This is a genomic window from Ruegeria sp. CL5, assembly GCF_056536485.1.
The window spans coordinates 1-45,969 of sequence record NZ_JBQFPS010000019.1 but is presented as its reverse complement, the minus strand read 5'-3'; the positions used below and the strand labels follow the sequence as shown (position 1 = coordinate 45,969).

38 protein-coding genes and 1 pseudogene are annotated in these 45,969 nt (G+C 56.4%); 22 read left to right on the top strand and 17 right to left on the bottom strand.

The features are described 5' to 3' along the window. Positions 1-347 precede the first annotated feature (347 nt). Entirely contained in the window at positions 348-3,548 is a 3,201-nt protein-coding gene (locus ACR0IU_RS21525) for an endonuclease/exonuclease/phosphatase family protein (protein WP_480717687.1), read from the bottom strand. Positions 3,549-4,287: 739 nt separating this feature from the next. On the opposite strand from ACR0IU_RS21525, the gene ACR0IU_RS21520 reads away from it, so the two are divergent. From ACR0IU_RS21520 to ACR0IU_RS21505, 4 genes are all read left to right on the top strand, one after another. Next, on the top strand, positions 4,288-4,833 hold the full coding sequence (locus tag ACR0IU_RS21520; protein ID WP_480717686.1) for a TetR/AcrR family transcriptional regulator: 546 nt from the start codon (positions 4,288-4,290) through the stop codon (positions 4,831-4,833). Positions 4,834-4,955: 122 nt separating this feature from the next. Further along, positions 4,956-5,369, top strand: coding sequence for an ester cyclase (locus ACR0IU_RS21515; RefSeq protein WP_480717685.1), 414 nt, complete (start codon positions 4,956-4,958; stop codon positions 5,367-5,369). Positions 5,370-5,759: 390 nt separating this feature from the next. Then, the gene (locus ACR0IU_RS21510; protein ID WP_480717684.1) at positions 5,760-6,707 is read left to right on the top strand and encodes a DUF2652 domain-containing protein; all 948 of its coding nucleotides are present in this window, start codon (positions 5,760-5,762) and stop codon (positions 6,705-6,707) included. Between the two features lie 100 nt (positions 6,708-6,807). Next, positions 6,808-7,158, top strand: coding sequence for a hypothetical protein (locus ACR0IU_RS21505; protein WP_480717683.1), 351 nt, complete (start codon positions 6,808-6,810; stop codon positions 7,156-7,158). Here ACR0IU_RS21505 and ACR0IU_RS21500 read toward each other — a convergent pair. Together ACR0IU_RS21500 and ACR0IU_RS21495 are read right to left on the bottom strand one after the other, a co-directional pair. Further along, the gene (locus tag ACR0IU_RS21500) at positions 7,136-9,205 is read right to left on the bottom strand and encodes an oxidoreductase (RefSeq protein WP_480717682.1); all 2,070 of its coding nucleotides are present in this window, start codon (positions 9,203-9,205) and stop codon (positions 7,136-7,138) included. The two genes, ACR0IU_RS21505 and ACR0IU_RS21500, sit on opposite strands and share 23 nt — an antisense overlap. Before the next feature lie 40 nt (positions 9,206-9,245). Then, on the bottom strand, positions 9,246-10,598 hold the full coding sequence (locus ACR0IU_RS21495) for an aminotransferase class III-fold pyridoxal phosphate-dependent enzyme (RefSeq protein WP_480717681.1): 1,353 nt from the start codon (positions 10,596-10,598) through the stop codon (positions 9,246-9,248). 144 nt (positions 10,599-10,742) lie between these two features. Between ACR0IU_RS21495 and ACR0IU_RS21490 the strand changes: the two genes are divergently transcribed. The 8 genes from ACR0IU_RS21490 (at position 10,743) to ACR0IU_RS21455 (ending at position 18,329) form a co-directional block, all read left to right on the top strand. After that, positions 10,743-11,555 carry a helix-turn-helix transcriptional regulator gene (locus ACR0IU_RS21490; protein ID WP_480717680.1) on the top strand — a complete coding sequence of 271 codons (813 nt, stop codon included), beginning with the start codon at positions 10,743-10,745 and terminating at the stop codon, positions 11,553-11,555. A gap of 268 nt (positions 11,556-11,823) precedes the next feature. Beyond that, positions 11,824-13,104 carry a flavin-containing monooxygenase gene (locus ACR0IU_RS21485; protein ID WP_480717679.1) on the top strand — a complete coding sequence of 427 codons (1,281 nt, stop codon included), beginning with the start codon at positions 11,824-11,826 and terminating at the stop codon, positions 13,102-13,104. Between the two features lie 17 nt (positions 13,105-13,121). Then, positions 13,122-13,538, top strand: coding sequence for a RidA family protein (locus ACR0IU_RS21480; RefSeq protein WP_480717678.1), 417 nt, complete (start codon positions 13,122-13,124; stop codon positions 13,536-13,538). An 84-nt stretch (positions 13,539-13,622) separates the two neighbouring features. Continuing rightward, entirely contained in the window at positions 13,623-14,297 is a 675-nt protein-coding gene (locus ACR0IU_RS21475) for a DUF1028 domain-containing protein (RefSeq protein WP_480717677.1), read from the top strand. A 15-nt stretch (positions 14,298-14,312) separates the two neighbouring features. Beyond that, positions 14,313-15,809, top strand: coding sequence for an aldehyde dehydrogenase (locus tag ACR0IU_RS21470; RefSeq protein ID WP_480717676.1), 1,497 nt, complete (start codon positions 14,313-14,315; stop codon positions 15,807-15,809). Between the two features lie 25 nt (positions 15,810-15,834). Then, positions 15,835-16,773, top strand: a complete 939-nt coding sequence (locus ACR0IU_RS21465; RefSeq protein ID WP_480717675.1) for a LysR family transcriptional regulator — start codon at positions 15,835-15,837, stop codon at positions 16,771-16,773. 139 nt (positions 16,774-16,912) lie between these two features. Continuing rightward, on the top strand, positions 16,913-18,061 hold the full coding sequence (gene argE, locus ACR0IU_RS21460) for an acetylornithine deacetylase (RefSeq protein ID WP_480717674.1): 1,149 nt from the start codon (positions 16,913-16,915) through the stop codon (positions 18,059-18,061). After that, positions 18,048-18,329, top strand: coding sequence for a CBU_0592 family membrane protein (locus tag ACR0IU_RS21455; RefSeq protein WP_480717688.1), 282 nt, complete (start codon positions 18,048-18,050; stop codon positions 18,327-18,329). Before argE ends, ACR0IU_RS21455 begins: the two co-directional genes overlap by 14 nt. Before the next feature lie 14 nt (positions 18,330-18,343). Here ACR0IU_RS21455 and ACR0IU_RS21450 read toward each other — a convergent pair whose 3' ends face one another. The 12 genes and pseudogenes from ACR0IU_RS21450 to gntH form a co-directional block, all read right to left on the bottom strand. Further along, positions 18,344-18,706, bottom strand: coding sequence for a cupin domain-containing protein (locus tag ACR0IU_RS21450; RefSeq protein ID WP_480717673.1), 363 nt, complete (start codon positions 18,704-18,706; stop codon positions 18,344-18,346). Between the two features lie 91 nt (positions 18,707-18,797). Continuing rightward, positions 18,798-19,835 (bottom strand): extracellular solute-binding protein, encoded by a 1,038-nt coding sequence (locus tag ACR0IU_RS21445; RefSeq protein WP_480717672.1) that lies wholly within the window; start codon positions 19,833-19,835, stop codon positions 18,798-18,800. Positions 19,836-19,854: 19 nt separating this feature from the next. Continuing rightward, positions 19,855-20,664: an ABC transporter permease gene (locus ACR0IU_RS21440; protein ID WP_480717671.1), complete on the bottom strand. Its 810-nt coding sequence runs from the start codon at positions 20,662-20,664 to the stop codon at positions 19,855-19,857. Between the two features lie 3 nt (positions 20,665-20,667). Next, a complete protein-coding gene (locus tag ACR0IU_RS21435) occupies positions 20,668-21,597 on the bottom strand; it encodes an ABC transporter permease (protein ID WP_480717670.1) in 930 nt (309 codons plus the stop codon). Next, positions 21,597-22,688 carry an ABC transporter ATP-binding protein gene (locus tag ACR0IU_RS21430; RefSeq protein ID WP_480717669.1) on the bottom strand — a complete coding sequence of 364 codons (1,092 nt, stop codon included), beginning with the start codon at positions 22,686-22,688 and terminating at the stop codon, positions 21,597-21,599. Before ACR0IU_RS21430 ends, ACR0IU_RS21435 begins: the two co-directional genes overlap by 1 nt. Positions 22,689-23,128: 440 nt before the next feature. Then, positions 23,129-23,791, bottom strand: a pseudogene (locus tag ACR0IU_RS21425) (IS6 family transposase). A gap of 107 nt (positions 23,792-23,898) precedes the next feature. After that, a complete protein-coding gene (locus ACR0IU_RS21420; protein ID WP_480717668.1) occupies positions 23,899-24,351 on the bottom strand; it encodes an N-acetyltransferase family protein in 453 nt (150 codons plus the stop codon). A gap of 55 nt (positions 24,352-24,406) precedes the next feature. Beyond that, positions 24,407-25,111 carry an NAD(P)/FAD-dependent oxidoreductase gene (locus ACR0IU_RS21415; protein WP_480717667.1) on the bottom strand — a complete coding sequence of 235 codons (705 nt, stop codon included), beginning with the start codon at positions 25,109-25,111 and terminating at the stop codon, positions 24,407-24,409. 10 nt (positions 25,112-25,121) lie between these two features. After that, on the bottom strand, positions 25,122-26,381 hold the full coding sequence (locus ACR0IU_RS21410) for a HupE/UreJ family protein (protein WP_480717666.1): 1,260 nt from the start codon (positions 26,379-26,381) through the stop codon (positions 25,122-25,124). 4 nt (positions 26,382-26,385) lie between these two features. Continuing rightward, positions 26,386-28,155, bottom strand: a complete 1,770-nt coding sequence (locus tag ACR0IU_RS21405) for a hypothetical protein (protein WP_480717665.1) — start codon at positions 28,153-28,155, stop codon at positions 26,386-26,388. Then, positions 28,106-28,915 (bottom strand): hypothetical protein, encoded by an 810-nt coding sequence (locus ACR0IU_RS21400; RefSeq protein WP_480717664.1) that lies wholly within the window; start codon positions 28,913-28,915, stop codon positions 28,106-28,108. Before ACR0IU_RS21400 ends, ACR0IU_RS21405 begins: the two co-directional genes overlap by 50 nt. A gap of 64 nt (positions 28,916-28,979) precedes the next feature. Next, the gene (gene gntH, locus ACR0IU_RS21395; protein WP_480717663.1) at positions 28,980-30,311 is read right to left on the bottom strand and encodes a guanitoxin biosynthesis MBL fold metallo-hydrolase GntH; all 1,332 of its coding nucleotides are present in this window, start codon (positions 30,309-30,311) and stop codon (positions 28,980-28,982) included. Between the two features lie 164 nt (positions 30,312-30,475). On the opposite strand from gntH, the gene ACR0IU_RS21390 reads away from it, so the two are divergent. Then, positions 30,476-31,810 (top strand): tetratricopeptide repeat protein, encoded by a 1,335-nt coding sequence (locus ACR0IU_RS21390; RefSeq protein ID WP_480717662.1) that lies wholly within the window; start codon positions 30,476-30,478, stop codon positions 31,808-31,810. Between the two features lie 508 nt (positions 31,811-32,318). On the opposite strand, the gene ACR0IU_RS21385 is transcribed toward ACR0IU_RS21390, so the two are convergent. Further along, complete coding sequence (locus tag ACR0IU_RS21385; RefSeq protein ID WP_480717661.1) at positions 32,319-32,843, bottom strand: 3-methyl-2-oxobutanoate hydroxymethyltransferase; 525 nt, start codon at positions 32,841-32,843, stop codon at positions 32,319-32,321. Positions 32,844-32,845: 2 nt separating this feature from the next. Here ACR0IU_RS21385 and ACR0IU_RS21380 point away from each other — a divergent pair, with 2 nt between their 5' ends. From ACR0IU_RS21380 to ACR0IU_RS21345, 8 genes are all read left to right on the top strand, one after another. Next, positions 32,846-33,160, top strand: coding sequence for a hypothetical protein (locus ACR0IU_RS21380; protein ID WP_480717660.1), 315 nt, complete (start codon positions 32,846-32,848; stop codon positions 33,158-33,160). A gap of 429 nt (positions 33,161-33,589) precedes the next feature. After that, positions 33,590-34,459, top strand: coding sequence for a hypothetical protein (locus ACR0IU_RS21375; protein WP_480717659.1), 870 nt, complete (start codon positions 33,590-33,592; stop codon positions 34,457-34,459). Continuing rightward, a complete protein-coding gene (locus tag ACR0IU_RS21370) occupies positions 34,456-35,007 on the top strand; it encodes a hypothetical protein (protein ID WP_480717658.1) in 552 nt (183 codons plus the stop codon). The genes ACR0IU_RS21375 and ACR0IU_RS21370 overlap by 4 nt, the downstream gene beginning before the upstream one ends. Then, the gene (locus ACR0IU_RS21365; protein ID WP_480717657.1) at positions 34,979-35,653 is read left to right on the top strand and encodes a hypothetical protein; all 675 of its coding nucleotides are present in this window, start codon (positions 34,979-34,981) and stop codon (positions 35,651-35,653) included. Before ACR0IU_RS21370 ends, ACR0IU_RS21365 begins: the two co-directional genes overlap by 29 nt. 4 nt (positions 35,654-35,657) lie before the next feature. Beyond that, the gene (locus tag ACR0IU_RS21360) at positions 35,658-36,317 is read left to right on the top strand and encodes a hypothetical protein (protein ID WP_480717656.1); all 660 of its coding nucleotides are present in this window, start codon (positions 35,658-35,660) and stop codon (positions 36,315-36,317) included. Between the two features lie 98 nt (positions 36,318-36,415). Further along, entirely contained in the window at positions 36,416-39,115 is a 2,700-nt protein-coding gene (locus ACR0IU_RS21355; protein WP_480717655.1) for a S8 family serine peptidase, read from the top strand. 1 nt (position 39,116) lies between these two features. Further along, a complete protein-coding gene (locus ACR0IU_RS21350; protein ID WP_480717654.1) occupies positions 39,117-41,591 on the top strand; it encodes a hypothetical protein in 2,475 nt (824 codons plus the stop codon). A 136-nt stretch (positions 41,592-41,727) separates the two neighbouring features. Beyond that, the gene (locus ACR0IU_RS21345) at positions 41,728-42,549 is read left to right on the top strand and encodes an AfsR/SARP family transcriptional regulator (protein ID WP_480717653.1); all 822 of its coding nucleotides are present in this window, start codon (positions 41,728-41,730) and stop codon (positions 42,547-42,549) included. A 281-nt stretch (positions 42,550-42,830) separates the two neighbouring features. On the opposite strand, the gene ACR0IU_RS21340 is transcribed toward ACR0IU_RS21345, so the two are convergent. Further along, the gene (locus ACR0IU_RS21340) at positions 42,831-44,084 is read right to left on the bottom strand and encodes an adenylate/guanylate cyclase domain-containing protein (protein WP_480717652.1); all 1,254 of its coding nucleotides are present in this window, start codon (positions 44,082-44,084) and stop codon (positions 42,831-42,833) included. Between the two features lie 122 nt (positions 44,085-44,206). Between ACR0IU_RS21340 and ACR0IU_RS21335 the strand changes: the two genes are divergently transcribed. After that, entirely contained in the window at positions 44,207-45,739 is a 1,533-nt protein-coding gene (locus tag ACR0IU_RS21335) for a phospholipase D family protein (protein ID WP_480717651.1), read from the top strand. Positions 45,740-45,969 lie beyond the last annotated feature (230 nt).

The window sequence follows — 45,969 nt, the reverse complement described above, 5'->3', positions numbered from 1 at the left end:
GCCAGCGGTCAAAACCGCGCAAACAGGCCGGACACATGACTGCTTCTGACAAATATACAAATCAGATCAAAAAGGATCTTGCTATGCAGGAGCCATCCACACAAGCAATTCACCGCGGGAGAGAAATCGCAAGACAGGCAAACTCACAAAATGCGTACCTTCCTGCGCTTCGAAATTCGGACGCTAACAGGTCGAACACATGATTTTGCCCACAGCCCATCGCCGTGACATAATTCTCTTGCTCTACAGGAGCCATTAACACACCGATTAGGCCGCATCGCGATACAGCAATGCGGCCGTCGAAGCTGCTGTTTTCATAGTGCACAAGAAGCTTGTGCGACTTTACACTACGCGATCAGGTTGTGATCAATCACATCGAAGGAAAATTCATCAACCGTAAACATAGTATCACCGCTTGCGGCCAACTCCACCGCGTCAAAACTCGTGCGGCCCAACGAGCCTTGGAAATCGCCTTCGGCGGCGTCCGCGATCAGCGTGCCCACAAGCTCTCCGTCATCGTAGAACGCAACCTCCACTTCGCCGTTTCCATGACTTTCGTCGAAGCTAAACATGAACTCCACCGCCTCAAGATCCGCGTCCTCCAACGCGATCATCAAGCTTTCATCACCGTCGACTGACCTGGCTTCGCGTCCGAAGATCGGATCGTCGAAGGAATAGACACCTATCGCGCCATGCTTGGTGGCGACAAACTCGAAATTGGTCGGGTCAATCGCTTCCACCTTAATACCAACATCCGAAAATTTGAGACTTTTGCGCACGGGACCAAGCCGGTCGACATCCACAACTTCGCCATCGATGCTCTCGAATGCTGTGGTTCTGAACCACCCATCTGCCTCGAACTCGACCGCCAGTGTCTGTGTGTCGGGCAGAAACAGGCTGGTCAGCATCGGGTCATGATCCGACGCTCGCGCGCTGGTTGCAGCAAATTCCGAATTGACATGAATGATGTCCACCAATGCGCCGGCATACAATCCCTCGGAGACCATAATATGGTCTAACGATTGGCTGTTTCCCTGAAACTCGAAGGTATAGCGCTCGTCTTCCGGGATATCGTTTGTCAGATTTACAAGGCTGGTGTTGTTTTCAAGATCGGCCACAGGTGAGACAAATTCGAATTCGTTGAAGTCACCCAATACAACCGCATTGGCCTCAGCACCAAGACCATTGACGAAGTCCTGCACTGCCTGACTTTGAGCCTGACGTTCATCCAGACTGCCATTCACTGTAACGTCCTCTTGACGTGCGGCAAAATCCTGTTCGGTCCCCAGAATGGGCGCGGATCCGCCTTTGGAGGAGAAGTGGTTGTTGACCACCGTCACCGTCTCGCCGTTGAAGACGAAATCAGCGACCAGCGGCAGGCGCGCGCCTTCGAACGCTTCGCCGGGAACTTGCCCACCGATGGTTTGCACCGATCCTTCAACCAGCGTGACACGCTCGGGATTGTACAGGAAAGCCGTGCGGATATTGCCGCCGGGCTGACCGCCCGATGTTCCGTCGCCGATGAAGGTATTGTCGATCACCTCATAGGCCGGACCACCTGCGGCAACGATGGCCGCGGCCAGCTCCGCAAGGGTCTCCGCTGCCGAAACGGTTCCGTCATCGACCGAGCCGGAATTGTCCTGCACCTCTTGCAGGCCAATGATGTCGGGGCTGCCCAGGTTGTTGGTGATCTGCGCGGCAATGGCGTCGAACCGCCCATCGGCCACATCCTGATCACCGTCGTCATCATTTGGATCGAGGTTAAGCACATTGTACGTCGCAATTGTCAGTTCATTGGCCGAACCGGCAATGTCGGTTGATTCCGGTTCCAATCCGGCGGATTGAATGTTCGCGGTAAAATCCTCGGTCGGCAGGATTTCGAAGTTTCCGAAACTGTATCCAACCACGCCTGTGACGTCGCCGAGAAGATCACCAACGTTTACCGTCGGGAAGTCAAAGTCGAAAATCCCGCTGTCTTCGTCGATCTGGATTTTTTCGGGGTTAAAGTCATCTGGCGAGATATTCAGCGTGCCGCGCTCGGAAAGACCCGTGGCACCGCTGCCCTGATCGGTAACGGCAAATATCTCGCCAAACCGGCTGGTTCCGCTGACGGCTCGCAGATCGGTCGCCGTCACGCGCATGCCTTCGAGGCTTTCGAAGAAGTCGATGCCGTCCTGAGTGGGTTGGAATGAGGCAAAAGCATCATCTTCGATGCTCTGGTTCGGAACGGCCCGCTCACCCGGATCGTTGCCGATCAGAACCGCATCTGGCAAGGTGTTGCCTGAAGACTGGACTTCAAGATCGAACACATTCGTCAGCTGCGTGCTTGACAGGTTTCCGCTGCCTGTACCGCCAGGGAAAAACTCAGCAACTGTTCCACCCACTGAAACTGCGTCTCCGACAGAGACAGTCGGGCTGGAACCAGTGAACACGAATATCGCGTCGGAGGTGGCATCATCACCGTCACCATCCGGGTCCTGCAAATAAAACCCGTTGGAATCCACCGCCGTGACAATACCGCTTGTCGAAACCAAACCGCCAAAAACGTTCGATGTGCCGGCGGGGAGGGTCTCAAAAAACTCGGCAGTGGTCTGCCCTTCGGCCAGAACAAAATCAGACACATGACCCGCGCCCTGGATCTCGTAGATTGCAACGATTTCGATGTCGCTGGCCGAGACAGACACTTCCACGATAGGGGCGAGGATGCCTTCATATGCCGGGTCATCGGATGTGACAGAATGCTGTATTTCCGCGATCTCGGCCGCCTCCGGCAAATCGTCATCAACCGCGGTCACTGCAACTTGCTGCGGCTGATCAAAATTTGTCGCATCAAATACAAGCTCGGCCGGTACGACATCCAGATCAGCGCCCACCGCGATGGTGATTGTGACCGGTTGCGTAGGTGCGACAGACAATGTGACTTCGTATGTATCCGCCATGCCACCTTCATCGGTGGCAAGGTCCAAATCGTTGATTATAACTGAGGGCGACGGTGTGGCATCAGTGACAGTGAAACTCGCCGGTTCGATATCGTCGATCCGTGAATTATCGGTCACCCAGTTTGCCGCGTTGTTGATGGCTGCCTGTAGCTCTGCCTTGTTACCTGTAAGCGGACCATTATAGACTCCGTTGTCGGTCTCGGGAATAGCCACAGCGCTGGTGCCCACAGTCAGACCCGTGGGCAGGGCCGAAGTGTTTGAAGAAGTTGCGTCAGCTTCATAACCAGTGCCGTTGAAATGAACAGACGCAACAAAAGACGGCGCGGTCTCGGTCCCCTGGTAGGCATGTATCTGATCCCCACTTGAAGAGAAGGATGGCCCCGAGAAAGCTGGATTTATTACGGTTCCCGCCGCGATATTTGCAGGTGCCGTCCAGATAAAAACACCCTCAGTACTGCGAAAACCGCCCGCTGCGAGCCAGCCATTGTCAGTAAATCTGATCTCAGTCCCGGCTTCGATGTCAGTCAGGGCAACGAAAGTGAACTCATCAGGGTTGTCAGAATTGAAACCGGTAAACGCAATATCGCCAGCAGCTAAAACGGTCGTCATGTCAGTACCTCTTTATAGATAAGAAAAAAGGCAGCGGCCTACGAGAGACTCGCCGCAACACAACCCAAGGTAGCGTACGCTAGAGGAATTAGTTAAAAAGTTGTGTACAATCGAACAATACGGCGGAGCTTTGCCGCTAGATGTTCGTCAGGCCGTTGCTCACATAAGCAACTGGTGAAAATCGCAATGTTCGAGCAATTCTAAGTGCAGTCAGTATTTTGTTGGAGTTCATTTTTTATCCGCCAAGAATAGACCATCAACACGACTGCTACCACAATCCTGGAGGTTCAATGGGTTCTGCATGTTGATTACGATCGCGAAGAAAAACATTCGCCCAAACAAGACAGTCAAGTGTGCCAAACGGTCCAGATCCGACATCCGGCAGCCAGTCCAGATGCTACACCCGCGCCAGCTTTCGGGACATTCGCTGCAGGCGCGAAGCCCATCCAGAATCGCGTACCAACCTGTGGAATCATGAATATAGATCCGGCGCACACCTAGGTCCGGATCTGACGTCGATAAGGCAACCCGAGCCTTTTCTCCATGATCGTTTAGCCCAAACTGAACAGCTGTGCCGACAAGATACAGTTGCGGGACCGGGCACCCGCAGCAACTCACGAAGTTTCTACCCTGCGGAACGGTTTTTCTTGATCTTGGTCAGGCGGTCTGTGTTGCGATTTTTAAATGATCATTTTAATATTCACCGATGGGTAGACCAAGATCATATTCGCGCGAAGCCGTGGTTGAAAAAGCCATGGGTGTTTTTTGGCAAAACGGCTACAAGGCTACGTCAATAAGTGATGTCGTCCGCGAAACCGGGCTAAACACAGCCAGTATGTACAAGGAGTTTGGGGACAAGGAGGGATTGTTCTCGGCAGCCCTGGATCATTATCGCGATCATGTTATCGGGCCGCGCTGCCGTATTCTGATCGACAATCCGAATTTAGAGGGTGTCGAAATGTTTCTCAGAAATGTTTTTTTGGGAGCCGCCAAGTCGGAATACAAGGGCTGCCTCATGATGAACCACCTAGCGCAGAAACATGTGATAAGTCCTGAGGCCGCTGAACAGGTGGGCGCGTTCTGTGCAGAAGTGGAATCGCTGGTTGAAGCCGCTTTTCGTAATGCCCAGTCGGATGGAGACATCGGGCCGGACAAGGACACGGCGCAGCTTGCAAGCTTTGTAACTTTTTGCGTCCACGGGACTGTTTTGTATGGGCGGCACGACGAGAAAAAGCACGTAATACCAAATTTTTACGATATGATTATGAAAGAAATACGTGGGTGAGGCCGATCACTCAGTTATTTTAAAAATGTTTTTTTAAAATACTATTCTAAAACTATCCTATCCAAACAGAACTGACGGTGATGAAGCGTCGGACGTAAGGAAACATGGATAGGAGAAACACAATGAGTATTTCCGAAGCGGCCATGGCCTTCTTTGATGCGTGCGAAACAGGCAAAGGATGGAACGTCTGCAAGGCATACTGTCAGGACGGTGCCTCATTTGCATGTCAGGCAGATGCATTGGCTAAAATATCGACAATCGAGGGTTATACTGGCTGGACGGCAGAAATTTTAACACCGATCCCCGATGGCAATTACGATATCACCTCTTTCTCGACTGACCACGAACGAAACATCGTAACGATCACAGCAGTATTCAGCGGCAAACAAACCGGTGAGGGTGGGCCGGTTCCTGCCACAGGCAACGAAATTGCAACCAATTACGCCTACGTTATGGAATTTGAAGATGGTAAGATCGCCCGAATGACCAAGATCTGGAACGACGGGCACTCTCTAAAACAACTCGGATGGGCATAGGGCGATCGTAGTAGTGGCGCCGTCTTTTAGGGTGGTGAGGCGTGAATTGGTGACCACTTCGGCCTCTCACCTGCTACTAAGCCTCTGAGCTACCAGCCTACGGTTCATGACTACCGTCTATAGCGAGTTTAAGCCCGAAGTGGTTTTGAGCCCCGTGTGAAACGCAAGCATTCCGCAGATCTGGCATCAATTGACCTTGAGGGCTAATCGCCAGTGCACAGAAAAAGTAATCCCGCCAAACACTCTTTGGGGAGGGCGCCATGTCAACTCAAACTGGATATCTGTTGATCGCCGATATTTCCGGATACACCCAATTTCTGACATCGTCAGAAATGGATCACGCCAATCCGATTTTGCAATCTTTGCTCGGAGTGCTGATCGAACAATTGGGTGATCCGCTTCATTTTTTGGAAAACCGAAGGCGAAGCGGTTCTGGCATATTCGACACGGCAAGATTTCCCCTCCGGCGAGACCTTCCTGACCATCTGCGAAAACCTCTACAACGTATTTGCACTTCGTCGGCAGGACATAATTACCAACACAACCTGTACCTGCAACGCGAGTGCCAATGTCGGAGGGCTGGATTTGAAGGTTATCGCCCATCATGGTCGGTTCGAAGAAATGCAACTTGGCCCGGTAAAGGACTTTTCCGGCGCCGACGTTATTCTGGTCCACCGAATGGCCAAGACGAACGTTGTTGAAGCCACCGTTGTGCGCAGTTATGCGCTGTTGAGCGAGGACGCTGCAAACGCCATGGATTTCAAAGGCGTAGTGGAACCATTTTCACAGGAAATCGAGCATTTTGGCAAAGTTTCGATGTCAGTCTACAATTTGGCTAAATCGTGGGAACGTTTGCGTGCCAATCGCGAGCGTCATTTCCTGATCGAGGAAGACGGAGTTTGGACATTCCGCCATTATTTCGATGCGCCAATCGCAGTCGTTTGGGAGGCGTTGGTCGCGCCGGAACTGAAGCTGAAATGGATGAACCGTGTACAGGAAATCACCGTCGACAGCCCACAAGGGCGCCTCGGCAACGGGTCGGGATATCATTGCTCTCACAAATTGGCGGATTTTTTCTATCGCATCACTGATTGGGAACCGTTCGACTACTTCTCGACCTGCATCCAGGATCCGGCGCGCACTGGAGTAAGCCTGCCCGAGACGTACCATCTGACGCAATCGCACAATGGCACCGATCTGCGATATACAATGGGACAAGCGACTGATGCCGAAGGCAACAGGTTGGAAACCTCCGAACGGGAGATTTCAGCGTTTCTGGCGGAGTTTTGGGCAACGTCGTTTCAAGAACTGGACGAACAACTCAATGCTTCGGCCTAAGTGGTCTTAACCGGCCCAAAGCGGCCATTCAGCACGTCGGCTCACACCGCAATGCAGCTTCATTGAACCCGACATTCGCAGTGCCTGCGAGATTGACGCGTTGCCCGAGGTCGGCAGAGCGGACGAAACTGCTGTTGGTACTTTGCGAGCAAACGACCGCTTTGTGCGATCTGCAACTGTAGAGCAAAACGCCTCGAGTGGAATTCCGAACCTGCAGCTATTGCTGAACAATGTCGGCTTCAAAGATAACGCAGGTAATCATGTCGCTTCAAAGTCTTTGAAAGAAAGCCGTAGATATCCGCTGACCGATGAAAGCAAACTTTTGAGCGTGCTGAAGATCGCTGCATCAATCGAAAAATCGCAGACGGTAACTGTTGTTCAAACATGCAAGGCGGCAGAAATCTGCCGCCTTGCATTCGTCAATGATCTCAATCGGCCGCCAATTCCGTGATCTCGCGACGGAAAGGCAGCGCATCGCCAATATCCTCGCCATCCAGCTCACGCGCGTAGCGGTGGCCGGCATAGGTTGCCCATGCAATCGGGCCCGGCGCATTGGCGTCGCCGATCAATTTAACGGACTTGATACCGGCATCCGCCCATTCGGCCTCGCGCGTTTTCAAGTCATTGAAGACCGAGTTGTTTTCCAAACGCGAGGCGACCATGACCACCGCATTTGCCTCGATCTTCCAGGCGCGGTCTGTGTAGACGCAGTTCGAGACCACATGATCCGGGTGGATTTCCGTGATACCCTGGTTCAATACGATTTCGACGCCCGCATCCACCAGTCGTGGGTGAATGGCGATCTGCTCCAGCGTGTTGTTCGTCCAGTCGCTGACATAGGCTGACGGCGTGACCATCGTCACCTGCGCGCCGTTCTTGGCCAGCAGTTCGGCCACTACGCCTCCCATGTAATAGTGGTCGTCGTCATAGACCACCACTCGGCCCGAAGGGATGGTGCCATCCATCAGATCGTCCGGCGTATAGACCTTGGCACCCTCGGCGATCGGCATCGGCACGACATGCTGGCGCGAGACACCATCGTTGCGCCATTTGGCCCCAGTGGCGATGCAGACGTTTTCAAAGCCGAACTCAAGGATGCTTTCGGCGTCCAGCTCGCTTTCGCGGTACATCTCGACGTTCGGACGCTGGCTCAGCTGGTAGTCACGGTAGTCCACGACGCGACCCCAGGCCGACAGACCGGGCAGCAGGCGTTCGCGGGCCACGCGGCCGCCGATCACGTCGCGGGCCTCGGCCACAGCGACGTCATAACCCCGGCGGCACAGCGCCCATGCGGCCTCAAGCCCTGCGGGGCCTGAGCCTACAATCAGCACGTTGTCGCTGTCTCCCTTTTCGTTCATCTTTTCGGGATGCCAGCCCTTGCGCCATTCCTCCATGAATGTGGGGTTCTGGGTGCAGCGGCTGATCGACATCGTCATGTCGCCGGTGATGCAAATGTTGCAGCCGATACATTCGCGGATGTCCTCGATCCGGCCTTCCTCGATCTTTTTCGGCAGAAACGGGTCGGCAATCGACGGACGTGCGCAGCCGATGAAATCCAGCGTGCCAGACTTGACCATCTTGGCCATCACATCGGGCGATGTGAACCGCCCTACCCCAACGATAGGCCTGTCGGTCAGCTCGTGGATCCCGCGCACCAATTCTTCCTGCGCGGCCTCTTCCTTGAAGCGCGACGGGCCTGAGCAATCCTCCCACGTTCCCTGTGCCAGATCCCACAGGTCGGGCAGGTCTTTGTTCATCTCAATATAGTCGCGCACTTCGGCGTTTAAAAAACCCAACTCGCCGATGGTTTCATCCAAGCTGACCCGTAGTGTGATAGCCATTGTGTCACCTACGGCATCGCGCATGTCGGCGATAACTTCCTGACTGAACCGAGCGCGGTTTTCCAGTGATCCGCCATATTCGTCGCTGCGTTGATTGGTGGCACGGCTGAGGAAGTGTTGGAAAATACCAAACCCGTGTGCGCCGTACAGACAGATCAGGTCGAATCCAGCGTCTTTCGAGCGTTTCGCGGCGTTCACGAACCATCGGCGCAGATCCTTGATGTCCTGCTTATCCAGCGCGCGGGCCTGCACTGGGTCATTAGTAAAGGTACGGATCGGCAGGGCCGACGGTGCCAGCGGCACTTCTTTGGTATAGAGGTTCGGCCCGTTGATGCCGGAATAGGCCAGCTGAATACCAGCAAGCGCGCCATGGGTTTTCATCTGCTCGGACATCTTGCGCAGTTGCGGGATATCCTTGTCTTCCCACAAGCGCAGCTCGATGAAGGGGGTGATTTCCGAGGTGTGGTGCATTTCGCACTGTTCGGTAAAGATCACGCCCCAGCCGCCTTCGGCCTTGATCCCGCGCATTGCTGCGGCCGCGGATGGGTCGCGATATCCGCCGCCATTGCAATGGGGCACCTGATAGAACCGGTTCTTGGCGGTCAAGGGGCCGATCTGCATCGGTTCGAACAATATGTCGTAACGTGGGTCGCGCATAGCTGGCTCCTTCGGGCTGGCTGATAGGTTTCGAGGGCGTTTAAAGGCCTGCGGCAACTTCGGTGATGGCGTCGCGCAGGATGTCTTCGATACGGTCGATCATGGGCTCGTCCATGATCAGGGTAGGGGACAGGATCAGCACGTTGCCTAATGGCCTTGCGATCAGGCCGCGTTTCTGACAGGCGCGGGCCACTTTCAGCCCAACCTGCGCATCATCTGGATAGCTTTCCTTGGTGTCGCGGTCTTTGACGAACTCGATCCCTATCATGAAATGGCTGCCGCGCACTTCGCCGACCAGTTCGATGTCGGTCAGGCCCCGCAGATTGTTTTCAAACCGTTTGCCGGTTGTGCGGACACGCTGGGGGATGCCCTCACGCTCCATGATGGCGATGTTGGTCAGACCCGCAGCCGCCGCTGCCGGGTGCCCCGAATAGGTCATGCCATGCAGGAACATGCCATCCGGCCCTGAGATCACCTCGTGAATATCGTCCGAGACAATGGTGGCCGACAGCGGCTGATAGCCCGAGGTCAGACCCTTGGCCGTGGTAATAACATCGGGCACCATGCCGAATGCATCCTCGGACGCAAAAAAGTGCCCAAGTCGGCCAAAGGCGGTGACGACCTCATCGGCGACGTATTTGATATCGTTGGCTTTGCAGACCTCCCACGCGCGTTTGTGGTACCCTTTGGGCGCTGAGATCACACCGCCTGCGCCCAGAATGGGTTCGGCGATAAAAGCGCAGATGTTTTCCGCGCCGATGCGGTCGATGCTGTCGGTCAGATCGTCGATCAGGGCGTCGAGAAACTCGGCCTCTGTCAATTCATCCCCTTCGCGCCAGTAATGGGGCGAGCGCAGGTGATGCACCAGATCATTGGCCGCGTGCCAGCCCTCGGAATAGCCGGGGGTCGTCATCGCCATCGCAAGGTGGGTCGAGCCGTGATAAGCCCCGTGCCGCGACAGCACCATTTTCTTTTCCGGCTTACCCTTGCGGATATTGTAGTGTTGCAGCATCCGAATGGCGCTGTCATTGGCGACCGAGCCGGAATTGCCGAAATAGACCGAATTCAGATGCCCGGGCGCAAGCTGCGCGACCTTCTCGGCCAGCTCCGCAGCGGCGGGATGGGTAAAGTTGTAGAAGGTCGAATAATAGTCCAGCGTTTTCAACTGATCGGTGATCGCGTCGATCATCTCGGTGTTGCCGTGGCCGATATTGACGCACCACAGACCCCCGATCCCATCGATCAGTTCGGTGCCATCGCTGTCATAGACATAAGCCCCTTTGGCGCGAGAGATCACGGTGCGTGCGCCTTGCTGTTTCAGTGCGTTCAGGTCGGCGAAGGACTGAATCAGGTGATCGTCCTGCGCAAGAATTTCAAGCGTATCTTTGGCCATGATCAACCCCCTTGGTCCCCGATGCTAGCGCGTGGTGGCGGTAAGACCCGTCGCGAATTGATCGCGATATATACCACCCATTTTCATGAAAAAGGTTACTTTGGTCAATTTGAGGGGTATATACCCCCAGAGGGGTACTCGCACATGTCGCTACTTCCAGCCGCAGATGCTTTGTCGGATGCCATTCTGGCCACCGGGTCCGAGCGTTTCAGCAATGCGCTGCGCCAATGGCTGAATGTGACATGTTCGTTCGACAATTTCGCGATCATCGCCTTTTTTCAAACCAGCAGCCCGCAGGTTCTGGCGACCCATGCCCGTGACAGCCGTGTGTTTGAACGTATCGACAGCCACTATGTCAAAGGGGCCTATCTGCTGGACCCTTTCTTTCGCTTGCACCAGAAAGGCGCGGCAGACGGGCTGTATCGTCTGACCGATGTCGCCCCCGACCAGTTTCAGCGCAACGAGTATTTCAAATCCTATTACGCCAACACGACCCTGACGGATGAACTTGCTTTCTTTGCCGGCCTTTCGCCGGGCACATCGATCACGGTCTGTATCGGCAGGGATGCCACCACGGCGTCGCGATTCTCGAACCGGGACCACACTGCGGCCAAACAGGCCGCCCCGGTGGTCAATGCGCTGGTCAGAAAGAACTGGTCCGGCCTCAGACCCCCGCACGGGGACGAACCGGGCGATATCGTCGATCAGCTACGCCACCGCTTGTCTGCCGAACAGGGCATCAACCTCAGCCCCAGACAGGCCGAAGTGGCGCTGTTGATCCTGCAGGGCCATTCGTCGATTTCCATTGGCCTGACGCTTGGCATCAGTCCGCAGACCGTCAAGGTTCTACGCAAGCAGTTATACCGGAAAAGCGGGATCTCATCCCAGGGCGAACTGTATTATCTGATTGCGCCTTACCTTTCGGAGCATGGGCAAGTGGCCCGGAAAACAACGTAGTGACCGGCGGGTTAGTCAAAGCCTAATTAAGAGATAGCCAGACAATAATTTCGCCCCTGTCGAACTTGTGAAACCTTGTTGGGGAAACGTGCGAAATTCGCTGGAGTGGCACAGACCATCACGCCCTGATCCTGGCTTTGGTCATTTCAACTGGCCCGCCCGGACAGACATGGCGACCTGTCGCCTGCTGTCATGGCATCAGCAATCAACGCGCGATTGCAACGGCCTTTCGGGGCCGGTTCTGAACGCAGAAATAGGGAACCGACACATGTCCATCGAGAAAACGGATACGCTGGTTGTTGGCGGAGGACAGGCAGGCATCGCACTGAGCGAGCATCTGGGCAACAACAATGTCCCTCACATCATCCTGGAAAAGAACCGCACCGCAGAGGCTTGGCGTACCGGCCGGTGGGATGCGCTGGTTGCCAATGGCCCGTGCTGGCATGATCGGTTTCCCAGCCTCCAGTTCAACAGGGATGACCCGGATGCGTTTGTACCCAAGGACCGCGTCGCCGAATATCTAGTTGAATATGCCGAAATGGTCAAAGCCCCCATTCGCGAAGGCGTTGAGGTGCTCAGGGCCGAACGTCTGCCGGGTGAAGGCGGATTTAAGGTCGAAACCTCGGCCGGTGAGGTTCACTCCAAGCGTATTGTCGCTGCTACCGGTGCGTTCCAGCATCCGGTGATCCCGCCAATCGTGCCGGAAACGGCCGGCGTCAAGCAGCTGCATTCCTTCTATTACAAGAACCCCGAACAACTGCCCGAAGGGGCTGTGATAGTTGTGGGTGCGGGTTCGTCCGGCGCACAGATCGCGGATGAGCTAAACCGCGCGGGCCGCAAGGTGTTCCTGTCGGTTGGCCCGCATGACCGCCCGCCACGCCGGTATCGCACCCGTGACAATGTCTGGTGGCTGGGCGTTCTGGGCCTGTGGGACATGGCCGCACAGAAACCGGGTACCGAACATGTCACGATCTCGGTCAGCGGGGCCCATGGCGGCCATACGATGGATTTCCGGCGTCTGGGGAATGAGGGCGTGACACTGACAGGCATGACCAAAGGTTTTGAGAATGGCGTGCTAAGTTTCGCCGACGACCTGCAAGCCAACGTGGCCGCAGGCGACGCCAACTACCTTGAGATGTTGGATATGGCCGACGCCTATGTGGATCGCACCGGCATCGATCTGCCGGAAGAACCCGAGGCGCGTGAACCCTTTGCGGACCCCGACAGCCTGACCAATCCGCTGACCTCGGTTGATTTTGCCAAAGAAGGCATCACCACGATCATCTGGGCCACGGGCTTCCGTCAGGATTTCAGTTGGATCAAAGCAGACGCCTTTGACGCCAAAGGCGCACCGATCCATCAGCGAGGCGTGTCTGTCGAGCCTGACATCTACTTCCTTGGGCTGCCCTGGCAATCGCGCCGCGGCTCGACCTTTATCTGGGGCGTCTGGCACGATGCAAAATACATCGCCGACCAGATCGCGATTCAGCGTGCCTATGCCGAGTACGAAGGCGAGGCAGCCATCATCGCCCCCGCCGCCGCAGAATAAAACAACAGGATTCCGAAATGGCGCACACACGCATTCGCAAATTCAACACGAAAGAAACCTACCCTGAACAGAACCTGGATAACGATCTGTGCCAGGCCGTGGTCACGCATGGCGGTAAAACCGTCTATCTGCGCGGCCAGTGCCCGCAGGATTTGGACGATGCTGTCAATATCGACAGCCACGATCCGGTAGAGCAAACCCACAAGGTGATGCAAAATATCCGACAGCTGATCGAAGAGGCGGGCGGCTCGATGGAGCATCTGGTCAAGGTCGTGGTCTACATCACCGATGTCCGCCACCGGGAGGCCGTCTATCGCACCATGGGTGAGTATATCAAAGGGGTTCACCCCTGCTCGACCGGATTGGTGGTTCAGGCGCTGGCACGTCCTGAGTGGCTGGTTGAAATCGACGGCACCGCTGTCATTCCCGACTGATCTTGCCGATCAATTGAGGAAACCGGGCTGCGCTCATATGCTCTCGCCCCGCGCAGCCCGGTCTTTATCGTTCAGGAGGTCCAAATGACTTTTTCTCTGGTCGCCCGCTGCGCTGATACCGGCATGTTCGGTCTGGCAATTTCGTCGTCCTCACCCGCGGTCGCTGCCCGTTGTTCCTTTGCGCGCGCAAGGGTGGGGGCCGTTGCCTCGCAAAACGTGACCGACCCCAGCCTTGGTCCGCTGACACTGGACCTGATGGAACAAGGCAAAACCGCGCCCGAGGCCATTGCCGAATTGACCGCCCGCGCGAAATTCATCGAATACCGGCAGGTTCTGGCCGTGGACAGCGCCGGGCGCACGGCGATACATTCTGGACCCAACAGCCTTGGCATCTGGACTCAGGCACAGGCCGAAAACGTCGCCTCGGGCGGCAACCTGCTGGCCAATGACAGCATCCCGCTGGCCATCGTCGATGGGTTTCTGTCGTCCTCGGGCCATATCGGCGACCGTCTGATCGCCGCCATGCGCGCCGGTCTGACCGCAGGCGGCGAGGCGGGCCCAGTGCATTCCGCAGGCATGAAGATCGTCGACAAGGTCAGCTGGCCCGTCGCCGATCTGCGCTGCGACTGGACCGAGGATTGCCCGATCGAAACCATCGCAACCGCATGGGATGTCTATAAGCCGCAGCTTGACGCTTATATCCAGCGCGCGCTCGATCCACGTGAGGCACCGTCTTACGGCGTGCCCGGTGACGAATAATAAGGGAGATACAGGATGTTAGACTATTCACGCGACGACTGGAAAAGCCGCGCCGCCGGTCTGTCCTTTCGCGGGCAAGCATTCATTGACGGTAAGTTCGTGGATGCGGCTTCGGGCAAGACCTTCGACAGCATCAACCCCGCCACCGGAGCGGTGCTGACCCAGGTCGCAGAATGCGACGACGAGGATGTGAACCGCGCCGTAACGGCCGCCCGCGCTGCGTTCGAGGACGGCCGCTGGTCACGCATGGCACCGAGCGACCGCAAGGCGGTGATGCTGAAACTAGCTGACCTGATCCGCGACAATCTCGAAGAGATGGCGCTGCTGGACAGTCTGGACATGGGCAAGCTGGTCACGGATGCGGCTACCATCGACGCGCCGGGATCTGCGCATTTCTTCCAATGGTATGCCGAGGCCATTGACAAAGTGTATGACGAGGTCGCCCCGACCGGCCCCGGCGATCTGGCGCTGGTCAGCCGTGTGCCTCTGGGGGTTGTTGGTGCGGTGACGCCGTGGAACTTCCCACTGGATATGGCCACTTGGAAGGCCGCCGCTGCGCTGGCGGCAGGCAATTCGGTGGTACTGAAACCGGCCGAGCAATCACCCCTGTCGGCGCTGCGTCTGGCGGAACTGGCGGCCGAGGCCGGTGTTCCCGATGGTGTGTTCAACGTTGTGCCCGGCTTCGGGGTCACCGCAGGACAGGCGCTGGGGCTGCACATGGATGTGGATTGTCTGGCCTTCACCGGCTCGACCGCCACAGGCAAGCTGTTCATGCAGTATTCGGGCCAGTCGAACTTGAAACAGGTCTGGCCGGAAACCGGCGGCAAAAGCCCCAACCTTGTCTTCGCCGATTGTGAGGATTTAGACGCCGCCGCCGACATGGCCGCCTTCGGCATCTTCTTCAATCAGGGCGAGGTCTGCTCGGCCAACTCGCGGCTATACGTGGAACGCTCCATCAAGGATGCGTTTGTTGAAAAGCTGATTGCCCGCGCGCAGGCGATGCAACCGGGCGACCCGCTGGACCCGACCTCCAAAATGGGTGCCATCGTGGACGAAAAGCAGACGCAGGGCATCATGCGCTTTGTCGAGGACGGCAAGAAGACCGCCAATCTGGTGACCGGCGGCGACCGTGTCACTGTCGAGGGCAAGGGTTGCTTTATTCAGCCGACCATTTTTGATGACGTTGCCCACGACAATCCACTGGCGCGTGATGAAATCTTTGGCCCCGTCCTATCGGTCATTCCGTTTGATAGCGAGGATCAGGTTGTGACCATGGCCAATGACTCGGTCTATGGGCTAGCAGCGTCGGTCTGGACCGACAACTTGTACCGCGCCTGCCGGGTGTCGGACAGGCTGATGGCCGGAACCGTTTCGGTGAACACGGTGGACGCGCTGTCGGCGATGACACCCTTTGGCGGCATGAAACAGTCGGGCTTTGGGCGCGATTTGTCATTGCACTCACTGGAAAAATATACTGCCCTGAAAACCACGTGGATCAAGTACAAGGCTTGATCCGCGAAACTGCGGAGATGCGCCTTTGCCTTTCAGATACACGTTGCGACAGCTTGAGTATTTTGTGGCCGTCGGAAAGGCGGGCAGCATTGCTGCCGCCAGCGACAAGCTGAACGTGTCGTCGCCGTCGATCTCAGCCGCGATTGCTCAGTTAGAGGTCGAGTTTGGCGTCACCCTGTTTGTACGCGAACACGCGCGCGGGCTATCGCTGACCAAGGCTGGGCACAAAGTCATGGAACGCACCGAATTTGTCCTGCGCGAGGCCGAGTTGCTGGCCACATTGGCCGGAGAGATCACCGGCAAGGTTCAGGGCATATTGTCGGTTGGTTGTCTGGTCACCTTCGCGCAGATTATCCTGCCCGGATTGCGGCGGGAATTTGAGAGCACCTATCCTGATGTCCGGATCGAACAGCGCGAACTGAACCAGGCAGATATCTTTAGCCAGTTGCGCCGGGCCGAACTAGACATCGCCCTGACCTATGATCTGGACATTCCCGCCGATCTGGATTTCCAGCCCCTGCACGAACTGCCGCCCTATGTGGTTTTGGGCGAAGGGCACCCCTTGGCCAACCGCGACGAACTGTCTATCGCGGACCTTCAGGACTGCCCCATGGTTCTGCTGGATCTGCCGTTCAGTGGTGAGTATTTCCTGTCCTTCTTCCGCGACGCTAATATCAAACCCAATATTGCAGAACGCACGGCGGATATGTCGGTCATGCGGTCCCTTGTCGCCAATGGGTTCGGGTTCTCGATTGCCAATATCCGCCCGTTGAACGTGTTGTCGCCTGACGGCAAGAAACTGATCTTTGTCCCCCTCGCAGGAGAGCTACGCCCGATGCGGCTGGGCTTATTGCGCGCGCGTTCCGAAAACGAGACCAACACGTCCAAAGCCTTCATCGAACACTGTGCCAAAGCCGTTCGGTCCGGGACGCTGCCCGGGCTCTGCGCGCGGGAACAAGGGTGACCGGCGTGTCTTAGAGAACGCCTAATCATTGCTTCGCCATTCCCGGATTTATGTTTTTGTCCGGTGGTATAGGGTTGAAATGAACGCCCCTCTCAGTCGGTACCGTGCTGGCTGTCCAAGCGAAAACAGGTTCAACCCGATGACCTCAACACTGGATATTCTCGATCGGCTTGTTGGCTTTGATACGGTCAGCAAGAACTCGAACCTTGATCTGGCCGCTTATGTCGAAGAATTCCTTGAGGCGCGCGGGTTTGTCGTGCATCGCATCACCGATCCCGGTGGCGACAAGACCGGGCTTTATGCCGAGAAAGGCCCCGAAGGCGATGGCGTATTGCTGTCGGCCCATACCGATGTCGTGCCGGTCGAAGGCCAAAGCTGGACCAAAGACCCGTTTCGCCTGACCCGCGAAGGCAACCGCGTCTATGGACGCGGCACCACGGATATGAAGGGCTATGTGGCCTCGGTCATGGCGCTGGCGGATCGCACCACTGGGGCGGACCTGCGCGAACCGCTCAAGATCGCGCTATCGTATGACGAAGAGGTCGGCTGTGTCGGTATTCAGCACATGCTGGACCGTCTGGCCCCGATGCTGGGTCAGCCCCGCGCCTGTTTCGTAGGTGAACCGACCGAGATGCAGGTCGCCGTGGGGCACAAGGGCAAGGCCGCTCTGCGCGCGGTGTGTCACGGCCAAAACGGCCATTCGGCGCTAGCCCCGAAATTCGTCAACGCACTGCATCTGGCCACAGATTTTGTTGGGGAACTACGCGCCTTGCAGGAAACATACGCTAATAGCGGTCATAGCGACCCGGCCTACTCGTTACCCTACACCACTTTTCACGTGGGCGTGATGTCCGGCGGCAGGGCGCTGAATATCGTGCCGGATCGCGCGGAACTGACCTTTGAATACCGCCATTTGGCTGCAGACCGGGGCAAGGATATCTTGTTCCAGATCGAAGCGGCCGCCGCCCGTGTCGGCGCGGCCTATCAAGACCTCAGCCCCGAAGCGCGTATCGAAGTTGAACAGTATAACGCCTATCCCGGACTGGATGTCGCAGAGACCGAAGGCATTATCGCCTATGCCCAGAAACTGGCGAAAAGCAACACTACCACCAAGGTCGCCTTTGGTACAGAGGCTGGGTTCTTCAGCGAACTGGGTATTCCCACCGTTGTCTGCGGCCCCGGGTCGATGGAACGGCAGGGACACAAATCGGATGAGTATCTTGAGATCGATCAGCTAAGCGTCTGCGACGCGATGATGGACCGGATTCTCGAAGATATCAGCCGCTGAGATACCATATGGATTTGCTGAACGATTTCATCGTAGCGGATGGCATCGGCCTGTTGGGGTCGATCGTCATCGTCGGGCCTACTATCTGGCGACGCGCAACATCTTGCCCGCCGATAAAATACCTTTCAACGCCTGCAATATCGTCGGCGGACTGCTGGTGACTGTGTCGCTGATCTATCGCCCCAACCTTGGGGCGATTGTGATCGAGATCATGTTCCTGCTGATCGCCACACTTGCTATCTGGCGCAACCTACGCAGACGGGCATGAACGGGACACCCGGGTCAGGACGCAATCATATAGAATTTGCGCATGGTCTGTGTGATCTCCCATGTGCAAGGCGTTCCTTTGGGCATGAAGAACGTGTCGCCCGCGGAAAATTCCTGCGCGGTCCCGTCCGGGCTGGTCAGTTTTACCGAACCTGAAATGACGGTCATCATTTCATCGACGGGATAGGCATCGAATACTTCAAGGCAGGGTGCACATTCCCAAACACCGGACAGAATTTTGCCATCGGCGCTTTCGTAAAAGCCACTGATCAGCTCCGTCCGATCTTTGGTTGTGAAATCATCCGTGGAAACCATAGAGGATGGGACAAAACCGTTTTCCGGGTGTCCGTCGGGCAGAAGGCGGATGGGCATGCTCATTTTACGATCTCCTTTTCGGCGCGCGTTTGACAAAAAAGCCCTCCGAACCGGCCAGAGCCGGACCAGAAGGCCAAAACACGAGGGGTCAAAATTATTTTTTCAGGTTGGTCCAAATCTGGTCATAAACTGCCTGGGTTTCCTCATCGCAGACTTCGATGAACACACCCGGACCAGCGTTGGCATGTGGGTTCTTTTCCGGCTGTTCCGCCAGCGCTGGGTCCAGGAATTCACCCACTCCGTTCACACCGGCGTTGTACTGCGCAAAGTTGGTCACGGCTGCGATGTTTTCAGGCTCAAGCAGGAAGTCCATGAAGATCAGCGCGTTTTCGCGGTTGGGGGCATCTTTCAGCAGAACGACGTTGTCCATCCAGGCGATATAGCCCTGCGTCGGATAGGCGTATTCCACGTTGGCACCTTCTTCACGCGCCTTGGCAGCGAAGCCATCATAGATTTGGCCAACGGCTGCGTCACCCGAGACCAGAACTTCTTTGGCGGTGTCCGAATTGAATGATGCCCAGTGCGCCTTGGCCTCTTGCAGCATCGCATTCAGGGCCTTCAGCTGTTCGCGGTCGGACGAGCATTGCGGGATACCCATATGTAGCGCGGCCATTGCCATCACTTCGCCCTGGCTGTCCAGCATGTTGATACGGCCCTGCAATTCGGCGGGTGGATTGAACAGGATGTCGGTGGTCTGAATGTCACCGTCATAGGCGTCGCGGCTGACCGCAAAGCTGGTCGAACCCCACTGATACGGGATCGAGGATTGGCGACCGGGATCAAAGCTAGGATCGGCCCATTCTTCGGCGATGTTGCCTTTGTTCTTCAACTCGCCATCGGCGATAGTGTCCAGCATGCCTTCGCCTGCCATGATCGAAACCATGTAGTCGCCGGGCACGGACACGTCATAGGTACCGATACCCCCGGCCTTGAGCGAGGCCAGCATCGACTCGTTGCTGTCATAGGTGTCCATGGTGACATTGATGCCGGTTTCTTCGGTAAACTTGTCCAGCAGCTCTTGCGGGATGTATTCGAACCAGTGGTACAGAACCAGTTCGCCCTCAGCCGCGGCGGCGTTTGCGCCAATGGCCAAAGCAAGGGCAGCGACGCCGCTTTTCATCATATGTTTCATGTGTCTCTCCGTCTGTTGGTTATTTTGTGTTGTCAGATTTGCTGACGAAATAGCTGATCGTGACCATGACGATGGACACACTCAGCAACATGGTCGAAATCGCCATGATATTCGGTTTGATCCCCTGCTTGACCGAGCCAAAGATTGCCGTAGGCAGCGTTTCAACGCCTGCGCCCTTGACGAAATTTGTGATGATGAAATCATCCAGGCTGACGATGAAGGCCAGCAGAAAGCCCGAGATAATCCCCGGCATCATCAGCGGCAGCAAGATCTTGGTAAAGGCCTGCCGTTTGGTGGCATACAGGTCCAGCGCGGCCTGCTCATAGCTGTCCTCGATCCCCTGCATCCGGGCCGAAATCGGCAGGTAAGCAAAGGGAATACAGAACGCGATATGAGCCAGCAGGATGGTCAGAAGCCCGCGCTCAAACCCGATCGAGTTGAAGAAGATCAGGGTTGCAACCGCCAGTACGATCTCGGGCACCATCAACGGTAGGCTGATAAGGCCGAAGGACACGGTCCGAAAGCGGAACTTGCCGCCGCGTACCATTCCCGTTGCTGCCAGCGTCGCAATCGTGGTCGCAGTGGTGGCAGCAATGATTGCGATGATAAAGCTGTTCTTGGCCGCCGTCTTGAACTTGGCGCTTTCCGGGCCGGTGAACACATCCGCGTACCAGCGCAGCGACACACCTTCCCAGTTGGTCAGTGATTGCGAGGCGTTGAAGCTGTAGATTGTGACCACAACCAACGGAGCATAGAGGATGACCAGACACAGCAGGGTGATCCCCTTGAAGCCAGCATAGGTCTTGATGTCGAATTGCTTACTTGCCATCACTCAGCCCTCCGCCTTGTCCGCTTTGGCCTGTTGCCGGGCCGAGAACATCAGGATGATCAGAACCATGCTCAGCAGGATCATCGACGCTGCCGCGCCAAACGGCCAGTTACCGGCATTGCCCTTGAACTGTTCCTCGATCAGAGACCCGATCATAAAGTTCTTGGCCCCGCCCAGCAGGTCAGGCGCAAGGAACGAGCCCATCGAAGGCACAAAGACCAGAATACAACCCGCAAACACACCCGGCTTGATCGCCGGCAGTAGAACCCGCCGCAGCGTTGTCCATTTCGAGGCGTAAAGGTCCGCTGCCGCCTCGGACAGGGCAAAGTTATAGCGTTCCACCGCCGCATAGATCGGCAGAACCATGAAGGGCAGGTAGGAATAGAACAGGCCCAGCTGCACCGCAAAGTTGGTGTTGACGATATGCAGGGGGCTGTCGATCAGGCCGATGCTGATCAGGAAATCATTCAGCGGTCCCTGGTCGCGCAGCAGGAACTTCATCGACACGGTGCGGATCAGCAGGTTCACCCAATAGGGGATGGTGATCAAGAACACCCAGACCGGGCGCATATTCTCGGATCGGGTGGCGATGAAATAGGCTGTCGGGAAACCGATCACGAGGCTCAGCAGGGTCGCCGCCCCCGCCTGCCAGATCGAGCGCCAGAATATCGTGATATAGGTCCATTCGATCTTTGGCGGATCATCCCCGAACAGGCCGCGATCAAAGAAGAACTGATCATAGGCCGCAAGGCTGAATTCCCAGATCACGCCGCCGCGAAACTCTTTCGTCAGGAAAGAGTAGATCAGCATCATAATCACGGGCGCCAGCACCAGAATGGACAGCGTCACCCAGGCGGGTAACAACAGCCATGTGCGGGCCTCATTATAGGTGTCTGTGGTTGCGCTGCCGCCGCTTGCTGCACCCGCCGCCATCAGTCCACCAGGAGGCGACCGGCCCCCAGCTCCATGTTGACATACATCTCACTGCCCGGCTCGAATATACGCTTGTTGCCGCGATCCGAGTTGGACGTGCGCACGATGAAATCGGGGCCATCCTGCAAATCGACGATGGTGGTGATGTCGGTGCCGACAAAGATGTTTTCCTTGATCCGGCCTTTCAGGCTTTCGGATTCCGCGGGTGTGTCGGACATGTACAGACGCTCGGGCCGGATCGACATATGCACTTTTGACCCGATGCCAATGCCATTGACGGCGTTACAGGTCAGTTCATGCCCGCCACCCAGATGGCAGGTCGCGCGCCCGTCTTCGATGCCATCGACGGACACTTCCAGCAGGTTGGTCTCACCGATGAAATCAGCAACAAACATGTTGTGGGGGCGTTCGTAAATGTCCATGGGCGCGCCCAGTTGCTGCATCTCACCGGCCGACATGACGGCGATACGGTCAGACATGGTCAAGGCTTCTTCCTGGTCGTGCGTGACGAAGATGAAGGTAATCCCGGTTTCGCGCTGCAGGTGCTTCAGTTCAAGCTGCATCGCCTTGCGCAGCTTCAAATCCAGCGCCGAGAGGGGTTCGTCCAGCAACAGAACCTTGGGCTGTGGGGCCAGCGCACGGGCCAGCGCAACACGCTGTTGTTGCCCACCCGACAACTGGCTTGGTTTGCGGGCCGAAAACTGGCCAAGCTGCACCAGTTCCAGCATCTCACCGGCTTTCTTGCGGGCCTCGGATTTCGAGGTGCCGCGCATTTCCAGCCCGAACGCCACATTGTCCAGAATGGTCATATGAGGGAACAGCGCATAGTTCTGGAAAACCGTGTTCACCGGGCGCTTGTTGGGGGGCAGGTTCTCGATCTCATCGCCATAAAGGTAGATGGCCCCTTCGGTCACGGCTTCAAACCCAGCGATCATCCGCAGCAGAGTGGTCTTGCCGCAGCCGGATGGGCCTAACAAAGTAAAGAACTCGTTGTCCATGATCGACAGCGAGATCTTCTTGAGCGCAGTAAAATCGCCATAGCGTTTCACCGCGTCTCGCACGTCAATCGCGATATTTTCTGTGTCAGACAATTGCGCCTCCCCTGAGCATCGCGAGTTTGCACTCAGGTATATACGGGCGGCGCTGCCTGCCTAAGAATTGACTTCCTCACTAAACATTAGGATTAGCCTAATCATTTCCTTTTTTGACTATAGATCAATGTGTTATGTTGGATCTGCAGCCTCTTTAGTAGAATGGAAAAGACTAAGTCGCATATTGGACGTGCAACATTCATTTCTTATAGTGATCGCTATGGAGCGAGGATCAGCCAAGGCCTACAGCATAGATGAAAGTTGGAGCATGCAACATCCAATTTTTTGTTCTCTGAATCCTTACGTGCAGGAGATAGTGGGACGAAACCCAGCCGATTGGCCGACCTTCTCGGCTAAGGGGATATCAACGTGAAAAAAATCTTCAACGGTGCTGTCAGACGAATTCGAACTCGTCTCTGGTAAGCCAGTATGGCTGTCCTTTATCCCGCGCCAAGTTCGCGCCACTCGGCAAGAGCGGCGATGCGCGTCGGCTTGAAGGTGTCTCGGCTGGCGAGCGATCTTTCCTTGTTGAAATGGTTGTATACTGAGGAATGGACGGAGGCGAATTTCTGCAAACTTCGCATACGCCTGAAACGCAGCATCGCACGTTCGCGCCGTCGAAACGGCAGGTGCGAATTCTCGACGCAGTTGTTGAGCCACCTGCCCGCCTGCTGTTTTTCGGTAGCGCCGAGCTCTCTGAGAGCAGCTCTGTATGAGGCGAAGCGATCCGTGACGATCTCTTCGGCGCAACCATGTCGCTTCACCAATTTCTTGAGGAATTTAAGTGCTACAGCTTTGTTTCAACATTTGGTAACAACGGCTTCCAGCACTTCGCCCTCGTGATCTACGGCCCGCCAAAGATAATGCCGCTTGCCATTCACCTTCACAGAGACCTCATCCACGTGCCACTTCCATTTGGAGTATGCTCTCCATTGCTGAACACGCTTCCGTCTGATCTCAGCAGCAAACATTGGGCCAAACCTGTTCCACGAATACCGGAAAGTTTCGTGGCTCACGTCGATGCCTCTCTCATGCAGCAGATCTTCGACATTCCGAAGCGAGAGCGGGAAACGGATGTACAGCATCACCGCCGAGCCGATGATCTTGGGACTGGTTTTAAAGTATTAGAATGAGGCAGGTCTGGTCATGGGCAAAAGCTACGCAACAACCCTACCCCGCTCAATCAAAGTTCTTCTGACAAGGCCACCAGTCATTCATCTTTTTCATAAACTATAAATGGCGTTCTTTTAGCGACTTTGTCGTACAGAACTCGACCGGGATAGTTAAATTCTTGAGTTGTCCAGTAGGTGGTTGGAACACCGTGCTGCTTAGCGATCTGAAAAACAGATTCGATCAGAGCTCGTCCAACACCTTTTCCCCTAACCTGCGGGTCAGCAAAGAGATCCATAAGGTAACATGTATCCTCCAGGGACCACATGAACCTATGGTAAAGATAGTGCGCTAATCCAACCGGTATCCCATCTATCTCAGCGATGAGGCAATTGTATTCACCTGCATCCGTTGACAACAATCTTTTGAATGAAACCTCATAGACTTCCTCTGAGACAGAAGTCTCGTAGAATTCCAAATATGCCGTCCATAAGCAGCGCCACTCTTTGTGATCTTTCAATTCGAGAGGGCGGATAACTAAGCCTTCCGGCATGGGTGATTCCTCCAGCGTTTTTTTGATTGCCTACAACCGAGTTCGCGAAGTTCGTTCAAATGGGCTGCTGCCCGACGTCCACACGATCATGTTTAAGTGGAATGTCCTCATCCACGACTTCTTCCAATTCCTGAGCGTATCGATGACCTGCATAAACCGCTGCTGCTATAATCGCCGGCGCATCACAATCTCCTATGCGACGAAGGCTGAACTGCAAATCCTCAGAACCGATCCGGCCGAGCAACCCCCTGTAAAGGCTATCGTTTGGCTTGCGAGCAGTAACCATAACAATGTTAGTAACGGGTACGGTCACAATTGGCCCGCCATAGATACACTCTAGCTCCGCGATTTCGCCATCAAACTTTATAAGCGATTTTGACGGCAGGACCTCGACACCTAGGCGAAGCAAATGTGTTCGGATGCGCCAACGTTCGGAGGTTTTTCCCGCCCAATCAGAAACACTGTCAGACGGTGTGACCAGCGATACAGCATGTCCCTGCGCTCGTATCTTCTCAGCAATGACGCTGGCCATGTAATAGCTATCCCCATCGAAAACGAGCGTCGGTCCATCGGGAAGCTTTCCATCCATGATGTCATCGGGGGTAAAAACGCGACTTAGGGCGGCTCCTTCTGCGACCGGGACGAAACGTTCTTCGTCAAAATACTCCTTTCGCCAAGTCGCGCCGGTCGCAATCGCTACGTGATCAGCCTCAAATCTAAGTGAAGGTCGGCTTATAGCGCAAACCAGTGCAAATTTCACAAAACAGGTATCAGAGGAAGAACTCTGCCCGTTCAACTACCCAAACCATCGCGACCAGACTTGCGCACGCGGCAACGGCAGCGCGAGAGCTGACCCAGATACGGCCTGGTTGTTTACGCAGCAACAACACCAGGGGCCAGACCAATAGAACGATCATGACTTGTCCAGCCTCTACTCCAACATTGAAGGCCAGCAAGCTGTGCCAAACGTTTGGTGCATCAACTCGTAGAATTTGATGCAACATGAAGGAAAAACCAAACCCATGCAGCAACCCAATCCCGGACGTGATGGAAAAAGCCTTCAGGTCGCCGTGTCCTTTCTCTGGTGGCCAAACCGCCATCGCAGCAGCGTAGATAATTGAAAGTGCTATCGCCAACTCGACAGTTGGGATGAACCACGCTCCGTTCGGCGCGAAGCCAAAAAAACCTAATATCAGTGTTACCGTGTGGCCCAATGTAAACCCTGTGACGCGGGCTAATAGGCTGTGTAAGTTCAATGCACCGATGATCATGCAAAGCACAAACAGAACGTGATCGGGACCTTCCAAAATATGCCGAATGCCTTCGACAAAGAAGGTCGAAGCGGCTGCGGTTGCAGATCCGGAAACTTCGACCGGGGTATGCATCAGGCCCCGCGCACGAAATGTCCGAACATCCTGCCCGTTATAGTCGAGGATCAGGTTCGCCGTTTCTTCTTGTTCAGGAAGTCCCGGATCAGAAGTGTAGGATAAACTGTATGCTCCAACCTCTCCCGTCAGAAAGCGCAGATGTACGTCAACCATCACATCGCCAACATAAATCTCCTCGGTTGTGGGAAACACATCTCTTGGCGCAAATGCCGAATGCGCCTCATCAAGCGTGGCAAATCCAGGTTCTTGCCCCGACGGGTGCAGTCTTATCGAGACGATTTCTGGTGTTTGTCGATGATCGTCGATAGATAGCACGAAGCTGTTTTCAGCAATACGAGCCAAGCCGGTTGGGTCTTTGTGAAATGCGGCCTGATCCAAGTAGTGCATGAGCACGCCATCTTCGATCAGATTGTATGTGTAAGGAGCTGGTTCGGGCAAACCGTCCGTACCTTCTGGACCGACGAGTTCTGCAACCAAATAAGGCATCGGAAGGCGCAAATAGACATCTAGGCCATCTTCCGAATGGGCAACATGATGGATACGAACATTCTGGTTTAGATTGAAATGCGCCTCTGCTCTGCCTGAACACAATAAGATCATGGCAAACAGGAACGTTGGATAAAACAACCTCGCGATAGCCACTGAATTACCCTCCTGTTTTGGCGCTGATAATCGTCAGGTCATCGAGCATCCAATGGTCGCCATGCCGCGAAACATCTAGCAAGCCACGATAAGAAACCGCTTGCCTATGTAGATGCCCCCAATGACCTCCGCTTACACGGGCAGTCCAATTGGCGAGGGCCTGATGCTGATTTCTGTCTTCGCCGGGCGTGAAGCTCTCGACATTCAGGTCTGAAATCGCTTCGACGCGAGCCATGGCACCAGAGGGCAAGGTAACTGACAAGCCACGACGCATTTCTGCTTGAACCTTGTCGCGATTAATTGCTTCGACATATGGCTCCATCGCACCTAAGGCATTATCATCTCGCGTCTCAAGCATCGTAGTTCCGATGTTGGTCACTAGCCCTTCTATGATTTGACGCGTCGCGATGTCATCCGGCTCGGGCGCTGTCGACGGGTTGTTCAGCCAATACGTGACAATCGCAGCGGCACCGAATGCCCCGGTCAGGCCAAGTAAGATCAGACGCTGACTATTTGCACGCTGCAACGAGTAATAGGCGCATATCAAACACAGGAATCCTAAGCCGAACGCAAACGAGGGCACCTGTGTTACACCCGCGACTTTGACGACAACCGGGCTCGTCTTTGGGTTTGTCCAAGTTTTCAAGTGATTGTTCCAACTTACAACTGGATCGGATTCATAAATCTGCGAGGGGACTGCCCCTGCCGGATCGGAGATGGTGATCGGAATAATATCCAGACCATCTGGAAAAAGTTCCCATGCCAGATCAACTCGGTTCGGCAAGGTCTCAACCGGATAGGAAAGGACAACGCCCAGTAACAGCGTCTTTCGGTTTGCCTCCGCCTCATCCGGAAGAACACGCAAGCCTTCGGCCCCAACTTCGATACGTGAGACCTGTACCGTTTCCGGTTTCATCGGCTTGCCGTCTACGGCGAGCGGGTTTCTATTCGCAAGAAAGTCCGATACGCCAGACTTGATCCTGGCGACATCATCTGGAGTTAATCTCTCTGCGCCTCCCAAGCCCAGATCGGCCCAAGTTTCGATATCTTTCAAACGCAATATGATCTCGTGCCGGACGACACGCGGCTCCATGGCCAGGAACGACATCATAGGGGACTTGTGGTGACGGGTGAGATTTGGGTTTTCAAACTTTGTAAACCACGGATCGTTCCAATCTGGACGCATGGTCTCAGCCTGAGAAAGGTAACGATAGTCTGTCACCGGAACACCCATGTGCTCGGCCACAACGCCGAGTGAAGCCAAGGGAATCCGTTCTGAATTTACCGGGGGAATGAACGTGATCCGTTCAGGCTTGCCATTGAACGGAAACTCCATATCCACGAATACGACATTTTCGCTGCGCGGCCGCGGTCGATACTGAGCGCTCGCTGCTGTTTGCCGGGTAATTCTAGGGCGCACATCAATCGTATTCGTTGTGCTGGTCAGTTCCTCTTCATCTGCCCAGACTTGAAGGTTTTGACCCGTGCGCTCAGCCAGCGACCTACCTGAACCATCATCTGGAATGACGAAAATGGGGTAGTCGCCCAAATCGACCTCAAGGATAACGCGAACATGATCAGGCTGTACCGAAAGCTCAACAAAGTTCGGGGCGGTTTCTCCGCCGTAGGGGGACACGAGGTCAGCGATCGATGGGTTAGCGCCAATCGCCCAACTTGCGAGCGCCGCGCCCACCCAAACCCATGTCTTGCCGCAATCGCCGACCTTAGAAATGAAACGCGACGGCAGCATAGATACCATTCTGGTCAACATCATAGGCAAACTCCCCGCCCGAACGGTCAGTGGAATAGTCAATTCCATAGAACTGATAGCCAAACCGCAGGGACGTGTTCTCCCAGCCTTTCCAGTCAAAGCCAGCCAGAAGCAGGTATTGTAGGTCATCGCCGTTCACACCGGAGCCACTCAGTTCAGCGCGGCTGGCGAAGCTCCATTTCTCGTTGATTTCCATCGCATAGCGGAGCGCGATCATCGGCTCGAACCAATCTTCTGTTCCACCCAGCGTTACGCCGGGCCCGGGACCAGCAATGTCGATTTCTTGTTTAAGCCGGTTCCACTGGACGCCAATTGCAGCGTCTGCTGCATAGCGTCGACCCGAAGCATTGACCCCGTTCGCAAATCGGTAGGCTCCCTGAACATTTACAAAGGTCTGCCGGACATCAACATCGACGTCTACTCGTCCGCCTGGCAGGGTTCCGTCTTCGCCAAGCCTTACATAGTACACTTCCGAGATGATCCCGAAGTCGCCGTTCCAGCCTTCGTAACGTACCGAAGCTGCGCCCTGTAGCACGTCCAGTACTTCGCTCAGGCTCAGGTCCAGATCGACGCTTGTTCCATCTATAGTTGATGTGCCCGTAGTGCTTAGCGGAAGGAACAGATAAGGGGTGATCGAGTGCCGCCAACCACCTTCATCATCTTCAGAACGTGCAAGAGACTGGGCGTTGGCGGCATGAGATATCGCGACAAGCAACCAACCAACACAGACCAAATAGCGAGAAATCAATGGGGTATATCGCATAGAGAGTTCCGATCAGAATTGAAAGAACCGGCGCGTGTTGAAGCCGAGCCGGTCAAATTTGATATTAGTTGTCACCCGGATACGGGAACTCTTTGCCCAGCGTTTCTGACGCTTCTTCAAAGATCGGACGTAGTACATCATCAACGTCCCATTTTCCGTTCTCGATGAATTCGGTGAAACCAATAACGTCGGGTGACATACCAACAGTATCAGCAAAGTCAGCACGATCCTCTTCTTTGGGCGCTTCTGCGGGAGAAGCTAAAGGCGGCGACCATGTATCTTCGTCGACGGCAGCCATCCGTACGCGAATATCATCTTTGGTCACGTTCCACACCATGAGGTCATCCGCGAGGCTAAGCGGGCCATCATATGTCGTGCGGATGCGCTCATCGACTGCGCCCGCCGTGTCCCAGTCATTGAAGAAATGATAAGCAATGGCCATGCGCGGCTTGATCTCGCTCATCACCTTTCCGAACGCTTCAGGTGCTGTGTGTACTTGGGTGCCAACCAACAGCGCAGATTCAGGGCTGAACTTCATTTTTGTGACCAGATCAGGTACTGCGATGAAACATTCGTGGATCGCGATATCCGCGTCTTTTGCGTACTCGATGAACCACTTGTTGGGGTAAGTGTCAGATCCGTAAACAAACTTCAGATCGTTCCATTCCAAGGCGAAGCTCACCGAGCCATCGATTGAATGGATCGCTGGGAAAGAGCGAATAACAACCCCGTTGTCTTCATAGATGACCTGGTTCTCACCTTTGTAGTCGAACTCGTTCACGTTCATCTGGTAACCGCGAAAGTCCACGTTACCCGCACGACCGGCGAGATCCCAAGTCAACATTTTCTTCATATGGTCAAGCGCATAAGCTGTTCCCAACTCTGGTACCTCTCCGCTCGGCCCCCATACGTTTAACGGCACGTTTCGACCCATAAGTGCGCCACCAACAAATAGTTCATGCAACGCACCGAAGTGATCGGTGTGCAGATGGCCGATGAAGACTTTGTCCAAATAATTGTAGGGAATTTGCAAGGAGCTGATGTTTTCTACCGAACCAGAGCCGATATCGAAAAGGAACTTATCTCCATTGCCCAACTCAACCAAAAAGCAGGCTGCGGCCTGACTGGCGCGCGTTGTGGGCATTCCGGTTCCACACGCGATAACCCGCATTTCATCTTCGGCGAGATCTTCGGTGTTGGGGTAGTACACATCGCGCAGGCGATCACGCACCTTCGTCGGTGAAATTTCTTCTGTTTCCTGCGCGTACGCTGCTGAAGGAGCAACTAAACCGATGACAGCTTCAGTGACCGCTCGAGGAGAAATAGCCCAAGCACCAAATACCACGCCGATTGCGAAGTGCTTGCCAAGATTCCTGTAGTTCAAACGTTGGGTCATGTGTCATCCTCCAGTCGCTTAGTAGGTTGGCAAGCTGGGAATGCGGATTTTCGCGCTCCGGCCCGCTGTTTTGGTTTCAAGTCTAAGGCTTAGGGACATTCACGTAAGTGACTCACGGTGAATAACGGGGTGACTCACGCGCCAATAATTGCAAAAATACGAATATGGTGAGGAGTTCTGAAAACATCTCAGGCGGTCAGAAACGCGCTGCCCTAAGCAGGTTGCTTGCCGATGCTCATCTGGATGGATCCGATAGGCTTCAGGCGTTCCTGACGTACATCGTCGAGGAAGAACTCGCCGGTCGGGGAGATCAAATTCGCAGCAAGACTATCGCTCAGGATGTATATGACCGCGACACCTCGGAGGGGACCGATCCGGAAAACATCGTTCGCGTCGATGCACGGCGGCTTCGTCAGTTCTTGGAACTGCATTACGAGGGTATCGGAAAAGATGATCCGGTACGACTGTGTATCGATAGCGGTGGATACAGGCCGCGGTTCGAAACTGCCTCAGAAACCAGTACAGTATCAATCTCAACAAAAGCCAAACGCTTTGGGCTGCCCATAGGGGCGTTCACCATTGGGGCCGTCGTTGGTGCGTTGGTCGCGGTTGGTCTTGCCCAAGATGGACAGGAAACTGCTTCTGCCGAAGTGGGTGGCATAGCTATAACTGACTCGAACGCGTACATGCAGCGCGTGGCAATTTACGAAAAATCCCCAGCTGCATTACAAGCATTCAATTTGGCGGAACAAGCGCGGACATTGATATTTCCGATCTTCGACCGACAACGCCAGCTACTGGTTCTGTCCGTATTCGAAGGCGTGATCGAGATCGATCCAGAATATTTCGGTGGGTATGCTGGTGCTGCGCAGGCACTCGCGTCGCTTGCGGTGATAACTCCGCCATCCGATGCCAAGACCGAATACACTGAAGCCGCTATGAAGCTGGCGAACCAAGCGGTAAGCCTTGCCCCAGACCAAGCCTGGAGTCAGTCTGCCAAAAGCTGGGCCTTTTTCGCCAATCGCGACTATGACGCCGCGCTGCAACTCAGTAGACGCGCATCAAAACTTGATCCAAATGATGGTGCTGTACTCGACTTTCTTGGTGCAGTGGCGATGTTCTCGGGCGAATTCAAGGAAGCAATTGCAACGGCTGACAGACTCTCTCTGCTAGGTTCCAGTAACCAACGATTTGCTAACAGAAATATCTCGGGCGCGACTTACTTTCATCTTGGTGAATACGAAAAGACCGTAGAGCGCTTTGAGGAGGCTAAGCAACTTGGCGATCCACTCAGCGCTCCTTCGCTTGCCTACGTTACGGCAGCGCTATCAGCCATGGGGCAAGATTATGCGGCTAAAGCCAAACTGGCCGAACTTGAGCGTGCGTGGCCGGATGCGCCATTAGGTGCAATGCTCAAGAGTATCCACAAAGACGTCGAGAACGCAGAAGCGGTGCTAAGCGAGTTACGAAAACAAGGCTGGGTAAGCCCAGTACGATAGGGTGATGCACAACAGCCGGTAGCGATGCCAAAGTCAAAAGAGTCTCTGCTGGCGCCAGTACTCAGGTCGACACTCAAATCACCAGCGCGGGTTCGAGTTCGATATCAGAAAGTGAGATAAGGGACGTTTGCTCAGTCTTCGCAAAGTCCGTTTTCTATGCAGTACGTTCATTGGGGCACCGTGAAGCACTGATCAAAGTGGGTTCTCCTGACACTTTCGCCGCAATCTGCAGCAACGGCCGGTCTGGTACGGATCGAAATTCGCTGCGTGGGGCATGAACTGGCAAGAAGCTGACAAAGTCCGAATTCGCTGCGGTTGCTCGAACGTCAACTGCTGGCGGGTCGCGACGGCGCCCCCCCCGCAGGTCGGGCGGGAAAGGGACTTTCACTGCGATGGCAAACTTCTTTTTTACTCGTCGCCAAAGGGGACCAACGTACATCTATCGCCGATGGGTATTAATTCCGGCTTTCAAAATGTAGATCTGGGTTCAACATTCCTTTACCAAAAATCATTTTAGTCGCTCAAAAAAACTCTCAAACTCTGCGTCCGAGATTGTTGCGCACTCGTTTGGGCTTGGAAATTGCTCCTCTTCAACAGATTCCCTGAACGCCGTAAGTGCAACTCGGCGTTGGCGTGTTATCTGTTCATATAGTGAATTGAGATCACCAAAGGCACGTGCGTGGCGCGGGCTTTCGGTTTGCTCTCCGCATATGTCATTTTGAAAAAGGTAGATAATGTCTGAGCCGGGACCCGAACCGAGCGACGATGTTAACAGCGACGTACGCGAGGAAATCTCAGCCATTACTCGGTCACAGATAACTTCAGCCTCTACCGAAAAGGCTCCGGCATCTTCCATTGAGCGAAACGCATTCCAAAGCACGATAGCCTCGTCCGCGGTCTTACCAACGGCGCGCAGGCCGCCCCGCCAAGTGGATTTGCGAGGAACCAGGCCAAGATGACACATCACGGGGATATCTTCGCGCGCTAAAAGTTCAACAATGTGCGGCCCTCTTGCCGTGTACCGGTCACTCAACAATGGACCAAATTGCTGCTGTCGCAGCCCGCTTTCCGGACCTTCGCTGCGAGAGCAAAATCTCGAAATCTACGAATGGGAAAGTCGCGGATTTTTCTACCGCCGAGTTGCAGCCTTCGAATGGCAGAAAGCAGACGGTTGCGACCGAGCTGTCAAACAAATTCGAGCTAATCTCTGCTGGGACTGCGACACCGTCCCTATGCCACGTCGGACTCGCGACACTCAGCGAGTGCGGCGGCGCGATTCAGCTTGAAGAGGTGTCGACTGGTGAGGCTATCGACCACCCTGCCTCGCCTCAAGCCAAGTTCATCCGATAAGCCAAGTTAGCGCGCAACCGTCCAGAAGCAGCCACGAGCTCGCCGACTATCTTTGTAAATTTGCGACCAAGTGTATTCCGGAAAAAGTAACCTTTATAAAGCAATACGGACTTTTTTGACGTAGCCGTGAGACCCTTGTGACGCTGAAGAGATGTTAGTGAGAGCTTAGTGGGGCTCCCTGATGAAAATCTCGCTCCCTATGAGTGTCATCGATCAACCCCGGGTGTTTTACTTCATGCTAAAGGTGCACTGGAAATCTTGCTCGACCGTAGACGAGGGTAAAATCACCCGAGTGCGGGCTGAACTAGTTTCGGTGGAACCAGAAGGGTTCAGATTAATCGCCCCGATCGATTGCGAAACACTTGATGAAATTCCGGAGTGCATTCGGCGATCCATCTTTCATAACCAATTTGGACCAGGGCGATTGCAATGAGGGCACGGACCACCTCTCGACGCTATAGCGCGTTGCGTGACACAGCCTATCCTTATGTTCGCGCAGCAATGAATGACTTTGGTCATGACCACACCGACGAGAGCATCGAGGAGATGCTCTTGTCGGCATTTCCAAATGCCGATCCGGAAGTTGTTGAGAGCTTTTTCCGCAGTCTTTCGAAAGCAGGCCAGGCGTTGGCTCCGATTGCCAAAGCGGCGGCACCGATCGCGAAAAAGGCACTTCCCGGCGCGATCCAAGGCGCTGTGCAAGGCGGAACGATCGCCGGCCCTTGGGGCGCAGTTGCCGGTGCTCTGGGTGGCGGTGCGCTCGCGGCAATAAGACAGCCCGCGAAACCGACTGCGACCGCCGCTGTTGCCCCAGCTATAGCCCCTAGTCCACCCGTTGGAGCGACAGCGCCAGTTGGTGCCGCCCCCGCGAATGCAACCCCCGCTGCCCTGCCCTCAAACACGACAGCGCAATCGCAAGCCGCAACCGCCCAGCTTCTGGCGTTGTTGTCCCGGCCCGAAACCCTGCGTGCCCTGCAGGCGCTGGCGCTTGGGCTGGAGGGCCGCAAGACGCTACGCGTAGGCAGCCAACCCGTGCCGCCTAGCGCTATCGCCAATGCCATATCAGAGCTGGCCGCCGAGGCCGCACGCACGCCAAGCGCACGAGAAGACGAGGCCTACTACATCGGCGAGGCGGGTGTGCCCCGCTGCGACATGGCTAGCCCCACCGACCAGGCGGCGCGGCTGATGGCCGACTTGGCCGAGGCCGACGAGGCCCACACCAAGCGGACCGCGCAACTGCGTGCGGCGCTGCACCACCGCCTTTTTCCCCGCCGCCCCGCACCGGAGTATGTCCAATGACCGAGCAATCCCATTCCTTCGACGGCAACGAGGCGCTGGCGACGATGCTAGCCGCGATGCTCGATACAAAAGGCGACGCGAACGGGTTGCAGCAAATGCTGACCGGAATGACGGGCAACGCAATGCAGGCCGACGTGCTTAGCATGTTGATAAAGGCCGGGGAAACAGCAGAGGACTTCGATGACCGCCTGATCGAGGACGCAGACTATCGCGATCTCGACGACCTCGGAGATACCGACCCATGGCTCAGTGAGGACGTTTTTGACGACGCGTCCCAAGAGGAGCTGGAAGCGCTGCGGCAGGCCAACGACACGCTCGCCGACGCGCTCGGTGCATGCGCGATCTGCTGGGGTGGCGACAACGCCTGTCACCACTGCCGCGGCCGTGGCCGCCCCGGTGCGCGGCGCCCCGACCCTGCCCTCTTCACCCAACTGGTTATGCCAGCGGTGCGGGCCATGCGTCGGGCCCCCGGCCCACCCTTCGCCGCGGCGCAAGGCATTAACCAAAAGGAGACGGAAAATGACGGAAGTTTACCCGGAAGAACTTGACATCATGGAAGATTACGATGGTGACGTCTATGACGACATCGACGATCTGGACGATGATGACGACGATGAACTTTACGACAGCGATTACGATCCCGACGAGGCGGAAGACCTGATCGACGACCTGCTCGGCGAGGCCGCCGATGGCTATGGCGACGACCTGGGTGACTTTTTCTGGGGCAAGAAGAAGCGCCGGCGTCGACGCAGGAACCGGGGCCGACGGGTGAACCGGGCTTCGCGGCGGCGCAGCTACATCCCGCCCGCATCGAGTCGGAAGGTTCAGCAGCGCCAACTGAAGACGATTACCGATGCGCAGGACCGCAAGATCGCGCGCAACGCCTCAGGCATCAAGACGCTGACCAAAAGTGTAAACGGTATGCAGCGCCGGGTCAGCGGGCTGGTGCGCGTGAACACGATGCAGACAAGCCAGATCCGCGCCTTGCGCACCCGGCTTCGGACCGATGCGGCGATAGACGTTGCCACCGCGTTCGAGGGCGAGAATATCGATTTCGGCAACATCGCCCGCGCTGCCGCCAAGTTCGGTGCATTCGACAAGGGCGCCTTGTCGAACCCCTACCTGATCGGTGGCCTCGTGCTGCTTCTGCAACGCGGTAACCTGCTGGGCAACCTGTTCAACAAGGGGGGCTGAAACGATGTCACTGAAAATACCGACTTCATCCATCATCGGCGGGCGACCCACCGCATCGGGCCTCAAGGTCGACGTGCCGATCCTGTCCAACATTCTCGGAGGATCGGGCGGATCGGTAACCGCGACGCAGGCGCAGGACAACCGCGTGCTGCTGTCGACAGTTGCAGCCATGGCGTCGGTAGCACCGGCGGACAGCCTGTCGTCAGCCTCCGAGGCCAAGGAAGACCAGGGCAAGGCAGCCGTGACAGCCAAGAACGCACTGGAGGACAAGAACGACAGGGCCAGGCTGGAAGAGGTTCTGGCACGCGCCGTCAAGGCGCTGAAGGATCCGGGCACCGCGCCCGAAGCCGGCGATGCCGCCACTGCGGCTGCGCGGTCCATCGGTGCAAGTGTTGCCGCAACCGCGGCAGCAGCCTCGATGATCACTGGCGAAGGCAAAAGCAAGGCCTCGGTGGAAGCTCAGAAGCGGCGCGAGATCACGCTTGTCTGGGTGGTATCCACCGGGCGCGGCACAGAGCTTCTGGAGACCGCCGCGCAGGCCGCCAACCGGGTTGAGCAACTTGGTTTCGTACCCGGTGAGGACGCCGACGAGATCACTAAACTTAAAGCAACGGCCGAGGATCACGAGGCCCGCATCGCCGCGCTTGAGGCCAAGACCCCGTAAGGCGCGGACCGCCATTCGCCACAAATTGTCGTTCACCCGATCACAGGGTGTACGCCCCCCATCACGCGTGCACCCCGCAAGAAACGCAGGAGGCGGCTATGTCCGGTCACACAGAACCTAGCTTTGTTAATCCCGGCCTCGCCGAAGTGCAGCGCGGCGGCACCGGGGATGACGAGATCGCCCTTGCGGTGCGGCTCAATGACGACGCGCCCCTACCCCACTTCGTGCGACAGGTGTCACGGATGGGCCCGATCGCCACGTTGCGGGTGCGCCGCGACCGACTGGGCGACCTGGCCACCTGCGGTGCCATTGACACTGCTGAACCGGCGCGTGCGGTGCGCGAGACCGAAACCGTGGCTCATACTGGGGACCTACGCGCGCTGATGCCCGGCCCGGAAACGCGTCGCCCTGCGGGCGTAAGTGGTTTCGGCGAAGGCGTTGTTATCGCCTGCCTCGACACCGGGCTCGACTTCGCGCTGCCTGATTTCCGGCATCCCGGCCCGGATGGGCCCGGAACAGGCGGCACCCGTCTTCTGGGCCTCTGGGACCAGCGCGGGCAGAGCGACGGCAACCACTTCGGGTATGGGAAGATCCACACAGCCGCCGCCATCGACGCCGCTTTGGCGACCAATGATCCCTACGCCGCGCTGGGCTATCATCCCGGCAAGGCTGACCGGCGGGCGCGCCAGCGACGGCACGGCGGTTGGGTCGGCACTCATGGAACACATGTCCTGTCCATCGCCGCCGGAAACGGCGAAGGTGGCAGTCCGATGGGCGTTGCGCCCCGCGCCGACTTGATATTCGCCTCGATCGCCAGCACAACTCCGATCCTTTTTGGCGGCGTGCTGGGCGACAGCATCGCGATCTGCGAAAGCCTCGCTTGGGTCTTCGACCTCGCAGGTGACCGCCCCTGCGTCGTTAACATATCGATGGGCGCTCAAGGCTCGGGGCATGACGGCAGTTCGGCGGTTGAACAATTCATCGACGCCGCCGTAACCGCCCAACCGGGGCGCGCTGTTGTGAACTCGGCCGGAAATTACCGCCACAAGAGGATCGCCGCGCAGGGACGTGTCGCGCGGGGCACCAACCTTCCCTTGCGGTTCTCGGTCCCGCCATCCGATCCGACCCGGTCGGAGATCGAACTATTCTACAGCGTGGCCGACCAATTAACCGTCAGCGTCACCGCGCCCAACGGTAGCGAAACGCCGCCGGTTGGCCTCGACGAGGATGCACCCATCTTCGCCGAAGGGCGTTCGGTGGGGCATATCTATCATCACCGCCGAAAGCCGCTGGGCGGAAACGGCGATCGCCATGTCGACCTTTTCCTCTGGCGCGACGCGCCAGAGGGCGACTGGTGCATGACACTCCACGGCAAAAATGTGCGCGACGGCAGGTTCCATGCGTGGATCGAGCGCGACAGTGGCCGCTCGCCCGCGTTCACCGGGCCTGAGATGACCGAGCGTTCGACAACGGGCAGCCTTGCAAACGGGATGCACTCGATCACCGTCGGGGCCACCAATCCACGCGCGCCGGGTCTGCAGTTCGGCCAATTCTCCAGTTCAGGGCCTACGCGCGACGGGCGCACCAAGCCCGAGATCGCGGCGCCGGGCGTTGCGATTGTCGCGGCGAAGTCCACGCCACCCGACGGTTATAGGGGACCGCGCAGCGTCGCCAAGAGCGGGACAAGCATGGCAGCGCCACACGTGGCCGGTGCGACGGCACTGATTTTTCAGGCCAGTGCTCGCCCACTAGAAATCTCCGACACCCGCGCCATCCTATTCGGCAGCGCCCGGCGCCCAGAACCAGTTACACCTGAAACCGCTCATCTGATGGGGTACGGTATTCTCGACATCGTCGCCGCCGAAACGGCCGCGCGGCGCTTTGGCGATGACAGGGCGGCGGATCTGGCAGTGCCCGCCATCACCGCTACCACCACGCAGCACCTAGCAGAAACCGCAGCGGAGGACGCCATGCCGACCGATTATCTTTACGCCGATGCAATCCAGGGCTCCACAGCCGCCCCCGCGGAGCAATGGGCGCCACCGGTTACTGAGGCGCAGCCGCGCTATACTGTGCCTAGCCGCGTAGCCGACTGGGAAGACCTGATCCGATTTCGCCCTTCATCCGCGGTGCTAAAACAGATCGCCAGCGGTAAGCTGATCAAATACCGGCTGCAAACCATCCCCGGCGCCAAGAGCGACAACATCAACCTCGATTACTACCCGGTCTACGTGAGTCGGATGCCGACCTACCAGGGCAGGCAGATGACCGGAGCCTCGCTGTTCCGTCGCTTCCGCCTCAAGATAAACGACTACCTCGATATCGGCCTGTCCGAGTTCACGCCGGTCTCGGTTCGCGACGCGATAAGGTGGGTCTCGCCCAACCCGGTCGGGACAGTGATCTTCATCGACATCGAGGGACCCGACAACGCCTATGTTGTATGTTCGGACGCGACGCCCACGCGCTGGCGGTTCAGCACACTGACGCGGGAAATTCCGTTAGACTCCGACGAGCACCCGGTCAGCGGAACGCGCGAATTCGGCTACCACGGCAGCCAACAGCGCGCCGTGTTCTACACCCGTGGTGCGGATCGGGCAACCTACCGGCTGGAGTTTCTGAACCGGAAGGTGTTCGAAGGCGGACACAATCTGTGGCGAAGCTTCCAGCGCGAATTCGTCAACTGGGTCAACCGACATGGGGGGCGCGCCGAACGGTTCGCTTTCGGTTCCCCGCGCCCCAACACGTTTATCAGCCGCCGCGTGTCCTGGTCTAAGGTGCAGCGCGAGCTGGGGCTCTGAGATGACCGCACTTGCCCCATCGCCCTCGCCGATGCAGGGCGCGCGGTTGATCCGCAGCCTGCCCGGTGGGCGGATATTCGACGGCGAGATTCAGTCGGATGCGCTGGAACAGCCCGCCGCTCTGGCGGCGCGCGGCATTCCGGTTGAGCGCGCAGGTCCCGGCTATTACGCGCTGGTGGCTGCGCCGGGTCACACAGGGACCGCCGTTGGCCGCATTGTGGCCGATATCGCCGGGAATCCGCTGCCCCGGCAGGTGGTAGTGCAGACCGAAGGCACGGTCTGGGTGCGCCAGCCCCGCGACCTTTATCCCGGCGTGACGCTGAAAAAGCAGCGTGGCCAAACCGTCGCCCTGATCGACATGCGCAAGTTCAGGCCCAAGACCGTGCGCGAACTTGCCCGAATGTTCCACACCGAAGCCAGAACAGTACTGAGCTGGCTGGTGCAGAAGAACGTAAACAAGCATGTGCTCAAGCCGCTACACGACCAGACGCCCCTGTCGTGGGAAGGGCCCGCCGCTGCGCGGCGCGACCTGCGCACTCATCACCCCTACAACACGACCAGGCGCGGCGGCCCGTACCAGTTGCCCCGCGACCAGTTCCATGTCCCGGCCGCGCTCGACCACCCGATTGTTCTGCCCGCCAACGCAAAGATGCAAAAGGCGCTCAAGGCCTACCAGGATTACGTCGTCAAAAAGGCCAAGGCTGACCTGCTGGAAGCGCCGTTGAAGGCGCTCGAAGCCAAGATCGGCCAGATCGAGACCAGGAACCGGATATTGCAAAACCGCATCGGTCTCAAGCGCGACCTCACGGCAGAACACGCCCGACCCGTCGCGTTATTGCGTGCGCTCGACCTGATCTTGTCGACGATGAAGCGGTTTCGCGGCGACGGCTACAGCAAGCGCAAGGAAGAGCGGCTGGAGAGGTTGCGCGCGCATCTGGGCACGGTGATCGAACAAGCCGACGACGTGTTGATCACCCGCCCGGTCGGTTACGAATACTGGACAGCTCAGGTTCGTGCATCGACCGACGAGCTATATGACCTGCTGCACGCGCCCGATTTCCTTTCCCTGATGGGCGTTGTCACCGCGCAATACGCGCTGGTCAGCCAGGCCACGCGGCGCAAGATCGAGGAGGCGCTGCTCAACGCCTATTACCTGCTGGTTGCCTCGCCGCGCAGCAAGGAAGCGCTGGATGATATCAGCGGCGTGGTGGACGCGTTGATGGCCTCTGATCCACCGCCCGCATCCGTTCCGCCCGACTTCAATCCCGAGTTTGCTGCCGCCGTCATGACGCAACAGCGCCCCTTCACCTTCAACTCGGCGCTGCAAATCCTTGCGGTCGGGGCCAATTTCGGCGGCCGCACGGTGGCGAATCTTCCGGGACCAAATTCCTTTGTTGTCTCGCTTCTCAACGTCGCCGGTCCCGGTCTGATGGCGCGGCTGCAATCGCAAGGGGCGGCTCAGAACTTTGGCGGCAAGGTTTTTCGCGCCCTTCGAGCGGTGGCGAGACTTTCTGACAACGAATCCAAGATCCTGCTGGGGCTGGTGGGCACCGGCACACCGGAAGACATGGCCAGGGCCCGAACAATGATCTCGGACAAGTGGCCGGGGCGCGGGGTTGGCGGGGTGCTGGTCTTGCTCAACATCGCGGCGATGCTGCAGGTGTGGCGCAGCAACGAGGAACTGACGCTCAAGGCATGGGCCGACCTGTTGGACAGCGGCACCGGCGCCGTACTCGGAACCGCCAAAATCCTCTCGACCATCCGGGTGCTGAAAGACAACCGCGCAATCAAATCTCTTACACGCGGCACCGGCGGCAAGGCACTCGGGGCGCTCGGCGGCTTACTTGCGATTGCCAGCGGGGTCGAGACCGCGCGCGACAAATACGATCGGGCCGACAATATCGGCTTCGCGCTCGGGTTGGTTGAGGCGGGGTCCGGAACGGTGTCGGTCATCGGCTTTCTGATGACCGCAGGAGCGGCGACCTCTTGGGCGGGTGTGGGCGAAGTACTGATGCTGGCCGGGGTGATCGTCGGGCTTGCTGGGGCAATCTGGTCGGCCATCCGCGACTATGTCACTGAAGGCACCGAGCACGTCGCCGACCAATTCATCGATGCCTTCGACAGCAAGTATGGTCCTCTGTGGCACATGAAGCAGAAAGCCAGGGACAGTGCACTTCCGCCAGACTCCAGAAGGCGGCTAAAAGAGCTTATGGCCAACCACAAGGCACTGAAACGGAGGGTCAGCGACACCGAATTCTGGGATATTAGTTTTGCCGGGGTGCAAACGCTGGCCAACCTCGATTTCTGCCCTGACCTGATCGCAACGCTTACCGATACTTCGAAAGCCAGGGTGACGCGGCGGCTGGTGGACCTTGGCCAGTGGACAGTGGCCGATCAGCGCCGGTGCTCGGGCGAAGGCGACACCGACAAATCCACCACCGCCAGCCGGACGATGCCGCGCCTGAGGCTGCCGTGACCCCCTTTGGCAAGTACTCGCGCCCAAGGCATCCTTTTCGATCTTCGGCTGTAAGTATTGGTGGATATCGATTAGGGTGTGGGGCGTATTTCGAATCTCTTTTTCTAGTTTTGGTTGGGTTTCGGAGGGTATTTTGATGACGGAAACGAAAGTACTTTTGTTTGGTCGGTTTTCAATCCATCGTGCCGGGCAGCGCGTTGACGGGTGCGGCGGCGGAACCACCAAAGACCGCGCAATTCTCGCTCATCTCGCGCTCAGTCGCGGGCGTTTCGTGGCGCGTGACACGTTGGCCACGACGTTCTGGGGCGACATGTCCCAAGCCTCCGCCCGACGCGCGCTCTCCACTGCGCTATGGCGGCTTCGCCAACGCTTGGCCAAGGTAAGCCCCGACGCCGCTGGCCTTATCCAGTCTGAAGGCGACGGCGTGCGCTTTGCAATAGAGAAAGCGGAGGTGGACGTACTGAGGTTCCTCGACGCGTTGGAAGTTGCTCAGTTGGAGCAATCGTCGGCCGCAGATGCCGAATTGGATCGATCTTTGAGTTTGGTGCGAGGCGTTTTCCTTGAGGGGCTTTACGACGAGTGGACCCTGGTGCAGCGCACTTTCCTGGAGGGGCGCAGACAAACAGCGCTGGAGTTGCTAGCCCGCGCACATGAATCTGCACACCGGTACGATCAAGCTGTTGCAATGGCCGCTTCTATACTGGAGGATGATCCGCTACACGAACCGATGCATCGAGTGACGATACGTTGCCATTTGGCCCGCGGCAATCCCGCCGCCGCGATACGACAATATTTGCGCTGCACGGATTCACTACTGAGCGAACTAGCGGTTCATCCCACTGACGCTACCACCGCGTTGGTGGCCAATCTAATGGCGGCCAAACTAGAGTTCATTTCCGCAGCCCCTCGAAAGCAACTGCGACCTGCCCGCCAACACGTGCTGAATCTTCCTAAATGAATGATTCTTCGTTTTGTTAAGCCTTACGGCTGATCGTTTAGTTGGGTGAGAACCGCTATTCCAGTTGCGAAGCGAACGACTGCTTACCGCCCTCCGCAACGTATGCCGCGGAGTGCGGAAAATGGAGTGGATGGGCTCGGTGCGGTCATTCGCAGAATTTTCGTGCGCGTCTGCTTCGCGGACTTTGCAGCCATCCGCATTTTTACTTCAGAGTAACGCATTCAGCCCAAAGCAGATCTTCAAATTACGAAGAACGATTGAACTCTTCACAAGAGAGAGTATCACTTCGCCCGATGGGAGAGGCTGACAACGCGAAAAATCTGCACAGGGCTACCGATGCCCTTCAGTTCCCGTTCCCCCAGTTCTTCGGTCTCCACATGTTGTTCTATGTCTAGAAGCGCCCGTTGGTTCAAAAGGATCTGCCCGTCGCTGGCAAAGTCGCAAAGCCTGGATGCGGTGTTCACAACTCCACCGATTGCGGTGTAGTCGGCGCGACCATGAAACCCGATAAGCCCAAGCGTCGCGTAACCACTACTGATCCCAATACCCAAACCCATCGCGTGCCCGAGTTTCTGCCAGGGTGCTCGTATTCCTTCGAAGGCTTCGCTTATTTCTTTAGCCAGCCGCACGGCTTGCAGAACGGGCTGATCGCAGGGAACCGGATCATTGAAGAACACCATCAATCCGTCTCCAGCTCGGTATCCGATTGTTCCCTTGTGTTGGGCAACTAAATGACCGACTTCATCGTGGAAATGCTGGAGAAGGGTGATGACATCTTCTGGCTCAATCGCCTCGGAAATCGCCGTGAAATTGCGGATGTCGCAGAATAGGCAAGCGATGTATTGACGATGAGTTTTAAGAAGCTCGTCAGAGTTTTCTTCTACGACAAGCTCCGCAACCTGAGGAGCAAGGAATTGTTTGAGTCGGGCTAGCCTGTCAATCTCGCCTTCCTGGCGCTTTACCTTCTCGGTCAGTCTTTCGTTCAATGCCTCTATTTCATGTGTCTGGTTGCGAACCGTGTGGTTCAAAGCATCGAGTATAAAGTTCTGGTTTAGCAAAGCCGCGATCACCAAAAGCACATAGGCGAGCGCTTCGACACGTTCGTCATAGCCGAAGTACAGCGTGACAATTAGGATGACGGCAGCAATCCCTCCGAGGACGAGTGGAAGCTCCTTGGCATGCCGTTTCCGGTCTCTCCATAAGAAACTAACCGCCAACAATGCAAACACCCACATGAGCACCGCTTGCGCATGTGGGTTTATGGAAAGCGCTTCGTAGCCAACCAAATAGGTCAGCAAAATCCCGGAATAGCACGTGGCCAAAGAAGCCAGAGCAGCCAAGACAGCTCCGATCCCGATTGGCATCGAAATTCTGAACTCCTCTGTTGCCACGCCGATACCGTCGTCCACAGCACGCGGCGAAGGTTCCGCGGCAGAGTCATTTCGGTGTTCGGGATCAGACATGGTCCTCGTTTGCGCTTGGCTGCTGGTAGAGTACGTTTGAATTGAGGTTGCGTCAAAATCAAATACCTGCACGGGACAGTTGAGGGTTTCACCAAATCAACAACGACAAGCGAAACAACCTCATGCTTCACAGAACCAACTTGCAATCACCCGTCTCGGCGTAGTCATCTAGGATACGGGGATGGAGGAAACTGATGACACGATGGCAGCTAGTGGTCTGTATTTTGTGCACGCTGACCCTAGTTGCTTGCGCTCCAAAATCTCGCACCTATGAAAAGACGGTATCGGCCTCGCTTCCGGCAAACTCGCGCACAGCTCTTAGTCAGGCAGCCAACCGGCTTGGCGATCCCAAAGACGGTCGGTCGGGTGTCAAGCTGATCAGTGACGGCGAAGAAGCGCTTGTTTCACGTTTGCTGTTAGCGGCTGCGGCTGAGCAAACGATAGACGCGCAATACTACCTTCTGCACAACGACCCAACGGGCCACCTTTTTGCAGCCAGTCTTTTGCAGGCGGCAGATCGGGGTGTTCGCATCCGATTGCTACTGGATGACATGGATACGTCCAGTTATGACGCGATGACGGCCGCGTTGGACAATCACAAAAATATTGAGATCAGGTTGTTCAATCCTTTTTGGCGAGATCAAAGCCTGTTGATCGCAGGTTTGACAGACTTCAAGCGCATCAATCGCCGAATGCACAACAAGTCAATGACGGCAGACAACGTGTTCACGATTGTGGGTGGGAGAAACATCGGTGCCGAGTACTTTCTCGCTCGGGAAGAAATGAACTATGCTGATCTGGATGTGCTGGCCGCAGGCCCCGTTGTACGGGAGGTGTCGCGTAGCTTTGACTCTTACTGGAACAGCGAGTTTGCCGTTCCAGCTCGGGTGGTTGTTGGAGAACCTCAGGAATTTGACCTTGGTGATGCGCGAGTCAGGTTGAACGAACTGGTCGATGAAGCGAAGCAAACGCAGTATGGCGCGGCTCTCAGAAAGTCAGCACAAGAGAACTTCGCAGATGGTGCCCTGTTACTGGATTGGCTGCCTGCGAAGCTTTATGCTGATCCGCCGTCAAAAGCCGCCGGTCTCGAGAACTCAGGTCCCGTTCTGGCATCTCAATTGCTTCCGTACTTTGAGAATGCCAGCAGTGAGGTGAACATCGTCTCTGCCTATTTCGTGCCGCGCAACAACGGTGTGAAATGGTTGACCGAATTGGAAAGCCGCGGCGTCGACGTAAAGGTTGTAACCAATTCACTTGCATCTAATGACGTCGCACCCGTCTACGCGCACTACGCCAAGAAACGCCGTGCACTTCTACGCGGTGGAGTAGAACTCTATGAGCTGCGACCTGACGCCTATCAGGTCCAACGCCGGGGTATTAACTGGGCTCAATCCAGGTCAGGTCTACATTCAAAGGCATTCGCAGTTGACGACCGATACTTGTTCGTAGGGTCGTTCAACTGGGACCCGCGATCTGTCAACATCAACACCGAGATGGGAATTCTGATTGACTCGCCAGCATTGACTGAGCAGACCATGGGTGCCTTGGACGACGCACTACCCGCATACACATATAACGTGACGCTCGAGATAGCTGGTCAGCTTAAATGGACGACAAAAGGCGATGATGGCACTGTAATTGAATACCAATCCGAGCCGACGGGATCGGCCTGGGATCACATAGTTGCTGGATTTCTAAGTATTTTACCAATTGGTTCGCAGCTTTAAGTTTTTTGTCAGATAGCCGACGCTACCAGAGAACTCCGGCCTGTAAAACGGCAGCCCTGGGTAGAAAACGCCTGTTGATCGTTTCCAGCCTATAATTTGGTTTGTCCGATAGCTAGAATGGTGCTGTCAGACTAATTCGAACCAGTCTCAGTTTGCCGCAGAAACCGCGAACCTATCCGGAACAAAGTTGACGCCACTCGGCGAGAGCGGCGGCGCGCGTCAGCTTGAAG

Excerpts from the sequence above, each read along its gene's own strand:
- ACR0IU_RS21525 (WP_480717687.1), bottom strand. The coding sequence starts at position 3,548 with ATGACGACCGTTTTAGCTGCTGGCGATATTGCGTTTACCGGTTTCAAT.
- ACR0IU_RS21515 (WP_480717685.1), top strand. The coding sequence starts at position 4,956 with ATGAGTATTTCCGAAGCGGCCATGGCCTTCTTTGATGCGTGCGAAACA.
- ACR0IU_RS21500 (WP_480717682.1), bottom strand. The coding sequence starts at position 9,205 with ATGCGCGACCCACGTTACGACATATTGTTCGAACCGATGCAGATCGGC.
- ACR0IU_RS21495 (WP_480717681.1), bottom strand. The coding sequence starts at position 10,598 with ATGGCCAAAGATACGCTTGAAATTCTTGCGCAGGACGATCACCTGATT.
- ACR0IU_RS21490 (WP_480717680.1), top strand. The coding sequence starts at position 10,743 with ATGTCGCTACTTCCAGCCGCAGATGCTTTGTCGGATGCCATTCTGGCC.
- ACR0IU_RS21485 (WP_480717679.1), top strand. The coding sequence starts at position 11,824 with ATGTCCATCGAGAAAACGGATACGCTGGTTGTTGGCGGAGGACAGGCA.
- ACR0IU_RS21480 (WP_480717678.1), top strand. The coding sequence starts at position 13,122 with ATGGCGCACACACGCATTCGCAAATTCAACACGAAAGAAACCTACCCT.
- ACR0IU_RS21475 (WP_480717677.1), top strand. The coding sequence starts at position 13,623 with ATGACTTTTTCTCTGGTCGCCCGCTGCGCTGATACCGGCATGTTCGGT.
- ACR0IU_RS21470 (WP_480717676.1), top strand. The coding sequence starts at position 14,313 with ATGTTAGACTATTCACGCGACGACTGGAAAAGCCGCGCCGCCGGTCTG.
- argE (WP_480717674.1), top strand. The coding sequence starts at position 16,913 with ATGACCTCAACACTGGATATTCTCGATCGGCTTGTTGGCTTTGATACG.
- ACR0IU_RS21450 (WP_480717673.1), bottom strand. The coding sequence starts at position 18,706 with ATGAGCATGCCCATCCGCCTTCTGCCCGACGGACACCCGGAAAACGGT.
- ACR0IU_RS21445 (WP_480717672.1), bottom strand. The coding sequence starts at position 19,835 with ATGAAACATATGATGAAAAGCGGCGTCGCTGCCCTTGCTTTGGCCATT.
- ACR0IU_RS21440 (WP_480717671.1), bottom strand. The coding sequence starts at position 20,664 with ATGGCAAGTAAGCAATTCGACATCAAGACCTATGCTGGCTTCAAGGGG.
- ACR0IU_RS21435 (WP_480717670.1), bottom strand. The coding sequence starts at position 21,597 with ATGGCGGCGGGTGCAGCAAGCGGCGGCAGCGCAACCACAGACACCTAT.
- ACR0IU_RS21420 (WP_480717668.1), bottom strand. The coding sequence starts at position 24,351 with ATGCCGGAAGGCTTAGTTATCCGCCCTCTCGAATTGAAAGATCACAAA.
- ACR0IU_RS21405 (WP_480717665.1), bottom strand. The coding sequence starts at position 28,155 with ATGATGTTGACCAGAATGGTATCTATGCTGCCGTCGCGTTTCATTTCT.
- ACR0IU_RS21400 (WP_480717664.1), bottom strand. The coding sequence starts at position 28,915 with ATGCGATATACCCCATTGATTTCTCGCTATTTGGTCTGTGTTGGTTGG.
- gntH (WP_480717663.1), bottom strand. The coding sequence starts at position 30,311 with ATGACCCAACGTTTGAACTACAGGAATCTTGGCAAGCACTTCGCAATC.
- ACR0IU_RS21390 (WP_480717662.1), top strand. The coding sequence starts at position 30,476 with ATGGTGAGGAGTTCTGAAAACATCTCAGGCGGTCAGAAACGCGCTGCC.
- ACR0IU_RS21380 (WP_480717660.1), top strand. The coding sequence starts at position 32,846 with ATGGACCAAATTGCTGCTGTCGCAGCCCGCTTTCCGGACCTTCGCTGC.
- ACR0IU_RS21375 (WP_480717659.1), top strand. The coding sequence starts at position 33,590 with ATGAGGGCACGGACCACCTCTCGACGCTATAGCGCGTTGCGTGACACA.
- ACR0IU_RS21370 (WP_480717658.1), top strand. The coding sequence starts at position 34,456 with ATGACCGAGCAATCCCATTCCTTCGACGGCAACGAGGCGCTGGCGACG.
- ACR0IU_RS21365 (WP_480717657.1), top strand. The coding sequence starts at position 34,979 with ATGACGGAAGTTTACCCGGAAGAACTTGACATCATGGAAGATTACGAT.
- ACR0IU_RS21360 (WP_480717656.1), top strand. The coding sequence starts at position 35,658 with ATGTCACTGAAAATACCGACTTCATCCATCATCGGCGGGCGACCCACC.
- ACR0IU_RS21355 (WP_480717655.1), top strand. The coding sequence starts at position 36,416 with ATGTCCGGTCACACAGAACCTAGCTTTGTTAATCCCGGCCTCGCCGAA.
- ACR0IU_RS21350 (WP_480717654.1), top strand. The coding sequence starts at position 39,117 with ATGACCGCACTTGCCCCATCGCCCTCGCCGATGCAGGGCGCGCGGTTG.
- ACR0IU_RS21345 (WP_480717653.1), top strand. The coding sequence starts at position 41,728 with ATGACGGAAACGAAAGTACTTTTGTTTGGTCGGTTTTCAATCCATCGT.
- ACR0IU_RS21335 (WP_480717651.1), top strand. The coding sequence starts at position 44,207 with ATGACACGATGGCAGCTAGTGGTCTGTATTTTGTGCACGCTGACCCTA.